Genomic DNA, 57671 nt, shown 5'->3' on the forward strand with positions numbered 1-57671 from the left:
CTCACCCCCGCGCGGCGGAGCCGGGCCGGGGAGGGGCCGAAGGCCCCGCCCGCACCCACACCCGTACCGACCCATCCGCACTGCAGGAGGTACCCGTCCATGAACCGGCTGATCCGGCGCGCCCGCCGCATCGGCGCCGCCGCGTCCGTGCTCTTCGGGGCGGCCGCCATCGTGGTGTTGCCCGCCGGGGCCGCCGAGGCGCATCCGCTCGGGAACTTCACCGTCAACCGCTACGACGGGCTGGTCGTCGCGCCGAGCGAGCTACGGGTCGACCATGTGGAAGACCTCGCCGAGATCCCGGCCGCGCAGGCGAAGCCGCGGATCGACAAGGACGGCGACGACAAGCTCTCCCGCCCCGAGCTGGCCGCCTGGGCCGACCGGCGCTGTGCGAGCGCGGCGCGGGACGCGCGGCTGACGGTGCGGGGGCGGTCGGTGTCCGTACGGAGCGAGGGCGCGCAGGCGCGCTCGCGGGCCGGGCAGGCCGGTCTGCCGACGCTGCGCGTCGAGTGCCGGCTGACCGCCGCGCTGCCGCGCGACGGGCACGCCTCGCTCGCGTACCGTCCTGCGGACATCGGCACGGGGCCCGGCTGGCGCGAGATGACCGCGCGGGGAGACCGTATGACGCTCGCGGCCTCCGACGTGCCCACGTCCTCCGCGTCCCGGCGGCTGACCCGCTATCCGCAGGACCAGCTGTCCTCCCCGTCCGACGAGCGGACCGCCGCGCTGCGCACCGCGCCGGGCGGGCCCGCGCTCGCCAAGTCGGCGGACGAACAGTCCGAGCCGCCCGGCAGCTCCGTACTGCCGCGTGGCGTGGACCGCTGGACGCAGGCGCTCACCAACCTGGTGGCGCGGCACGACATCACGCCCTTCTTCGCCGTGACCGCGTTCGCCACCGCCATGCTGCTCGGCGCGATGCACGCGCTCGCGCCCGGCCACGGCAAGACGCTGATGGCGGCGGCCGCGGCGGCGGGCGGGCGCAGTGCGATGCGCGATGTGCTGGCGCTGGGCGCGTCGGTGACGATCACCCACACCCTCGGGGTGTTCGCGCTGGGCCTGTTGGTCACGGCGGGCTCGGCGGCCGCGCCGTCGGTGATCGCGTGGCTGGGCATCGCGAGCGGGGTGCTCGTGACGCTGGCCGGGGCGGGGCTGCTGCGCAAGGCGCTGCGGCGGCGCGCTCCCGCACACCATCACCATCACGACAAGCACGAACACGAGCACGGTCACGACCACGGCCCCGAACACAGCCACGGGCACGAACACGCCCGCGCGAGCGACCACAGCCACGGGCACGAGCCCGCACACGAGCATGCGCCTGAGCACAGCCACACGCACGAACACGAAAAGGAACACGAGCACGCCCACGTCCACTCCCACGGCGGCTTCACCCACTCCCACCCCCTCCCCTCCGGCCGCCTCACCCTGCGCGGCACCCTCCTCCTCGGCTTCGCCGGCGGGCTGGTGCCCAGCCCGTCCGCCGTGGTCGTCCTCGTAGGGGCGGCCGCGCTCGGGCAGGCATGGTTCGGGTTTCTGCTGGTGCTGGCGTACGGCGCGGGGCTCGCGCTCACGCTCACGCTGGCCGGGATCGCGGTGGTGCGCCTGGGGCGGCGGGCCACGGAGCGGCTGGCGGCCCGGGCGAGTGACGGTGGCCGCGGTCAGCGGGTGCTGCGTCTGCTGCATCGCGCCTCGCCCGTGGGCACGGCGGCGGTGGTGCTGGCGCTGGGCTGCGGGCTGGTGCTCAGGGGGGCCGCAACCACGCTGGGCTGACGTCGTATCGACAAATACACAAGCCGTCGAGGCGGTATACGAGGAGGCCCCGGACGACCGTCCGGGGCCTCCCGCTCGTACATGGCGGCGAAGCAAAAAGCTTGAAAGAGCTGATCAGATCCCGTCAGCCGTGTTCAGGACGGGCAGGTAGCCGCCGGACTGGCCCGCGGCGGTCGGGTGGTAGGACTCGTCGATGGGCCAGGTGACGCTGTGCAGCCACTCGCTCCCGGAGCAGATCTCGTGGCCGGTGAACGGGGTGGCCACGTCACCGAAGACAAAGCCGTGGGCGGAGGCGCGGCCCTTGGTGACGGAGTTCAGGTAGTCCGAGGCGTTGTTGATCGCGGTGCGCTCGCTCTCGGTGAGCCCCGCGATGCAGTCGCCGTTGAGCTTGTAGAAGCGCGGGTAGCCGAGGACGACGACACGGGCGGACGGCGCCTTGGCCCGGATCGCGTCGTAGACCTGGTCCAGCTTGCCGGGCAGGGTGTTCTGGGCGTAGCTGCGGGCGTTGGCGACCGCGCTGAGGCAGTTGTCCTCGCCGGGCAGCACACAGGTGGTCATGACGTCGGCGAAGCCGGCGTCATTGCCGCCGATGCTGATGCTGACCAGGCCGGTGCCGGAGTTCAGCGGGCCGAGCTGGTTGCTGAGGACATCGCCGGTCTTGGCGCCGGAGCAGGCCGTGAAGTTGAAGCTCGAGGGGGCGTGCGCGGCGGCCCAGAGCTTGGGGTATGCCTTGGTGCTGCGCTTGCAGCTGCCACTCGCGGAGTCGTAGCTGCCGGAGCCGACGCCGGATGAGTAGGAGTCACCGAGCGCCACATAGGCGGGCCCGGCGGCGCTCTCCGCGGCCTGAGCCGCGCCGGCCCCGGCGAGGGCGAGCACCACACCGACGACGAATGCGCTTGCGGTGGCCGTGAGTCTGGACAGTTTCATTCAGTCTCCCTTAGCAGGATTGCTGCCGATGCTGTTGCGGCACGACCGCCCCGAAAGGGGGCAATCGTGTTCGAAACCGTCTGTCACACCGCCGCGTCGTTGCATCAAGCGCCTCGGCGTGACATGGCTATGTCATCCCGCCGAAACCAAGGGTCTATGCGTGTAGTTAGGAAAATATTCCGGTCGGGCCGATGAACTTCCCGCGCGGCAGCCCCCCGCGCTGGTCGCGCGCCACCGCGCACGCCGTTGCGCAAGCGGAGCGTAAGGGTCAACTCACGTCTCTGACCCGCCCGTTCGCACATCTGCCGCATCTTGACGGGCTTCCTCCGGCTGCGCGACATTGAAGCCCGGCATCCGGCGCTTCAGGGGGCAAAGTCGCCAATGCAGACCAACAGTGACAAGAGCCCAACAGGTGTGCGATTCCCGTCGGCGCTCGTGGGGGTCACCGTCGGCATCGGAGGGGTCGGTGCCGCGCTCACACTCGCGGGCATCGACTCACCGCTGCGCGCGCCCTTCACTCTCCTCTTCCTGATCACGGCGCCCGCATCGGCCCTGGGGGGCGCGCTGCGCGGGCTGGACGGGGCGGCCCGGGCGGTACTCGCGGGCGTCGGTGCGCTCGCACTGGATCTGCTGGTCGCGCAGGCGATGCTCGCTTCGCATATGTGGTCGGTGCGCGGGGGCGTGGTGGCGGTCGGCGCGGTGAGCCTGGTGCTGTTCCTGTCCGCGGGGCTCCTGTCGGTACGCCAGGCCCGCGCGCGGCGCCGTCGCCACGCAAGGAGCGGCCCCCGTACGACGAGCAGTCCACGTACGACGAGCAGCCCCCGTACGACGAGCAGCCCATGTAGTACGACGAGCAGTCTTCGCGCGACGAGCAGTCAGGGATGAGACGGTCAGGGATGAAACGTGGACATCGGCGTGTATCACCCCGGCGATCTGACGGCCGTCGACCGGGCGGCCTGGACGGCCATGCAGGCGCAGGCGCACCTCCTGGGCGCGCCCGAGCTCGCGAACCCCTTTCTCTCCCCGGAGTTCACGCTGGCCATCGGCCGCTGCAGACGTGGGGTACGGATCGCGGTGGTGCGCGAAGAAGGCGAGCCGGTGGCCTTCTTCCCGTTCCAGCGGACCCGGCTCGGCGTGGGGCGGGCGATCGGCCTGGGCCTTTCGGATTCGCAGGGCCTGATGCACCGGCCCGGGTTCCAGTGGGACGCGCGCGAGTTGCTGCGGGCCTGTGGGCTCGCGGTCTGGGAGTTCGATCACTTAGTGGAGGGGCAGAAGCCCTTCGAGGTGGGGGCCCGGGGCTCCTTTCCCTCCCCCGTGATCGACGTCGAGCAGGGCTTCGAGGCGTATCTGGCCCAGCTCCGCACCCGCTCACCCAAGTTCACCCGCACCACGCTCGCCAAGGAGCGCAAACTGGCCCGGGACGTCGGAGAAGTGCGATACGTCCACGACGAGCGCGATCCGGCCGTACTGCGGACACTGATCGACTGGAAGTCCGCGCAGTACCGCAGGACGGGGCGCAGCGACCGCTTCGCCCACGCCTGGATCACCCGCCTGGTGGAGCAGCTTTTCCATACGCGCGGCGCCTCGTGCGCCGGGCTGCTCTCGGTGCTCTACTGCGGCGGGCGGCCGGTGGCCGCGCATTTCGGGCTGTGTTCGGAGCGCGTACTGGCCTGCTGGTTCCCGGCGTACGACACGGCGTTCGCGAAATACTCGCCCGGGCTGGTGCTGCATCTGCGGATGGCCGAGGGGGCGGCCGCCCAGGGGGTGGCTTATCTCGATCTCGGACGCGGTGAGAAGGAATACAAGAACTCCCTCAAAACACGCGATCTCAGCGTGTCGGAGGGGTGGGTGACGCGCCGCCATCCGATGGCGCTCGGGCACCGGGCGCGGCGTGCGCCGATTCGGGCACTGCGAAATACGGTGCTTTCCCGGCCGGAGCTTTTCGGACCGGCGGACCGACTGCTCAAGCGATTGGGCAGTATCCGGACCAAGAGTTGACGAACGCATTTACCAAAGGGGGTGTTCGGGTGATTACTCTTGCCATGGAACAATCAAGGTAAATACCGTCATAGCCACAGTCACACCCGCATCGGAACCATCACCATGGCGGCTCTAGGGGAGGGCTCGAACGTCGCGATGGATTCCGGGGCGGGACCGCGGTAGGGGGGTGCCGCGCCCGGCTGTCCTGTGTGCGCTTGCGCTGCTCAGGCATGCCGTGACGCGGGCCGCGAGGCAAGTAACACCAGCCAGCTCGCTCGTTCTTGTTCGGCTGTCGATGTCGTCAGGCGGTCATGTCGTCATGGGCGGGTGAGAACCCCCCTTTCGAACCGGATAACCCAACGGACCGCCCGGGGGCGGACGGTCCACCGGACGAGAGGGAAAACATCCATGAGCTCCTCTGTGCACCCGGAAGCACCGAAAGGCGAATCCGCGTCGGAAGGCGAATCCACATCGCAGCGGTATCGCCCGGTGTCCTCTCATCTCGCGATCGCGCCGCCGGTGAGCGTCGTGATTCCGGCCATGAACGAGGCCGAGAACCTTCCGTACGTCTTCAAGACACTGCCCGGCTGGATCCATGAAGTCGTACTCGTGGACGGGAATTCCACGGACGACACGGTCCGGGTGGCCCGCGAGCTGTGGCCGGGGGTGAAGGTCGTACCGCAGCGCGGCAAGGGCAAGGGCGACGCACTCATCACCGGATTCGCCGCCTGCACCGGCGACATCGTGGTGATGGTCGACGCGGACGGCTCGGCAGACGGCGGCGAGATCGTCAGCTATGTGTCCGCGCTGGTCTCCGGGGCGGACTTCGCGAAGGGGTCGCGATTCGCCAACGGCGGTGGCACGGACGATATGACGCCGATCCGCAAGCTCGGCAACCGCGCGCTGACCGCGCTGGTCAACCATAAGTTCGGCGCCCGCTACACCGATCTGTGCTACGGCTACAACGCCTTCTGGCGCCGCTGCCTGGACGAGATCGCGCTGGACTGCGTCGGGTTCGAGGTCGAGACCCTGATGAACATCCGCGTGGTCAAGGCGGGTCTGCGGGTCCAGGAGATCCCCAGCCATGAGTACGAGCGCATTCACGGCGTCAGCAATCTACGGGCCGTGCGCGACGGGTTGCGCGTGCTGAGGGTGATCCTGCGCGAGCGGGGCGCGAGGCGGCGCCGCCACCCCGCGCCGGCGCCGGCGGCGATCCGGGGAGAGCTGTCGTGACCGCGCTCCCCTCCGTCCCGTCGCAGCTCCGGATGTCCGTGGTGATCTGCGTCTACACCGAGGAGCGCTGGGACGACATCGTCGCGGCGGTCGACTCGGTGCGCGGCCAGTCGCTGCCCGCGCACGAGACGCTTCTCGTGGTCGACCACAACCCCGCGCTGCTGCGCCGTCTCGCCGCGTATTACGGCGATGGGGGTGCGGGGGCGGAGGGCCGGGAGAAGGTACAGGTGCGGGTGCTCGCCAACGCGGGCCCCCGCGGCCTGTCCGCGGGCCGCAACACCGGTATCGCGGCCTCCGCCGGCGAGGTGATCGCCTTCCTCGACGACGACGCCGTCGCCGAACGCGACTGGCTGCACCACTTCGCCGCGGCCTACGCCGACCCGGCGGTGCTCGCGGTCGGCGGGCGCACCGTCCCGGTGTGGGCCTCCCGCCGCCGCCCGCCATGGTTCCCGGAGGAGTTCGACTGGGTCGTCGGCTGTACGTACCGGGGGCTGCCGCCCGGCCGGGTCCAGGTGCGCAACGTCCTCGGCGGCAACGCGTCCTTCCGCCGCGAGGCCTTCCAGCTCACGGGCGGCTTCGCGACCGGCATCGGACGGGACGGCGACAAGCGGCCGCTGGGCTGTGAGGAGACCGAGCTGTGCATCCGGCTCACCCGCGCCCGGCCGGACGCGGTGCTGCTCATCGACGACCGCGCCGTGATCCACCACAAGGTCCCACCCGTCCGCGAACGCTTCGCCTACTTCCGTACCCGCGCCTACGCCGAGGGCCTCTCCAAGGCCCTGGTGGCCCGCAGCGTCGGAGCCCAGGCGGGCCTGTCCTCGGAGCGCCGCTACACCACCCGCGTACTGCCTGCGGGCATCGCCCGCGGCCTGCGCGACGCGCTCCTGCGCCGACCGGGCGGCGTGGGCCGCGCGGGCGCGATCGTGGCCGGCGTCGCGGCCGCGGCAAGCGGCTACGTGGTGGGCGCCGCCCGCGCCCGGAGGTCAAGCGGCGCGGGCTTTGCGGTGCCCCCGCTCCCCGGGGCGGAAGCGGGGGCGGGGGCGGTCGGCGCGGCAGCGCGGCAGAACACGCGCGAAGAGCGGTACACAAAGCCCCACGAGGGGGCGACATGACCGGCAGACCGCAAGCCCTCGTACGCCGCGATGCGTTCCCCCACCCCACCCGCTCCGGCCGTCGGCTGCGGCCGACGGCCCGGGTGGGCCTGAGCGCGATGGTGGAGCCGTCGCGCGACGCAGCGCACCCGCGCGCGGCGGGGGGCCGCGTATGAAGGGGCGGGTGCCGATACTGATGTACCACGCCGTGGCACACGCTCCCGCGCGCGCGGCGCGGGGGCTGTCCGTCTCGCCTGGCGCGTTTCACGAGCAGATGGATCTGCTCGGCGCGGGCGGGTTCACGCCGGTCACCTGCGGGCAGTTGGCCGCCGCCTGGCGGGGCGGGGAGGCGCTGCCGGACAGGCCAGTGGTGATCACGTTCGACGACGGTTACGAGGGCGTGCACCGGTATGCCCTCCACGCGCTGGCCTCGCACGGCTTCGCGGCCACGCTGTTCGCCGCGACCGGCTGGTTGCGCGGCCCGTACGACACGGGCGGCGCGCCCGATCTCATGCTCGACTGGGACCAGCTGCGCGCCCTCGCTGCCGCCGGGGTCGAGATCGGCGGGCACAGCCACACCCACCCGCAGCTCGATCAGCTCGACGACGAGCGGCTGTGGTTCGAGATGCTGCGCTGCCGGGAGATCCTCACGGACGAGCTCGGTCGCCCGCCGGCGTCCTTCGCCTACCCCTACGGCTACTCCAGCCCCCGCGTGCGCCGCACGGTGCGCGCGGCCGGGTTCGGGGTGGGGCTCGCGGTGGGCAACGGCCTCGCGGCGCGCCGTCAGGGGCCGTACGCCCTGCGGCGGGTGACGGTGGGCCGTACCACCCGTATCGAGGAGTTCGAGCAGCTGGTCAACGGCCGGTCGCTCGGCCGGTATTTCGCCCGGGACCGGGCGCTCACCAAGGGGTACGCCCTGGTCCGCAGATCACGTCAGGTATCACGTCAGGTGTGGGGGAAGGTGCGCTGAGCCCGTGTCCGATACGACCACCCGGGCCGGAAAGTCCGCCGATCAGGCCGCCGAGCAGCCCACCGAGCAGCCCACCGCGCGGGCAGCGGCCCCCGCGGGGCACACCGGCCCCCGCGGCGACCGCGATCGCAACCAGCTGTTCCGCAACGCCTACGCGCTGATGCTGAACACGGGCGTCTCGGCCGTCCTCGGCCTCGGCTTCTGGCTGGCCGCGGCCCGCTACTACGCGGAGGACGCGGTCGGCCAGGGCTCGGCGGCCATCGCCGCGATGAAGCTTCTCGCGGGGGTCACGGCGGTGACCCTCACCGGGGCGCTGGCCCGCTTCATCCCGGTCGCCGGGCGTACGACCGGGCGGCTGGTCCTGCGTACGTACGCGGGCAGCTCGGTGATCGTCGCGGTGGCGGCCGGGGTCTTCCTGCTGACGCTCGATACGTGGGGGCCCTCGTACCGCTTTCTGCACGGGACCCTCCACGGTCTCGGCTTCATCGCCGCGGTGGTCGGGTGGGCGCTGCTGACCCTCCAGGACGGGGTGCTCACCGGGCTGCGCAGGGCGTTCTGGGTGCCGGTGGGCAACACCGTCTTCTCGGCGGCGAAGCTACTGCTGCTCGTCGCGCCGGCCGTGGCGATCCCGACGGCCGGGGTGTTCGTGTCCTGGGTCGCCTCGATCGCGGTATCCGTGGTGCCGCTGGGCTGGCTGGTGTTCCGGCGGCTGGTGCCCCAACATGTTGACGCGACGCGGGAGACGGCGCGGCCCGCGACCTACCGGGAGATGGGGCGCTTCCTGGCCGGGGACTGCACGGGGTCGCTCTTCTCGCTGGCCGTGGTCTACGCGGTGCCGGTGATCGTCGCCTCGCAGGTCGGCGCTGCCGACAACGCGTACTTCTACATCACCACCACCATCGCCGGTACGACGAACCTGCTCGCCATCAACATGGGCGCCTCGCTGACCGTCGAGGGCTCGCACGACCCGGCCCGGCTCGCGGAGAACTGCCGCGCGGCGCTGCGCCGGATGGCGCGCATCATGGTCCCGGTCTGCCTCGTTCTCTTCGTCTTCGCGCCGCAGATCCTCGGCGTGTTCGGGGACGGGTACGCGCAGGCGGCCGCGCCGCTGCTGCGGTGGTTCGCGGTGGGGGCGGCGCTGCGGGTCGTCATCGAGGTGTACTTCGCGGTGCTGCGCGCGCAGAGCCGCACGTCGGGGCTGGCCTATCTGCAGGGGCTGCTGTGTGTGTCGGTGCTGGGCCTGACGCTGGTGCTGCTGCCGCGGATGGGGCTCACGGGGGCGGGGGTCGCCGAGATCTCCAGCCTGTCGGTGATCGCCGCCATCGCGGCGGTCAAGCTGCGCGGGGTGCTCAGGGCGCGGCCCGTGGGGTCCACGGCGTACGCGGAGCCCGGGGTATCCAGCGGGTACGGCGCGTACGCCGCCCCGCCTCCGCCGCCCGAGCTCGACACCGCGCCCGACGGCGACCTCGCGGATCTCGCCGTCCACGGCGACCGCGGGCCCGCCCCGGGCTACGGCACCCACTGGGCGCGGCGCGCCGCGCTCGACCACGACACGCTGGCGCTCGGCATCCGCATGGGCATGGGACATGCGGCTCCGCCGCACAGCGACCGCCTGCAAGGCGCAGCCCCCGCTCGGGTCGACCCGGCCGGAGGCTCGGCCTGGCACCCCGACGCGCGGCCCCGCTCCGCCGGCCGGCCAGGCACACCAAGCCCGCCAAGGGCCGGCAAGGCCGACGCACCCCGGCGCGGGCGCGTCATGACGTTGGGGCTGTGGCTCATGCTGGGCGTCGCGCTCGCGTGTTATTGGGTGCCGGTGAGCCGGATGGGCGAGGGCGATCTGGACGGCATGGGCGGCCTCGGGCTCATCTCCGTGCTGCCGCGCGCTACGTTGCTCGGGGCGGCGCTGCTGGTGGTCGCGTTTGTCGGTGCGCTGTGGTCGGCGCGGCCGCGGCACGGGCTGCTGGCCGTGGCGCTGGTGGCGACGGTGGTGTCGCTGCACGCCGTGCCCGCCGTGTTGGAGGGCGAGCCGCGGTTTGCGACCGCGTGGCAGCATGTCGGGTTTCTGGACTACATCGGCCGGACCGGCGAGGCGGCCCCGGATCTGGACGCGCGGTGGAGCTGGCCTGGATTCTTCGCGGGAGCGGAGTTCCTGGCGCGGGCCGCGGGTGTTACGGACTTCACCGAGGTGCTGCGCTGGTGGCCGACGGCTCTTCAGCTTCTCTACCTCGCGCCCATGATGGTGCTGCTGCGGTCCCTGCGCGCGAGCTGGCGCGCGAAGTGGACGGCGGCCTGGCTGTTCGCGCTGTGCGGCTGGGTGGGGCAGGACTACTTCTCGCCGCAGGGCTTCACGTATCTCTTCTATCTCCTCTTCGTCGCCGTGCTGCTGGTGTGGTTCCGTGAGCCGCGTGTGCTGCGCGGGAGGTGGTGGCCGGGCGAGGCCGAGGTGGCCGACGCCACGCGCGGGCAGCGCGGTGCGCTGCTGGGGCTGCTGCTCGTGCTGTTCATGGCGTCGGTAGCGGCGCATCAGCTGACGCCGTTCATGATGCTGGGGGTGGTGACGGCGCTGGTGCTGGTGCGGCGGTCGGAGCTGGTCGGGCTGCCGCTGCTGTGCGGGGTGCTGGTGGCGGTGTGGGTCGGGTTCCTGGCCGAGCCGTACTGGTCGGGCCACTTCGACGAGTTGTTCGGCGGGGTCGGCGGGGTGGGCGGCAATGTGTCCTCGTCCGTTTCGGGGCGTATCGAGGGCGGCAGCAGCGTGCACAAGTTGGTGCTCTACACCCGTGTGGCGCTGGCGGGCGGGGTGCTGGCCCTCGCCTGCTGGGGGGTGTTGCGGCGGCGCGCGGCGGGGTTCGCGGAGCGGTCGCTGGTGGTGCTGACGTTCGTACCGTTCCTCGGCTTCGGCATGCAGTCGTACGGCGGGGAAATGGCGCTGCGCGTGTTCATGTTCGCGCTGCCTGGCGCGTGTGCGCTGGGGGCGCTGTCGCTGTTCCCGCGCGTGGTGTCGGCCCGCCGGGGCCTGGGCCCGGTGGCCGCGCTGATGGCGGGGCTCGTGCTCATGTTCGGCTTTCTGGTCGCCCGCTGGGGCAATGAGACGTTCGAGCGGGTGCGGCCGGGCGAGGTCGCGGCGATGGAGTACGTATACGCACACGACAAGCCGACCGTGCGTGTGCTGTGGCTGAGCAACGACACCGTCGACAACGTCACCCCGGCCATGCCCTGGGGGGACCGGGACATGGAGCGGGTGAGCTATCTGCCGACGCTCGCGCCGCGCGACCCGGTCCTCGTCGACGGCCTGGTGGAGGCGTTGCGCGGGGCGGGGCCGAACTCGTATCTGATGGTGGGCCGGGGCCAGTCCGTCTATCTACGGCTCGACTCGGGCTACTCGGCCGGCTGGGAGCGGCGGCTGCTGCGCTCCCTGGACCGGCGGCCCGAGCTGCGCCGGGTGGTGTCGAACGACGACGCGGCGCTGTACGAGCTGACGCGGCGGCCACCCGGACCGGCTCCGCGCCCCGCACCGGGACCCGCCGGGCCGCGGATCACCTGGACACCGTGGTCGGTGCTCGGCGCGCTCGCGGCGGTCGCGCTGATCGCGCTGCTGACGGCGCGTGAGGTGGTGCGGGTGGCGGTCCGGCCGAGTGTGCGGCGGCTGCGGTGGCTGCAGGGCTCGTTCTGGTTCTCACTGCCGCTGCTGGCCGTGCTGCTGGCCTCGCTCGGGCAGCGCTTCTGGACGATGTCCTGACTCAGCACTGTCAGTAGCCGCCTATAGCGTCGCTCTTCCAGTGGCCGGAGCCGGAACATCCGGCCCGGCGCGAGGAGAGGTGCGGCACATGGCCAAAGCGGCCGAGGGATTCCTGGACTGGCTACGGCGGACCCACCCCAAGGACGCGTTACGTGTCCTTGGCGCCGTCCCCGACCTGGACGCGGAGCTGAAGACCGCCCGGCGCCGCGCGTGGAACAAGCCGAAGGCCGCGCTGCGCGCCTACCAGGAGATCGCCGGGAAGCTGGCCGACTCGGCGCCGCACCTCGTGCCCCCGTTCTTCGAGCAGGCCGGCCGGGCGTTCCTCGCCACCGAGCACACGTCGTATGCGGCCCAGATGCTGGCCGCCGCACGTCAGGCGGAGGCGGAGCTCGGGCTGAAGGTCGACGCCGACCACGTCGACGAGGTCTTCCTGGAGTTCGTGGCCGCCGGCGCGCTGCCGGCCAAGGCGATGGCCGACTATTCCAGGGAACTCGGTGGCCGGCTGCCCGCCGACGAGGCGTTCCGCAGGTTCGCGCGGCTGTGTGTGCGCCGTACGGAGGGTGGGCAGGCGCCGTCCGCGCAGATGGCCGGCGCGGTACGACGACTGGCCCGGGCGACCGACGATCCGGCCGCCCGGGAACAGGAGTACCTGGCGCGGATCGTGCAGCAACCCGAGGTGATCAACGCTCCGGCCGGCTGGTGGAGCGCGCACCGCCCGGCCCTGGTGAAGGTGGCCCGGCGCGAATCCGCCGTACGCGCCGCCCTGTTGAACCTCGAGCGCCGCCGGTACGACTGGACGCTGAACCGGGAGCAGAAACGGGCGATGCTCGCCGAACTGCTGAGGGTGCTGGAGGAGTCGGGCGCCACCGCGGGCCTGGTCGATCCCGGGGTGCCGGACGCCGAACGGCCGGCCGACGGCGCCGTCGGATGGCTGAACCGGATCGTGCACGACTGGGGGTACGGCGAGTCGCTGCCGGGTCTTGAGGACCTGGTGCAGCGGATGGCCGGACGGCTGCGCGCCGAGCTCGCCGGGACGGGCGAGGCGATGGCGGTGACGGATGAGCTCGCCGGCCAGATGGGCCTGCTGGACCTGCTGCTGGCTACGGGGGTGCCGGTGGCCGACCCCGTACTCGACCGCCGGCTCAGCCTGGAGAGTTGGGTCCTCCAGGCCGAGGATCGGCGGGACCTGTGTGCCCTGGCCGCCGACCCGCGGTTTGCCGAGCCGTTCCGCAGGATGGCCGACGGGTTCTACAGCGAGACACGCGATCTGCCGGCCCTCCGTGCCCTGGAGGCGACCCCTGGTGGCCGCGCGTTGCTGACCGACTGGATACGCGGACTGGCACACCGGTCGGCGACTTCCCCGCTGCCCGAACTCCCGCTCGCACAACGCCTGTTGACCTGGCTCCCCGCCGACCTCCTCGCCCTGGCCAAGGAGGAGGTCACCGCCGCGACGGCGGTCGACCTCGCCCCGCATCTGGCCCGGACCCTGCGGGGCGGGCTGCTGGGCGAACTGTGCTGGCCGGCCTTCGAGGAGGCGGTGGCCGAGGTCCAGCTGGGCAGTTCGTGGGCCGAGCCCGATATGCAGGACGCCTGGCCGTATCTGATCGTCGCCGGCCCCACCGAGGTGCGGGTGCTCGGCGCGGAGGGCTGCGTACTCCGCCACACCTTGCGGATCCCACCCGAGAACGAGGTCTCGGGCAGGCCCGGGTTCCACTACGTCGACGGGGCGCTGCTGGTTTTCTGGAAGGACTGGAAGGCCGGGAACGGAAGGCTGGTCGGCTACTGGCACACCCCCGGAGCCACCCCCGGGGTCACCACCGATCCCGCCCCCGAAGTCCTGCCGCTGCAGGGCGACCCCGACCAGTACGAGAGGCGCGCCAAGACGATCACCCTGCCCCTGCCCGGCGGCGGACGCACCACCGGCGACACAGAGGCACTGCGCCCCGGATCCACCCGCGTACCGGAAGAGCACGAGGTGATCAGCGACGGCGACGCGTACTGGTTCCTGCACCAGTACCGCCTGCACAGCGCATGGCACCGCTACGCCCCGGACACCGGCGCCCGGGGCGACGCCACCCCGCCCGGCTTCCTGGCCGGCAGCACGGTCGTGGCCAAATACAGCTGGCTGCGACCCGCCCCGGCGGACGAGGCCACCCCGCTCGGGGTACCGGTGGGCGGGCTGCTCGGCTGGCGCGTGACGGAACAGCCCGACGGCTCGCTGCGGGGCGAGGACCTCGCCGGCCGCACCGTGACCATGCCGGCCGGACGGGACGTCCTGTCCCCGAACACCGGCACCCATCCGTTCGCCGCCCTGGCACTCCCGGGCGATGACCGGCTGCGCACCCTGGCGCGGGATTATCTCGGACAGGTCCATCTGATCGACCCGGACGGCACGGTCACCGGGGGCAGGGGCACGCTCGTCCCGGAGAAGACCGTCCTGCCGCCCACGGCGCACTGGCACCAGCTCCGGTACCGCGATCCGGAGGGCTCCGAGGCGCTGCGCCGCATCGACGACGAGACGGCGGCCGCGCTGCTGACGGCCGCACGCGCCGAAGACGGGCAGCTGCCGGCCGCCGTACGGAGGCTGCTCCCCCGGATCGGCGACGACGTGCTGGTGGCCGGGGTCGTCGCCGCCGTACGGTTCACCGCCGGGCGGCAGACCGCGCTGGACGGCGCGCGCGCCGGGCTCGTCGAGGAGCCTGCCGCCCCTCAGCCCACGGACGAGCTGGGAGAGCCGCGTACCGATCCGCGCGACGAGCTGCTCGGCAGCGCGCTCAGCGGCCTCCACCTCAGCAAGTACCAGGAAGTGGCCGGTTTCCGGGGAATCAAGGGGGCGCAGCGCGCTCTTCCGCAACTCCGCGCCCTGCACGACGCCCTGCACCACGCCCTGCCGGAGAGCGACACCGGGCCGGAGAGCGAGGCCGACGCGGCCCCCGGCCCCCGGCTCCATATCGGGGAGGCCGGCCTGCGCCGATCCGGGCTGCGGTGGGACAAGCTGCTGCGCGTGGGCGCCGCGGTGGCGTTCCGGGCCGCCTCGGCGACCACACCGCCCGAGGAACGGGAGGCCCTGCTGCGGCTGCTCACCCTGGTGGACGTCCTGGGGCTGCGCTCGGCACGCACCGGCCACTGGCGCGCGTACGAACTGCACCTCGACGCCGACGTACTGGCCCAGGTCGACGGCAGCGAGTGGGACGACGGCTGGCGCGGGATGCTGCCGCTGGACGGCGGCGCCTTCCTGGCCGTACTGGACGCCGAGGTCCCCCTCCGCGAGCGGCGGGGCGAGTACGGCTGCGACTTCTCCGCGCTGTTCCACGACCCGACCGGCCGGTTCGAGGTGCCCGCCCCGTACACCGTGCGGTCCTTCGAACCGCTCGGGACGGACCGGGAGCCCGGCTGGCTGCGGGCGTTCCTGAACGAGTGGGCCGCGCGTGGCCAGATCACCTGGGAGGCGTCGGCGGCGCAGCGGTTCGCCTCGCTCACCGGGGTCTCGACGGCGCTCGCCCGGCTGCTGGTGGCGGGCCTGCCGGAGGTCGAGAACGGCCGGGACTTCCCTTCCGCCGCGCTCCGCGACCTGCTCCCCCTCAAGGCGGCCGACGCCCAGGTGGCGCGCGAGGAGGTGTGGAGGTTCGCCCCCCGGGGGATCCCCGCCGAGGTGGTCGCGGCGCTGCTCCCCGAGGACCCGGCCCGGCTGTGGACCGAAGGACCGGACGTGGCCGCTGCCGCGGCGGTGTGGAACGAGCGGGTGGGCCGCCGCAGGCCGGTCCCCGACGCGCTGCTCACCGAGGCGGTGCAGGCCATGCCCCGGATACACCTGGGCGTGCGCCAGGAGGCGTGGGAGCCGGGCGCCGCGCTGCACGCGGTGGTGGAGCCGGAGGCCGCCGTGGAGCTGAACCGGGATCTCGGCTGGACCAGGGACCGTTCCCGTCTCGTCCCGACCGATCCGGCGGCCGTCGGGTTCACCGGCGGCGTCCTGGTCCGGGCGATCGCGATGGCGGGTTGGCTGGCGCACCGGCTGCCCGCCGGGGACCCGTTGCGGGCCGCGCTGCCCACCGCGTTGCGCCTGATCCGCGACCGGTTGGCCGCGCCCGGCATGCTGCTGGAGATGGGGCTGAACTTCGGCTTCGGCGCGTTCGTCAAGGCAGCCGGCGCCCCCGACGAGACCCACGAGGGCTGGGTGCGGTACGGCGCGGTCACCTTTGTGGACCTCGACTGGGACGCCGGCGACTACGTCACCGACCCCATCCTGCGCACCGACCTGTTGGACGACCGGGGTGCCGACCCCCACCTGGCGCTCTTGTACGGGCCCGAGACCTGGCCGGACCGGCCGATCCCGATGAAGGAGGCGCTGGACCGCGCCTTCGACCCCGCCTTCGCCGCCCTGCTCGCCGACCCCGGCGACCCCGTCGCCGGACAGCGCGGCCGGGACGGCACCTGGTGGCCACAGGACCCCAGCCGGTCGGTGCCCGATCTGGTCGCCGAGGTCGCCTCGGCGTACGGGCTGGGCGAGGACGCCGCCGCCGTCTATCTGACCCTGCTGGCCATGCCCGATCCGACGGACCAGCACATGGCCCGGTGGACCGGCTGGAAGCCGGCCCGGCTGAAGGCGGCTCGCGCCGAACTGGCCGCCACCGACCTGGTGGTGGAGGCCCGGCGCCCGCGGGCCGGCCGGTCGCTGTTCCTGCCGGGGGGCTGGGAGGCGCTGAAGAGCCCGTTCCGTCCCCTCGAGTCGTGGAAGCTGCCGCTGTTCGGCCTGTCGGAGGGGGCGGACCACCCGGCGCTCGGCGTGATCGTCCCCCATGAGCCCTCGTCGGACCTCTACCGCAGGGCGTGGCGGCGGATGCGGGACGGCGACGACGTCCGACGCTGAGGTCGACGGCGCTGGGGGCCACGGCGCTGGGGGCCACGGCGCTGAGGGCTACGGCCCTCAGCGCTTGAACCAGCGCACGTCGTACCCGTCCATGTCGAACGACCGGCCGTCGATCTGAGCATGGATCGGCCGCTTCAGGGTGTTCACCACCAGCAGCGCGTCGTCGTCCGCGAGGACCACCACATTCGGCCTGTCGTCGGCGGCGATGTCCACGGCCCGGAAGCGGGTGCCGGGCGGGAACTCGCGGGCGAAGCGGCCGAGCAGGTCCATCATCGGCAGCGGGCCGCCGCCGTCCGCCAGCTCGGTGCTGCGCCACAGGCAGCCGGGGCACTTGGCGCCGGTGTCCTGCGGGTTCCAGTAGAGCGCGGCGGCTGTACCGCCCTGGGCCAGCCGGGTCATCCCCGCCGCCTGTACGGCGAGGCGGTGCGGCTCGCTCCAGCCGTCGCGGTCGTCGTCGGCGTCGGGCGGCTCCACGTACCACTCGGCCCACCACACCGGCAGCCGCGTGGTCTCGCGCAGCCAGCGCGTCACATCCGTGAACTTGGCGGTCGCGCCGAACTCGTCCGGCAGCAGCTGATCGCCCTCGCGGGTGTAGCTGGAGCCGTCGACGACGACGAAGTCCGCGCCCGCCTTGTGCCGGTTCCAGTACGTGATCACATCGGCGGAGCGCTGGTCGAGCGAGCCCCAGGGCCCGCTGACCGCCGGGGAGCCGCTGACGCCGTGGGAGTCGCCCGCCGCGCCCGGCGGCTCGCTGTCCGCGACCACGTACGGCCCGCCGACCAGGTTGTGCGCGCTCTGCCTCTTCAGCTCCGCGTAGACCAGGTTGTAGAGCTTGGTGTAGCCCTCGTAGTTCCAGCGATTCCTGCCGTCGTCGTAGAAGCCCTTGAGCTCGTTCCAGACGATGAAGTGGCGCACATCCGGATAGCGCCGGGCGACCTTGCCCGCGAGCTCGGCGAAGTCCGCGTAGTGCTCGGGGGCGGGCGCGGTCTCCAGGGCCTGCTGCGACCAGTCCGTGTCCCCCGGTTTGCCGCCCTTCATCCAGTCGGGGGCGCAGCACAGGGTGAGCACGGGCGTGGCGCCGGTCCTGCGCATGAGGTCGACGCGGCGGTCGAGGTCGGCGAAGTCGTAGCGGCCGGGCGAGGGCTCGGGGTTGCTCGCGCCCCAGCCCATGATGTGCTGGTTCTGCGTCAGCGGCTGTGCGGAGAGCGTCCTCTCCGCCGCGCGCCTGCCCTGCTCGGTGCCGCGGTCGGCGCTGTACTGGGTGTGGGTGAGGCCCCAGCCGGGCGCCGCCGTGACGGGCCGCTCGCGCGTCCGGTCCGCGCCCCGCCGCTCGGCGCCGTCCCCCGGCCGGCCGGCGCAGGTGGTGAGCAGCAGGGCCAAGGCCGCCACACCGATGCCGAGCAGTGCCGCGATCCGCCACCGCCCGCCGCGCGATAACACCATCCGTCCCCCTGTATGACGTCCCGTCTCATGACGCCCCATATCGGGTAAGAGTATCCACGAACGCCCCCATTCGGCGGGCTTCTTCGAGAACAGCTCGGTAAACGCCCCCAAACCCAGGTGCGCGACGGACCCCCGTGCTGAATCATGGCTCGGGTGTGCGCTGACCGCCGCACCGTCCCGCCCGACCAGGAGGCAGGCCCTGCCCACCACACCCCCGGAGCAGTCGCTCCCGATCCGGCTGAACGTCGACGACAGCGACTCCCCGTCCGACGTCGTGGACGCGCTCTTCCTCGGGCGGTTCGCGACCGGCGAGCAGCCGTACGCCCGCAGCCACTCCGTCGACCGGGTCAAGTCCGGTATGACGCTGCTGCCGCCCGCCGCGAAGGTGCTGCGCGCCGCGCGGGACGACGACCGCAGCGCGACCCTCGCCGAGGGCGACGGCTGGACGCTGCTGGTGTCCCGGTGGAACCGGGGCGCGGATGTGACCGTGACGGCCGTCTCGGACGACCTCGCGGAGAAGGTGCTGCGGCAGGCGGTCGACGGCGCGGAGGACGAGCCGGAGCCCCAGCCGGAGAACGTGACGATGGGCTTCTGGTACGTCTCCCCGCGGCGCGGCCCGCACCGCACCACGCGCCAGATCTCCGCCGGGACCTGGGAGGAGATCCGGGGCAACTACACCGCCCCGGTCGCCGAGGCCATGGACGGGCTGATGAAGGTCACCCCGGACGACATCGCGGGCCGGCTCCTGCTGCTGCACGGCCCGCCCGGCACCGGCAAGACCTCCGCGCTGCGCACCCTGGCCCGCTCGTGGCGGGACTGGTGCCAGGTGGACTGCGTACTCGACCCGGAGCGGCTGTTCTCGGACGTCGGCTATCTGATGGACATCGCCATCGGTGAGGACGACGGCTCGGCCAAGGGCCGCTGGCGGCTCCTGCTGCTCGAGGACTGCGACGAACTGATCCGCGGCGAGGCCAAGCACACGGCGGGCCAGGCCCTGTCCCGGCTGCTCAATCTGACGGACGGGCTGCTCGGCCAGGGGCGGAACGTGCTGGTCGGGGTGACCACCAACGAGGACCTGGAGCGGCTGCACCCGGCGGTGGTCCGGCCCGGCCGCTGTCTGGCCAGGATCGAGGTGGGGCGGCTCACCCGCGCGGAGGCCGTCAGCTGGCTGGGCAGCGAGGAGTCCATCGGGCGGGACGGGGCGACGCTGGCCGAGCTGTACGCGCTGCGGCGCGGCACCCGGCCCGCGTCGGTGCCGTCGCAGTCGGCCGACGCGGATGCGGGGCTGTATCTGTAGGGCGTAGAGCGTGGCTGGCCCTGGTCCCGGTCGTCAGGCGTACAGGTCGCGCAGGCGCACCGACAGGCAGGTCACACAGCCCTCCATCTTCTCGAACTCGCTGATGTCCACGGGCACCGGCTCATATCCGAGGTCCGCGAACAGCTCGGCGCTCTTCGGCGCGCTCGCCGCCATCAGCAGCTTGCCGCCGCCGAGCAGGACGACATGGGCGCCGGACTCCTCGGGGACGGGGAGGAAACGCGGAAACGCCCGTACGTCGTCGACCAGCGGCGGATAGCCGATGACCGTGCCGTCGGGGAGGGCGGTGACGGCCGACTTGAGATGGAGCACCTTGCTGACCGGGACCGCCACCACCCGGGCGCCCAGCGGCTCGAAGACGGCGCGCAGCTGCCGTACGCCGTCGGCGTCGGTGCGGCCGCCGCGGCCGACGTAGAGGGTGTCGCCGATCTTGAGAACGTCCCCGCCGTCCAGGGTGCCCGGCTCGCGGATCCGGTTCACCGAACACCCGAGCGCGGTCACCGCCTCCTCCACGTCGGCGGTTTCGGCGCGGCGGGAGGCGGCGCCGGGGCGGGCGATCAGCGCGACGTTCTTGTGGACGACCATGGTGTCCTCGACGAACACGCCGTCCGGGCAGTCGTCCGCCGGGGGCACCTCCACCGGCTCCCAGCCGTGCGCGCGCAGCGCCACGACGTAGACCTCCCACTGCCGCAGCGCCAGCGCGGCGTCGACCGGATTGCGGTCGATGTGGGTGACGAGCCCTTCGGCGAGGCGGGGGCTCGGCCGCCGGACGATGGCTTTGGCGCTGGGCATGGGGACTCCATCCTGATCCTGATCCTGGTCGGCTGTCGGCTGTCGGCTGTCGGCTGTGGGCCTCCGGCCTCCATGGTGCGGCACGCGCCCGGCCGTTCGAGGCTTTGGCGATCTGCCGGGCGCAGGCCGTCACGCGTCCGCGGCGTACACCGCCCGCAGCGCCTCGTCCACGGCGGTCTGCGCGGCCGTCCGGTCCAGGCCGAGCCGCCGGACCCGTTGGGCGTAGGCCGCCGCCGCGCTCGCGGCTTCCCGCGCGGCCGCGTCGCCCGCAGCAGCGACGAAGCTGCCGTGGCGGCCTCGGGTCTCGATCACCCCGTCGGACTCCAGCGCCCGATATGCCTTGGCGACGGTGTTCGCCGCGAGCCCCAGCTCCTCGGCGAAGCCGCGTACGGTGGGCAGCTTGTAGCCCACCGGGAGGCCCCCCGAGCGGACCTGGTCGGCGATCTGGGCGCGGATCTGTTCGAACGGGGCCGTCGCCGAATCCGGGTCGACGGTGATCTTCAAGGCCACGGGCTGGGCTCCAGGGCGTGCGGGCGGGTTTGTCGCACCTATTGTGTGCCACGGTCGGCCGGGCGGTGCGCAGACACGGAAATGGAGAGGCGGCGCGGGGCGGCGGTCCGTACCCTGCGGCACCATGACGCTGATCGTGCGCGATTTCCGTGCCGCGGACGCCGAGGCCGCCGCCGAGGTGCGGCGCTCCGCCTTCCCGTATCTCGTGACGACACCGGAGACGGTGGCCTGGACGGTCGCCGGCGCGCCGCCCGAGCAGCAGTACCGGCTGCTGGTCGCGGAGGCCGACGGACAGGTCGTCGGCTCCTGTGCGACGGGTGTGTTCCACGACGCCAGTGAGCCGGGGCAGGCGTTCGCCCAGACCGTGGTGCGCGCCGACGCGCGCGGTACGGGGGCCGGGTCCGCGCTGGTGTCGGCCGCCGAGGAGCGCCTGGCGGGGCTGGGAGCGGCCAAGGTGTCCGCCTGGGCGCTGGACGAGCCGCGCTGCGTGACCTTCGCCGAGCGGCGCGGCTACCGGCGCGGCCGCGGCTCCCGCGTCCAGCGGCTGGATCTGGCCGGCGCCGCGCTGCCGCCGCTTGACCGCCAAGCCCTCGGCTTTTCACGGTGGGGCGGTGTCGAGTTGCGCACGGCCGCCGACTTCGCCGACGACCCGCGCCCGCTGTACGAGGCGGACGTCGAGTGCACGGAGGACGAGCCGGGCGATGTCCAGTTCGTCGGCCCGCCGTACGCCGAGTGGCTGGCCCTCACCTGGGACCACCCGGCCCTGGACCGCGAGCTGACCTCGGTCGCCGTCGTCGACGGCGCCGTCGCCGCGTTCAGCCTGGCCCACACCGACCGGCGCGGCCGCTACTGGTCGGGAATGACCGGCACTCCCCGCGCCTTCCGGGGCCGAGGGCTGGCCAAGCTCGCCAAGAACGACTCGCTGCACCGCGCCCGCGCGGCGGGCTGCGTGGAGGCGTTCGCCGGCAACGACGGGGGCAATGAGCCGATGCTCGCCATCAACAGGTGGTTCGGCTATGCGCCGGTGGCCACGCAGTGGCGGTACGTACGGGAGCTCACCGCTTAGCCTCGATCCACCGGTCAGTATCTGAAGTGATCTTTTCAGCCTTCGGGGGCCGGGTCTTGGGTTGTGACTGGGTGCGGGCATGGGATATGCCGGTCCGCCCGGCTTTTCCATGGTTCTGCTGCGGGCGAGGGCAGGATAGTTGAGGTTGCGGCCGCTGTGCGCGGGGCGTTCAAGAAGACGGCCCGTGAGCGATCCAGCACCTCCTCGCCCCGGCTGCGCCACCAGTTGGGGTCCGCTGCGCCCAGCAGCTTGCATCACGGCTCGGGGCCGGGTTCCTGCTGACACCAACCCGAATGACACCACCCGAGCCATTCTCCGTCTTTGCCGGGTACGAGTCGGAGCGCGCTGTCTATCCCGCAGATCCGTCGAACCCCCTCCCTCGGAGAAAGGGGTCGGAACACAGCGTGCCGCGACATTTCTCACACCTGCATACGAGGTGCGTGAATCCCTTTATGCACGCTTAATCGAGGAGGACTGCAAAACCTGTCGGAATAACGCCGACAAGCCCATTTGCGCGCCCTGAATTATATTCCCAATGAACGCAAATAGAATTCATCAAACTATTGACAGGGGGGTGAGGCCTTGTTTAGATCATGGACGTCCATTCGATTCCCCAGTCACCCGACAGGGGACGAATCAGGAGGATCAAATGTCTGAAGCAATGGTTTCCGCGGTCGATGAGACCGCGTTCGCCGATCTCGTCAGCAAGATCCAGGACGCCGAGGCGTCGATGACCGACGAGCAGCGCGCGGTTATCGACCCCGCGGTCGGCGAGAAGGCGCTGGAGGAGCTCGCCGGCGTCAGCCCGGAGGAGCTGCAGGCGTTCCTCGAGGAGAAGGCGGGCATCTCACCCGACGAGGAAGCCCAGGGCAGCGTGATGGCGGCTGCTGCCACGGTGGCCTTCCACTGTTGATTCTGAGTCGATAGACCCATGATGACCAGCGCTTCGCACAGTCCGGCCGACATCGCGTCACCGGCGGGCGGCAGCACATCTTCGCCTTGGCGCGAAGCGCTGCCGAACGAGTCCGGGCCCTCAAAGGCTCGGACTCGTTCCTGGCTCGCTTCGCTCGATATCGACCGAGGCGACATTTTGCATATTCAGACATTCGCAGCACGTAACAGCGTGGCGATGCTGCACTTCGAGGACGGCACCGCCCTCTTCCTGAAGCAGGTGGATCCGGCAACCGCCGTGGCCGTTGGCACAGCGACGGGTAACGAGGAAACCATACTCAGGCTGATACCTGAAGCCGGTGTGCCAAGTTTCGCCATGTCGGCAGTTCCTCGCTTCGTCGCGGTCGACCGAAAAACCGAGACCCTCATCATGGAGGGGAAGGTCGGCTTCACATCGATGCGGGAAGTGACCCGGAACTCCCCGCAAATACCTGTGCCAGTACTGGCCGCAGTGGCATCGGTGACAGCCGGGATTCACGCCACACGAGTGGACCGGATCATCGCGGACTCGACGTTCGACCCGCAGCGCATCGTCTTTCCCTTCGCGTCGTTTGTGACACTGACCCCTGGCGAACTCGCGCGTGGGCCCGGAATGGACTATTCCGACTATGTGGCTGCCATGCAGTCGGTCGACGAGAGCGTGGCGCGGCTCCGGGATGGATGGAGTCCGAAGGGCCTGGTGCACTTCGACCTGCGGGACGACAACATCCTGTTCAAGGGCGCCGACAGCGAGCACCCCGAGGTGGCGCTGGTCGACTGGGAACTGGCCGGTTTTGGCGACCCGATGCTGGACGTGGGCACGATCATCGGTCAACTGCTGATCCAGTGGCTGCACACCTTGCGGGGAGACGTCGGCCGCCTGTCCCACTCCGGCGCCTGGGTCACCGTACGACGTAACGCCGGTCTCTTCCTCGCCGCCTATGAACATGAACAGAGCTCTCCGCTCTCGGCCGAGCAGCGGGATGCCGTCTTCCGCTACGCCGGGTTGTCCCTCCTGATGTACGCGGCCGGGCGGCTGGAACAGATCGGCTCACTGGGCCGGATCGGGCACCTGTGCCTCTTCATAGGCTGCAAGTTGCTGAACGATCCGCAGGGCCTGGCCAGGCTCCTCGCTCCCGGCCTCCATGGGGAGGCGGGAGCATGAACCAATACCAAGCAGCGTTCTCCGCGATCTCCGAAGACGTGGAAGTCCGGAACGAATCGACTTTCCATCACCGCGAGTGGGGCGAACTCCGGCCCGCCGAAGGCGTCGAGCCCGCGCCCGGGGATCTCCCCGTCCTGCCTCACCTGTCCCGGTTCCTGTATCTGAGCTACTACGCCGGTGATACCCGCGCAGCACGCTGGCTGATAGATGGCGCGCCAGTGGTGCTGGGCACCCGCAGGCGTGAGGACCCGACCGTGGCACGTGCGCTGGCCGAGGCCAACCAAGGCAGCGGCTACTGGGACGCCGGCTGGCAGACGGTCACGGCCGGGCCCTCGGGCCGCCGGGTGTCCAAGAACGGTCTGACCCTGACCGTCACCGCAGAGGAAACCCGGCCGCCGGCAGCCGCACCCGGTCAGCGGGTGAGCGTCAGGTTTCCGCCGGACCGTCCGTACACGTATCCCGGCTGGTACCTCGCCATCGGCGACGAAGGCATGACCCGCCACGGCGAACGGCCCATCGTGCGCCTGTACTACGCGCCGCGGGACCCCGCGGCTGCCTCCAAGTTGATGGGCGCGATCACCGGGAGGCTGTGCGCCGAGAGCGTCCCGTACCAACTGAAGGCGGCCAATCACCCGGAGGGGTATGAGCGACGGGATGCGATGGTCCTCTATCTGTACCAGGACGACTGGCGCCGCCATGAGCGGGCACTGGCGGACATCCACCGCGAACACATCAACGCGCTGCGCGACACCGGCCCTGCCCTCGCGCTGGAGCTGGGCAGAGGCTGGTGGCTGGCGGACGAGCCCGAGCAGCGGGAGGGCCGACTCATGAGCTTCGGACAGCACCGCTGCCTGTTGGTCGCTGAGGGGCTGGTAACGGCCTGGCGGGACGGCCGCACCACTGCAGCAGACCGGCTGCAGGCCATTGAGGAACGGTACCGGGCGGAGCGACTCGACCCCGCAAAGCCCTACCTCAACGGCCAAAGGAGCGCCTCCCGATGACCCAAGCCGTCGTGCGGACCGGACAGCCCGTGCGCTCGCTTCCCGGCCCGTTCGTCAGCCGTGTCTGCCTCCGGGTCGACGGTGGGTACCGCTGGGGAGAGAGCGTCCCGGCAGCCGTGCCCGTGTATCTCGACGCGGCGGCCCTGCGTGATCTTGCAGACGCGATCGCCACGACCCGGGCCGCCCAGTACGCGTGTATCCCTGTGCTGGCCGACGACCGGACGGCCATCCACCCGGTGGTGACTACTCCCGGGCTGCTCAGCGACACCGTCTTCGGTGACCCGGCCAGTTCCACCACTCCGCAGGAGCAGACGTTTGGCGAGCTCGGTGGTTTCCTCGCCCAGCTCCATTCCGTCGCCGTCGACCGGGTGGCCGCCCTGCCCGCCAGGGCCCGCCCGGCCTGGCTGGAAGCGGCGCCCCAAGCAGCGGACGGCATCCGCGCCGCCCGCGATCACCTCGATAAGGCCGCGGCCCCCCGGATCCAGCACCTCGCCGACGCAATGGCAGCGGAAGCGCCCGAGGTGCTCCCACGGGCCGTGGTGCACGGTCGCATGTCGACTGCTTCCTGCGTTCCCGGCCCGATGCCGCGCGTGCTCGGTTGGCGGGAGGCAGGCATCGCCGACCCCATGACCGACCTCGCATTCCTGTTGCGGGATCTCGTGCAGGCGGCAGCGGCCACGGGCGCGCAGGAACTCCAGGAGCAGCGGGCCCGGCTGACAGCCGAGGGCTACGAGGCAGCCCGAGGCACCCGACTCAGCGACGACGAGCACACACGTCTCGCGTGCCACCTCGCCTCCGGCGTCCTCCAGCACGTCGCCCTCCGCGCCTGGTCGGCATCCGACCCACAAGGCGCCCATGCGCTGCTGCGACGGGCAGAACGGTCGCTCCCGGGCATCCTCGGCGCCTTCGGAGCTCCCAGGGAGGTGACCGACTGATGGCCAAGAACGCCACGACCAGTCCTCAGCAGGCGCTGGCAGCGGTGCGGCTGTTGTGGGGCGTGTGCGGCTCCTTCTCCGCCGTCGCGGTCCCTCACGTGAACGCATGGCTGCGCGGCACCATCGGGGTCCAGGAAATCCGCACCGTCATGACCGCACAGGCGAAGGCCCTCATGGGTCCGCGCATGATCGAGGCTGTCACCGGCCATATGCCGGTGACCGACTGGGAGGATCACAAGGGCGGAGGCGCCGCCCATGTCGCCCTCGGTGCCTGGGCGGACGTGCTGGTGATCCTGCCGGCCACTGCCAATTTCCTGGCCAAGGCAGCACACGGAATCGCGGACGACGTCTTGACGGCCACACTGCTCGCCGCCGAGTGTCCCGTGGTCATCGCCCCCGTCATGAACGCGGCCATGTGGTCCAAACCCGCCGTACGCCGGAACGTTGACCAGCTGCGTGAGGACGGCTATCAGATCGTCGAACCGAAGGAGGGCGTCTCCCTCACCGAAGGTCGGCGGGAACCCGGTTCACTCGGCGACTTCCAGCCGGCCATCTCCGCCGCGCTGGTAAAGGCAGCTGCACGACACGCCCACCCACAAGGACAGTGATCAGCACATGCCGAAACTCTCACCCGACACCGTCCTCCACAGGGCGCCGTCGTTCATGGCCGAGGTTGACACCAGTAACGAAGTTAAGATCCACTTCGAGAGCCGGATCCTCAAGCTGGGCCATGACGCGCTCGGGCTCCTCGACCTCTTCCACCAGCCGCGCACGGTCGGACAGGCGTTGACCCTGCTCGGGCCCCGGCTGAAAGGGCCCAGGGCCGCTCAGGAAGCACTGGCAACGGTGGTCTCACTCCACCAGGCCGGACTGCTACGCATCGACCCGGTCGAGGGCTTCAGCAACCAACCCTTCCCCAAGGGGGGTTACGACGCCGCGCTCGTCCACATCGCCATGCTGGAAGACCCGGTGCGTAAGGCTGCCTTCCAGCAAGCGGTCCGTGAAACAGTCCGTGCGGGAGACGTGGTCCTCGATCTGGGAACCGGGTCCGGCATCCTGGCGATCACCGCGGCCCAGGCGGGAGCCCGAAAGGTCTACGCGGTCGAGCCGGCCGGCATGGTCCACCTCGCCCAGCGGATAGCCGAGCGTAACGGCGTGGCCAACCGCATCGAGTTCATCCGCGGCTGGTCGCCCCAGCTCGAACTCCCCGAGCCGGCCGACGTCCTGCTGACGGATATCGTCGGCAACGAGGCACTGGACATGCAGATCTGGGAGACCGTTCAGGACGCCCGGCGTCGGCTGATGAAGGACTCGCCCCGCCTGGTCCCCGGTCGGCTGACCTCCTTCGCGACGCTGACCCGGATACCGGACAAGGTGCTCGACAAGCACCGCGTCACCCAGGACCATCTCTCCCGCTGGAAAGAGATGTTCGGCATCGACTTCGGCCCCATGGCGGAGTCCGAAAGCCGACGCTCCATCGGCTTCTACGAGCGCCCGGAGACCGTACAGACCTGGGAATTCCTGTCCAAACCAGCCGAGTTGTACCAGGTGGATCTCCAGCAGGACATGACGGGCCCGCTGGAGAAGCGCTGCTCCCTCACTGCCGACCACGAGGGCGAGGCCAACGGCGTCGTAGTCCACTTCGAAGCACAACTCGGGCCCCACACCACCCTGTCGACAGCCCCCTGGCTGGGCTGCGCCCGCAGCCACTGGTACACAGCCGCCTGGGCGCTCCCCGAGCCGGTCAAGGTCACCGCTGGACAGGAACTCTCCTACTCCTACCGGTACTTCGGCGACGGCACGTCCCACCTCGAACCCGTCAGCGGCCAGTGACCGGCCGGGCGGACAGCGCATTCAAGGAGCCCCTGCGTTGAAACTGCGATCCAGCGTCCCCAAGATCACCGGAAACGGCACGCACCGCGAGATCACCGCCGAGACCACGTACGCCCGCATGGCCCCGCACCTCAAGCGGATCGGGGTGACAAGGGTCGCCGACATCACTGGCCTCGACCGGGTCGGCATACCAGTCTACAACGCCATCTCTCCGCGGTCGTTCGACATCATCTCCGTGTACAACGGCAAGGGCGCCACGAAGATCGACGCCAAGACGTCGGCCATCATGGAGGCTGCCGAGCGCTTCGCCGCCTCTCTCCCCTTGCGGCCGGCCGCGATCGCCTCCTACCCAGAGCTCAAGAGGTCCGGACGGCGTGTTCTCGACCCCGAATCGTGCAACTTCGAGCTGCACCACGCCTACAGCATCGACAGCCACATCTCCTGGGTCGAGGGCTTCGACCTGATGCACGAGTGCAGTATCCTCGTGCCGCAATTCCTGGCCGGCTACTACATGAGCTACCACGAAGTCCCCTGCTATCCGGTCTCTACGACCAACGGCATCGCTTCGGGAAACTCTCTGGAAGAGGCCGTCTGCCACGCCCTGTGCGAGCTCGTCGAGCGCGACGACTGGACGATGGCCGACCTCATCTCCAACCGACTCGGCAAGTTCGCAGCCGACGACGCCGGACCCGTCGGGGACGCCATCCGCGCCTGGGCACAGGAGCGCCATCCAAGCCTCGACCTGTCGACGCTGCCGCCACGAGCACAGTTCTTCATGGAGAAGTTCCTCGACGCCGGCATTGCCATCGAGGTCAAGAACATCACCTCGGCAACCGGCATCCCCAGCTTCCAGGCAGTGGTGTCGGAGTACGTCGCCGACTCGTTCTCCCGCTCCCACCACGGCATCGGCACACACCCGGACGCCGAAGTCGCGGTCGTGCGGGCCATCAGCGAGGTCGCCCAGTCCCGCGTCGTGGACATCCAGGCCATGCGCGAGGACATCACCGCCGCCGGACAGCCCGTGGAGAAGGCTCTCTACCACGTGCGGCGCAGCAACCGCGCGAACCCCGATTCGTGGGCCATCAAACCCTCCACCCGCCCTATCCGCTTCCAGGACGTTCCATCCCATCCCAGCACGGACGTCATGGACGACATCCGGCTGCTGCTGCAGCGGCTGCGGGCCCGCGGACTCGAGCAGGCCATCGTTGTCGACCTCTCCGCGCCCGGCGTACCCGCCACGGTCGTACGCGTCATCGTGCCCGGCATCGAGTCGTGGACGGTCGACCGCAACAAGCTCGGACCCCGAGCCGCACAGGCGTGGAACAGCGCCCTGTCAGCCATCCACTCCGCTCAGCAGCGACTGCGGACAGCCGGTTCCGCCCAGTGACGGGAGAAGAGACCATGCGTACGGTCGTATTCGTCGGCCCCAGCCTGCCGCCCGAGGAGGCGGCGACCCACCTGCCCGGCGCCGAATTCCTGCCCCCCATCGAACGGGGCGACATCGACGCCCTGATGGCACAAGAGCAACTGCCGCAGCGCATCGGCATCATCGACGGAAAGTTCCTCCAGAGCTTCTCGATCTCTCCCAAGGAAATCCTGCGAGCCATGGACCGGGGCGTCCGCGTCTACGGCTCCTCCAGCATGGGAGCTCTCCGCGCCGCCGAGCTCGACGTCTACGGCATGACCGGCGTTGGCACCGTCTACACCATGTATGCCTCCGGCACGCTGGAAGACGACGACGAGGTCGCCATCACCTTCGACAACGAGTCGCTGCGCCCGGTGTGCGAACCCATGGTCAACATCCGTGTCGCGATGGATGCGGCGCTGCGCCGGAAGGTGGTGAGCAAGGAAAACGCGGAGCTGTTCCTGACAACCGCCAAGTCCCTGTACTTCCCTCAGCGCACCAGCTCCGCCACCCTGCACCACCTGAAGGGCGTCATGCCCGAACCTGACCGGCAGCGCCTCGCCGACTACCTGCGTTCGCCTGAGGCCCCCGACGCCAAGCGGGACGACGCCATCGCCCTTCTCACCAGGATGCGGCAGGACACCAAAACGTACGAGCCCGTGCCGGCTCCGGAGGTGGCTGTCTGATGCCCACGACCGCCCCTGACCTGGTGGAGCGGTTCCGCGGAGACGGGTTTGCCTTCCCCGTGAACGCCCTCACGCCGGCCGAGGCCGAACAGGCCCGGGCCGAGTGCCACACCTACTTGCGGACGGTGAGCGCCGCGGGCGGCGCCCTGGCACGATACGCCACCTTCCCGAAGATCCATCTGGTGTCCACCTGGGCCGACCGGATCGTGCACCACCCCGCGATCCTCGACGCTGCCGAAGCGCTACTGGGGCCGGACCTGATGGTGTGGTCCACCAACCTCTTTGTCAGGCCCGCGCACAGTGGCAGTTCACTCGCCTGGCACCAGGACGCCGTCTACCTGGGGCTGAACGGATTCCAGCAGCACGCGGTACGTGTCTGGGTCGCACTCACCGACACCACGGTCGCCAACGGCACCATGCGCTACGCCCGAGGGGCTTTCGGCGGCGGAGTGCGCGGAGGCGGGCGCCTTCTCCCGGGTGAGCGCCCGCCGCTATCTCGAGTACTTCGCCGAGACGGGGCGGGTGGAGGTCACCCTGCGCTACGGCGGCACGGGCCGCCCGGAGCGCCGCTACCGCTGGATCGCCTGACGGCGGCCGGGTGCGCCTTAGGGCTCACCCGCCCCCGGCAAAGCCTCGCTGAGCAGCTATCTTGTCCGCATGTCGTCACAGCAGCCTGCCTCCGCGCCCATACCACCGGACGCCACTCCGGCCTCTCCGCCCGTCGGTCCGGCCGCCGCTCCGGCCGCCGCTCCGGCGCCGCGTAAGTCCCCCCGGGCGCTGGCCGCCGCGCTCATCGTGGGGATCCTGATCGGCGGCGCGGGCGTCGGTGTCGCCTGGGCGGTCAGCGGCGACTCGTCCGCGGGCGGCGCGGCGGGCGACGCACGGGACGCCTGTCGCGCGCTGAGCGGATTCGAGCCATCGGACTACGTCGCGAAGGGTGCGAAGGGCGAGATCGCGATGAACCGCTTCGGCGCGGCCATCACGCTCTCCGCGTCGGCGGCCGCGGGCGACGCCCAGTACAAGCCGCTGGCGAAGGCCCTGCTCATCGCCCAGAACCAGCACGCCAGGACCTTCGACTTCGGCAACAGCGAAGTGAAGAAGAACCTCGACAAGGCCCACCAGATCTGCGACGACCTCGGCTGACCACGCCACCTGGGCTCTGAGGTGGGGCCGGGGCGGGCCCTCGCGTGGGACCGGGGCCGGGCCTGCGGAGGGCCCTCGCGCGGGACTCGCGACCAGGGGCTGAGACGGACCCTGGCCTGAACCCCGGAAAGCGACCCGGCGTTGGGCCACGGGCGGGGCCTCGCGCGCGGGCTCGCGCGCGCGGCCCCCGCCTCGGCCCGGCGCGCGGGGCCTCAGCCGGGACCTGGTGTGGGGCCAGGGAGCTGGGCGGGTGGCTCAACTCGCGGGTCGCGCCCCCGTGGCCGCGTAGATCTGCTCCGCGCGGCGCCGGGCCGCACGGGCCCGGCCGTCCCCGGCCATCTCCCTCTCCGCCTCCCCTTCCTCGCCGCTCACGGCCGGCTCCGGTACGGCTCCCGGCACGGCGTCCGGCACCCGGCCGATGAGGTCGAGGGCCCGGGCCTCGCCCAGCGGGTGGCCCGACTCCCGTTGTACGGCAACCGCCTCGACCGCGCGGGCGAGCGCCTGCGCGTATCGCCCCGCGGCGGCGTGGAGTTCGCCGAGTTCGGTCAGGGCCTGCCCCTCGACCAGCCGGAAGCCGCAGCGCCGCGCCAGTTGCCGGGCCTCGTCCGCCCGGGCCAGTGCGGCCTCGGCGTGGCCGAGGAGGCGGTAGGCGGCGGCAAGGCCCAGCAGGCTGTCCGCCTCGGCGCGCCGGTTCTGTGCGGCGCGCGCCGCGAGCAGCGCGCGTTCGTGGCTCTCTGCCGCCTGTTCGCCGCGCCCGGCGCGTCGGTGGGCCTCGCCGATGGTGTTGAGGGCGTCGGACTGGATCCGGCGGTTTCCGGTGTCCACGGCGAGCCGCAGCGCGCGCTCGCCGTGTTCAAGACCCTCCTCATGGCGCCCGCACTCCAGCTGGATCCGGCCGGTGGTCTGGAGCGCCACGGCGTGGCCGTTGCGGTAGCCGACGGCCTCGTTGATGGCCACGGCCTCGCTGAGGACTTCCAGGCCGTCGCGCAGCCGGCCGGCTTCCCAGTACGCGATGCCGAGGTTGTCCAGGTGGTTGGCCTCGTAGCGGACTCCGGCCTTGCGCCGGATGTGCAGCGCCGTCTCCAGGTCGCTGACGGCCTCCGGCAGCCGGCCCATGTCCCGGTGGACGAGGCCGACGCCGATGAGCGCCAGTGCCTCGGCGTCGGTCTGCCCGAGCTCGCGGAGGATCGCCAGCGCGGCGTCGAAGTGCCCCAGCGCATCGTCCAGCCGGGCCTGTTCCCATTCCACGTACGCCAGTCCGCCGAGCGCCGCCGCCTCGCCGGGGGACCAGCCGATGGCGCGGTGCAGTTCGATGGCTCGCTGGTGGTGGAGGGCGGACTGGCCGAGGACGCCGAGGTCCCACAGGGCGAAGCCGATGTTGTAGTAGATGGCGGCCTCGCCGCGCCGGTCACCCTCGGCGACCGCGGCGTCCAGCGCGCTCTGAGCGGTGACCTGCCAGGTGCCGCGGGGCAGGCAGAGCCAGAAGTAGCCGAGCAGCGCGTCCGTCAGATGCCAGGACACGGCGCGCGGCCCTTGGTGCGCGGCCCGCTCGATCACGGCCAGCAGATTGGCCCGCTCGGCCTCCAGCCACACGATGGCCTCGACCTCGTCGGCGAGCCGCATCGGTGCGCGGACGTGGGGGACGCGTAAGCTCTCGAAGCCCGCCGCGAAGGCGGCGTACGGCCCGCCCTCGCGGTCCCCGCGGTGCCCCGGCGCCGCGTCGGCTCCCTCGGCCATCTCGCGCGGCAGCCTGGGGATCTGCGGGTACAGGATGCGCCCGGCGGCGTCCGCGGCGAGCAGGTACCACGCGTACAGCCGGTCCCGCGCGGCCGCCGGCTCCGCCGCCAGGTCGTCGACCGCCGGGTCGTCGACCGCCGGGTCGTCGACCGCCCGGTCGTCGGACTCCAGCCGCTCCCAGGCGTATTCGCGGAGCAGGTCGTGGAAACCGTAGCGGCCCTCCCCGCGCGACTCGATCAGATGCGCGCCCGCCAGGGTGGCCAGCAGCTGCGCGGCCCGCTCCTCGGTGTCGTCCAGCAGCGCAGCCGCGGCCCCGGCGTCGAACTCCAGGCCCGGGACCAGGCCGAGCCGGCGGAACAGCAGCCGGGCCCGGGGGTCCTGGGCCCGGTACGAGAGGTCGAAGGCGGCGCGGACCGCGGACCGTTCGTCGTCCTCCAGCTCCAGCACCGCCAGCCTGCTGCCCTCCGCCAGCTCGGCCGCCAGGTCGGCGACGTGCCGGCCCGGCTCGCAGGCGAGCTGGGCGGCGGCCACGCGCAGCGCGAGCGGGAGGTAGCCGCACAGCCGGGCGAGTTCGGCCACGGCGTCAGGCTCGGCCGCCACCCGCGGTTCCCCGAGGACGGCTGCCAGCAGGGCGTGTGCCTCCTCGGGGGCCAGTACGTCGAGCATGAGGGGGTGCGCGCCCTCTCGTGCGACCAGGCCGCCCAGCCGGTTGCGGCTGGTCACCACGACGAGGCAGGACGGGCCACCGGGCAGCAGCGGGCGCACCTGCTCAGCGGAGACCGCGTCGTCGAGCAGGATCAGCATCCGCCGGTCCACCAGCAGGGACCGGTAGCGGCGGATCATCTCGTCCTCGTCGGCCGGTATCTCCTGGGGCGTCAGGCCCAGTCCGCGCAGCAGCTGCCCGAGGGCGTCGCGCGGGCGCAGCGGTTCGCGGTTGCCGTCGAAGCCTCGCAGGTCCACGTACAGCTGGCCGTCCGGGAACCGGTCCCGCACCTGATGGCCCCAGTGCACGGCCAGGGCGGTCTTGCCGACGCCCGCGGTGCCGCCGATCGCGGAGATCACCACCGTGCCGGTGTCGGGCGCCGGGCCGTCGGACGGGACGAGCGCGTGCAGCCGCGCGACGGCCTCGGTGCGGCCGGTGAAGCCGGGTACGGCGCGGGGCAGTTCGGCGGGGATCAGCCGCGGGCCGCTGTGGTTCTGCGGGCCGGGCGGCGCACCAACAGAGGCGGCCTGGGGCGAGGACGGTGCGGAGGTAGAGGGCGGCGCGGGCGGGCGTACATCGAGGTCGCCCACCAGGATCCGCTGGTGCAGCGCCTGGAGTTCGGGCCCGGGGTCGACCCCCAGCTCATCGGCCAGCCGCTCGCGGGTGCGGGTGTACACCTCCAGCGCCTCGGCCTGCCGCTCGCACCGGTACAGGGTCACGATGAGCTGCCGTACGACCCGCTCGTCCAGCGGGTGGGCGGCGGCCAGATCGCGCAGCTCGGGCAGCAGTTCGCCGTGCCGGCCCAGCCGCAGCTCCGCGTCGCCCAGCGCCAGCCGGGCCGCGATGTGCTCGCTGCCCAGCCGCTCCCGCATGTTCCAGGCCCAGTCGCCGGACAGGCCGGACAGGGCCTCCCCGCGCCACAGCCCGAGAGCCCCGCGCAGCAGCCCGGCGGCGCGCGTGGGGTCCTCCTCCGCGGCGGCGGCCTCGGCGACCAGGCCGCGGAACCGGTGGAGGTCCACCAACTCGGCCGACACCTCCAGCACATAGCCCCCGGCGCGCCGCGCCAGCCGGGCGCCGTCGTGCCCGCCGGCCGCCGCGCCGGCCCCCGCCCCCACCGCGCCCGCCCCCACCGCGCCTTCTTCCAAGGCGCGCAGCGCCGCCCGGAGCCGCGCCACATACCCGTACAGCACACTGCGCACGGACGCCGGGGGCTCCTCGCCCCACACCCGGTCGATCAACTGCCCCACGGGCACCACGCGGTTCGCCTCCACCAGCAGGACCGCGATCACACAGCGCTGCTTGGCGTGCCCGAGGTCGACTTGCCGGTCTTGGGACCGCGCCTCAACGGGGCCGAGGACCCGGAAGTCCATGTGAGCCTCCCCCAACCCTGGTTCTCTCCCCCCGCTCCCTGATCTTCTCGCGAATTCGGCAGGCCGCGTGCAGGACCGTCCAAGGTTTCCTCAAGATTTCGTCCAAGTCCCGTGCGGCAGAGTGTTCTCAGCGGCTCCGATTTTGGGACCGGAGCGGCGCCTCGGGAAGGCCGCCGACCTGCTTGACGGGGGATGGCAGGTCGGCGGCCCCGGCACGTCGGCGCGTTGGGGGACGCGCCGACGTGCGCCTCATCGAGGCGTGATCAGGCCGTCAGCCCCTCAGACCGTCGCGGGCCTGGTGCCGATGACGACGGTCGCGCCCAGCTCCTCGCAACCGGCGATCCGGGGAATCAGCCCGTGCCGGGCGAAGGTCTCGGCGGTACGCGGCGCCTGCCCCTCACTCGTCTCGATCAGCAGATGGCCGTCGGGCGCCAGCCACTGGGCCGCCCCGGCGAGCACCCGCCGCTGCACGTCGAGCCCGTCCGCGCCGCCGTCCAGCGCGACGCGCGGCTCGTGGTCGCGGGCCTCCGGGGGCAGCAGGCGGATGGCGTCGGTGGGTACGTAGGGGGCGTTGGCGACCAGGACATCGACGCGCCCGCGCAGCGCGGCGGGCAGCGGCTCGTAGAGGTCGCCCTCGTACACCCGGCCCTTGTCGGCGGGGATGTTGCGCCGGGCGCAGCGCACCGCGGCGGGCTCGATGTCGGCCGCGTACAGCTCGACCGGGGAAACCGGACCCGGCTCGACTGGGGAAACCGGGCCCAGCGCCGCGAGCAGCGCGGCGCCCACCGCGCCCGTGCCGCAGCACAGGTCGACGACGACGGCCCCTGGCCGGGCGAGGCCGACGGCCTGGTCGACGAGGAATTCGGTGCGCCGGCGGGGTACGAAGACGCCGTGGTCGACGGCTATCCGCAGACCGTGGAACTCCGCCCAGCCGAGGACGTGTTCCAGGGGAAGCCCCGCCACGCGCCGGTCGACCATGACGGCGAGTTCATCGGGGGTGCGGGCCGTGGTGACGAGCAGTCGCGCCTCGTCCTCGGCGAAGACACAGCCGACGGCGCGGAGCCTGGTGACGATGGCGGAGAGGGGAAGAAGTGACGGTGAGACCGACATGGGAGCCTTTCGGAACGCCTTGGGGCGCTCCCGCGGTCACCTATCCCTGAGGGACCGCACGGCCGTGAGATGAGAGCACCCGACCTGACACAGCGGTAATGGGTCTCACCTCCTCGGTCGTTTGCTACTGAAGCCGCGATCACTTTACCCGAGGCGGTCGGCGGCGCAAACGTGTGCGAGGGGGCCGAGGGGCGAGGGCCCGTCCCGGGCAGCGGGCACCGCACCGCGGCAAATGCCTTGACGGGCGGAATGTTAGCGGTAACACTCCCGTCGTGGACAAGCCTCCGAGCACGCCTCCGCTCCCCCGACCCGCCGACCGGACCGCAGACCGGACCCTCGGCCGGACCGCTGCCCGGACCGCTGCCCGGACCCCGCTGTTCAGCCGCGCCGCCGTGGTCGCGTCCTGCGTGGGATTCATCCTGATCGGCGCGCTGCAGGCGCTCTACGGACCGTCGATTCCCGTCTTCCGCGACGAGTTCGGCCTCTCCCCCTCCACCGCCGGACTCGGTCTCAGCGCCCACTTCGTCGGGGGTGTCGCGGGCGTCCTCGTCTTCGACCGGCTCTTCGGCCACGCCGACCCCGCCGAGCCCGCCTCCCGGATCGGCAACCGCAAGCTGCTCGGCGGCTCGTATCTGCTGATGGCCGTCGGCGCGGCCGGTTTCGCCCTCGCGCCCACGTGGCCCGCCGCCCTCGCCATGGCGCTGGTGGCCGGGCTCGGCTTCGGCGGCATCGACTACGGCCTGAACCAGCTGTTCGCCGTCGGGTTCGGGCGCCGCAGCACCGCCATGCTCAACATCCTCAACGCCCACTTCGGCATCGGCGCGATCCTCGGCCCGGCGCTGATCGGCCTGGTGGGGGCGGAGCACTACACCGCCGTCTTCCTCGGCTTCGCCGCCCTGACCCTGCCGCTGCTGCTGTGCCTGGCAGGGGTGCGGGACGAGGCTCCCCCGCGTACGAACGAGGCCGCGGAAGCAGACGAGGCCGCGGATGCGGACGACAGCGCGGGCATGGACGCGCGGCGGGCGCGGGCGCGGTCCCGCAGCCTGGCCACCGTGCTGGGCGCCTTCGTGCTCCTGTACGTCCTGCATGTCGGCATCGAGGCGGGTGTCGGCGGCTGGGAGCCCACCCACCTGGAGACCGTCGGCTACGGCGCGACCGCCGCCGCCTCCGCGACCTCCGTCTACTGGCTGATGATGACGGTCGGCCGTTTCCTGGTCGCGCCGCTCGCGCTGCGCTGGCCCGCCCGGTCGATCATCGTGGTCAGCTGCGCGGGCATGACCGCATGCCTGCTGCTCGCCGCGGTGCCCGCGCTGGCCCCGTACGCCTACGCGGGCGTCGGCCTGTTCATCGCGCCGATCTTCCCGACCGGCCTGCCCTGGCTGAACGACGCGGCCCCGCGCGCCCGCCGGGCCGGGGCGCTGGTCATCGCGGCGTCCATGGTCGGCGGGGTGGCCGCGGGCCCGGCGCTCGGCAAGGCCATCGAACTGTCCGGCATCCGGTCGGTGCCGCTCATCCTGGCCGCGGTCTCGGCGATCTGCCTGGCCACGACGGCCTGGCTGATCCGCGCCACGGCCATGCGCCCGGCCGGCACCGAGCCGCGTTCCGCCACCGCCGGGCGGCCTCCTCTCGGCGACCCCGGCGGCCCCGGCGACCTCCGCGACCGGGTGGGCGAGAAGCCGTAGGGCCTGTCGTCAAAGGGGGCGCCCTGCTCCCGACGCCGCAGTGACATCAGCCGCCCCCAGCTACCGCTGGGAGGTGCCCCCGACCAGACGCCGCTCGCGGCCGGACGCCCCCTTTGACGACAGACCCGCGCGCGGCCACCCGGCGCCCGTCTCATCCGACCCGCCGCAGCGCCTTCTCGCGGCGCTCGGCCACGCCCGACCCCGACTCCCGGCGCGCCATCCGCCGCAGTACGACCGGGGCCACGGCGAGGCCGAGCACGGCCCAGGCCCCCAGCACTCCGACGGTCTCCAGGTGCCGCCAGGAGTCCCCGATCTCGATGTCGACTGCGGCGTCCGGCAGCAGGGCCGACCGCATGCCAAGACCGAGCCAGTAGATCGGGAACGCCTGAGCGATCCACTCCAGCCACTCCGGCAGCGCGGTGACCGGGTAGAAGATGCCGGAGATCGCCATCAGGCCCAGGACCGGCACCTGGACCAGGCCTTGGCCCCGCGCGCTGGGGAACACCGAGCCCAGCACCGCGCCGAGGGGCAGGGTCGCCGCCATGCCCAGGGCCAGCACCCAGGCCACCGTCAGCCAGGAGCCCGTGCTGCCGACCGCCAGGCCGTCGATGAGCAGCAGCCCGGGGAGGAGCAGGATGGCGAGGTCGGCGAGGAGTCCGCCGGCCACCGAGACGACCTTGCCGACGAGGTAGCCGCGCATTCCGTGCGGGGTGGCCTTGGCGCGCAGCAGGGTTCCGTCCTCGCGGTCGGCGGTGAGCAGCTGGCTCATGGTGACCATGCCGAGCGCCGCGTTCATCCCCAGGATGCTGGGCAGGGCCATGCTGCCGAGCAGGAGTCCGCCGCCCAGTGTGGTGTCCCGCATGAAGTACATGGCGGTCAGCATCAGCACCGGCCACAGCAGATGGGACAGCAGCTCGGCGCCGTTGGTGAACGACTGCCGCAGTTCGATCACGCCGCGGCTCCAGCCCGCCCGCAGCGCCGCGGTTCCGGGGTTCATCGGCCCGCCCCCGTCGACTCATGCCCCGCCGCGTCCTCGCTCTGCCGGACCAGCGCCCGGTAGGTGTCCTCCAACGAGGCGCGACGTACCTCGAGTTCACCGATCGCCTCGCCGTACCGGCCGAACAGCCCACGTACGAAGGCGGTGGAATCGGCGGTTGACGCCGTGAAGCGCTCACCGCCCCGCGTCCAGCGCACCTCGTCCTCGCCCGCGATCCGCCGCGCCAGCTCGTCCACCGAGCCGTCCGCGATGATCCGCCCGCCGGCCAGGATCAGAACGCGGTCGGCGAGCTTGCCCGCCTCGTCCAGGTCGTGGGTGGTGAGCAGGATCGTGGTCGCGTGGTCCGCGGCGAGGCCGTGGACGAGGTCGTGGAACTCATACCGGGCCTCGGGGTCGAATCCCGTGGTGGGCTCGTCGAGGAACAGCAGCTCGGGGCGGCCCACGATGCCGATGGCCACGTCCAGTCTGCGCCGCTGACCGCCGGACAGCGTCTTGATCTTCTTGCCCGCGTGCTCGGTCAGGCCGACCGCCGCGACGAGTTCGTCCGGGTCCCACGGCCGGCGGATCGCCGCGGTGGAGTACGCGGCGTAGTAGCCGCCCAAGTGGGCGAGGAGTTCACGGACCCGCCACTTGCCGTGGTCCCGCCAGGACTGCAGGACCACCCCCACCCGCGCCCGCCACCGCTCGTCGCCCTGCGCCGGATCCGCGCCGAGCACCTGGACGCGGCCCGCCGATCGCGCCCGGAAGCCTTCCAGGATCTCGATGGTGGTGGTCTTGCCCGCCCCGTTCGGCCCGAGGAGCGCCAACACCTCCCCGTGGCGCGCCTGGAACGTCACATCGCGCAGGACGTCGACCGAGCCGTACCGCATACGCAGCCCGTCGACGTCGAGCGCGACTTCTTCGCGTACCGCCGTCTTCATGTCACCTCACTCAATGCGTTTGAACGACACGAAAGCTACGTTGCGTTTCATAAATCGTCAACACCAACTACCCATCCCCCAAGGGGTGTTGCAATGAAATTGAAGGCAAATGCAACGCACTTCTGGATCCCTCGTTGCAATGAGCTGACCGTGAACGCATACTGGACCGGCCATCGACAACCACGGGAGGCGCACCGATGCCGGGAGGCAGGCTGACCCACGGGGACCGCCAGGACATCGCCTCGGGGCTCGCCGAGGGACTCGGCTACGCCGAGATCGCCCGGCGGCTCGGCCGGCCGACGTCGACCATCAGCCGGGAGGTGGCCCGTAACGGCGGACCCGACGGCTACCGGGCCGACCGGGCCCATCGGGCCACCGAGCGGCGTTCGCGCCGCCCCGGGCCGCCCCCGCGCCCGGAGCCCCCGGCCGCCCTCAGCGCCGACGGGCGCGACCCCGAGGCGGTACGCGACTTCGCCGAGGAGTTCGCGGGGCTGATGGTGCAGACGGGGCTGACCCGCATGGTGGCCCGCGTGTTCGCCCGGCTGTTCACCACCGACTCCGGCCGGCTGGGCTCGGCCGAGCTGGTCCGGCAGCTGCGGGTCAGCCCCGCGTCGGTGTCCAAGGCCATCGGCTATCTCGAGGGGCTGGAGCTGATACGCCGCGAACGCGCCCCAGGCGGGCGGCGCGAGCTGTACGTCATCGACGACGACGTCTGGATCCGGTCGTGGATAACGAGCGCCTATACGACCGAGATGTGGGTTCGGACCGCGCGGCGTGGGGTCGACCTCTTCGACGCCGGAACGCCCGCCGGCGCCCGGCTGGACCAGATGCGCCAGTTCTTCGCCGGCCTCAGCGACAACATGTCCGGCGGCCCCGACGCCGCCCTGGCCGCCGACGTACTGACCGTGCTCGCGGCGCTCGTCCACACCGGCGCGCCGCTCACCGCGGACCAGTTGGCCACCGCGCTGGACTGGCCCCCGGACCGCCTCGCCGACGCGCTGCGCGCGGCCGAGGAGCACCCGGACGTCAGCTCCGCCGTCGCGCTCCGGCGCACCGCCCCCGACACGTACGCCGTCGCCGCCCGGCCCGAGTGGCTGACCCCGCCCCAGCGCGAAGCCCTCGCCCGCCACCGGCTGCCGGGGGCCTAGCTGGCTAGGGTGTAAGGCAGACACAGCAGGCAGGGGAGCAGGCAGGAAGGAAGTCCCGGTATGGCGGAGCCCGTCCGGACCAGGCGCCGCCGGGGGACGGCCGGCTCCCGGGTTCTGATGGCGGACGTCGCCCGGCTCGCGGGGGTGTCGGGCCAGACCGTCTCGCGGGTGCTCAACGACCACCCGAGCGTCCGGGAGGAGACCCGCGAGCGGGTGCGGGCCGCGATGCGGGAGCTGGGCTACCGCCCGACCGCAAGCGCCCGCACACTGGCCAGCGGGCGCAGCCGGATGCTCGGCGTGATCTCCTTCGACGCGACCCGCTTCGGCCCGGCCGCCACCTTGGCGGGCATCAACGAGGCGGCCCAGTCCGCCGGTTACCTGGTCAGTACGATCGCGCTGACCGCCACCGACCAGGCGTCCGTGGCGGGCGCGCTGGACCGGCTGCTCGGCGAGGGCGCGGACGGGGTGATCGCCATCGCGCCGCAGCGTGCAGTGGGCCAGGCCGTGGTCGAGTCGGGCCATGACATTCCGCTGGTCACCCTCGACAAGAGCTTCGGGGAGCGGGTCCCGGTCGTCGCCGGGGACTCGGCGTCCGGCGCCCGCCAGGCCACCGAGCATCTGCTGGGCCTCGGCCACCGTACGGTCTGGCATATCGCGGGCCCCGTCGGCTGGATCGCGGCGGAGGCCCGCCTCGACGGCTGGCGGGCGGCCCTGAAGGACGCGGGGGCCGTCGCACCCGAGCCGCTGTTCGGCGACTGGAGCGCGGACTCCGGCTATGAGCTGGGCCGCCGGGTGGCCGAGCGACCGGAGGTCACCGCGGTCTTCGTGTCCAACGACCAGATGGCGGTGGGCGTGCTGCGCGCGCTGCACGAGGCCGGGCGCCCGGTGCCCGAGGACGTCAGCGTGGTCGGCTACGACGACATCCCCGAGGCCGCGCATCTGCTGCCGCCGCTGACCACGGTCCGTACGGACTTCGCCGAGGTCGGCCGCCGCTGTCTGGCCCTGATGCTGGACCAGCTGCACCGGGCGCCCGAGCCCGGGGTCCGCGTGGACATCCCCACGGAGCTGGTCGTCCGCCGCAGCACCGGCCCGGCACCGGCCTGAGCCGGGGAGCCGGGGAGCCGGGGAGCGCCGTTCCAGGGTGTGACACGGCCCCCCACTCGGCTCCCGTCCGGGCCCGCTCACTGTGAGACTGGACGACATGGCAGGTGAGCAGCAGCACAGCACTGGCGGCAGCGGCAGCGGCAGCGGCAGCGGCAGCGGCAGCGGCAGCAACAGTGGTACGGAGCTGGGGCGGTTTCTGCGCGCCCGGCGCACCCAGATCACCCCCGACCAGGTCGGTCTGACCGCCGGCCCCGGTCTGCGCCGCACTCCCGGTCTGCGCCGCGAAGAGCTCGCCGCCCTCGCCGGCGTCAGCATCGACTACTACACCCGTCTGGAGCGCGGCAAGGAGACCAGGCCCAGCCCCTCCGTGGTCGACGCCCTCGCCCGCGCCCTGCGCATGGACGACGACGAGCGCGACCATCTGCGCGAGCTCGCCGCCCGCGCCGCCCGGTACGCGCCCGAGCTCCCGGCCGCCCCCACCCGCACCGTACGGCCGCAGCTCAAGCTGCTGCTGGAGACCATGCGCCCCAACCCGGCCTATGTCGCCAGCCGCACCCTCGATCTGCTCGCCTGCAACCCCGGCGGGCTGGCGCTGTACGCAGGCATCGGCGACTGGCCCGCCAAACAGCGCAACCTGGCCCGCTATCTCTTTCTGCACCCGGCCGCCCGCGAGATCTTCGCCGACTGGGAGAACCAGATCCGTGGCTGCGTGGCCCGGCTGCGCGCCCTGGCCGGGACCGACCCCGACGCCCCCGACCTGGCGGGCCTCGTCGGCGAGCTGCTGCTGAAAAGCCCGGACTTCGCGACCCTGTGGGAGCGCTACGAGGTCAAGGGCCGCAGGGCCGCCACGCGCAAGACCTTCCACCATCCGCACGTCGGCGAGATGACCCTCGGTTTCCAGGCCATGCACCTGGAGGGGACCCCCGGTCAGCGCCTGGGCGTGTACATCGCCGAGCCGGGCACCCCGGACTACGACGCGATGACGCTCCTCGACATGACGGCCATGGCCGCTCCCCAGCGCGCGAAGAACGCGCCGAATACGACGCCGGCAGACCACCGGCACTGAGCACGGCACGGCCCCGGCCCCGGCCCCGGCCCCGGCCCCGTATGCTCGCGGACATGATCACGGTCAGATTGGAGCGGCTTCGGGCGGACCACGCACCCGCCCTGCTGGCTTTCGAACGGGAGAACAGGGCCTACTTCGCGCGGTCCATCCCGGACCGGGGCGACTCGTATTTCACGGAGTTCGCCTCCCTCCACCAGCTCCGGCTCGATGAGCAGGAGGCCGGGTTGTGCCACTTCCATGTGGTTCTGGACGAGGCGGGAGAGCTGGTCGGCCGGGTGAATCTGGTGGACGTCCTGGAAGGCACCGCCGAGCTCGGCTACCGCGTCGGCGAGCGGGCCACGGGCCGGGGTGTCGCGACGGCCGCGGTGGCGCAGGTGTGCCGGCTGGCCGCGGACTCGTACGGGCTCTCGGCCCTCATCGCGGCGGCCACGCTCGACAACCAGGCCTCCACGACCGTGCTCCGGCGCAGCGGGTTCACGGCCGTGGAGGACATCGAGCTGAACGGGCGGCCCGCGGTCCGTTACCGGCTCCGGCTCACCGCCCCGCGCTGACCACGTCGGAGCATCAGCCTCCCACGTACTCCCGCAGATGGCGGGCGGTCAGCGTGTCCGCGCCGGCCACCAGGTCGGCGGGGGTCCCGGTGAACACCACCTGTCCCCCGTCGTGGCCGCCGCCCGGGCCGAGGTCGACGAGCCAGTCGGCGTGGGCCATCACGGCCTGGTGGTGTTCGATGACGATGACCGTGTTGCCGTCGTCGACCAGCCGGTCCAGCAGGGCCAGCAGCTTGTCGACGTCCGCCATGTGCAGTCCGGTGGTCGGCTCGTCCAGGATGTACGTCGAGGACTGCTCGGCCATGTGGATGGCCAGCTTGAGCCGCTGGCGCTCACCGCCGGAGAGGGTGTTCAGCGGCTGGCCGAGCCGCAGATAGCTCAGCCCGACGTCCACCAGCCGCCCCAGCACGGTGTGCGCCTGCCCCGAGGGGAAGAACTCGTGCGCCTCCGCCACCGACATGCCCAGCACCTCGCTGATGTTCTTGCCGCGCAGCACGTACGTCAGCACCTCGGGCGTGAACCGCTTGCCCTCGCACTCCTCGCACACCGAGGCCACCCCGGCCATCATCGCCAGATCGGTGTAGATGAGCCCGATGCCGTTGCACTTGGGGCAGGCGCCCTCCGAATTGGCGCTGAACAGCGCCGCCTTGACGCCGTTGGCCTTGGCGAAGGCGGTGCGGATCGGGCCGAGCAGCCCGGTGTACGTGGCCGGGTTGGAGCGGCGCGAACCGCGGATGGGCGACTGGTCGGCCACCACCACCCCGTCCCGCTCGGCCAGATAGCCGTGGATCAGCGAGCTCTTGCCCGAACCGGCCACGCCGGTGACCACGGTCAGCACCCCGGTCGGGATGTCCACGTCGACGCTCTTCAGGTTGTGCAGATCCGCGCCCTTGATGGTCAGCCGCCCACGCGGGGTGCGTACGGTCTCGCGCAGCCGCGTCCGGTGTTCCAGATGGCGCCCGGTGAGGGTGGCGGAGGCGCGCAGCCCGGCGATGTCCCCGCTGTAGCAGATCTCGCCGCCGCCGGTACCCGCCCCTGGGCCGAGGTCCACGACATGGTCGGCGATCGCGATCACCTCGGGCTTGTGCTCGACGACCAGCACCGTGTTGCCCTTGTCGCGCAGCCGCAGCAGCAGGTCGTTCATCCGCTGGATGTCGTGGGGGTGCAGCCCGACGGTCGGCTCGTCGAAGACGTAGGTCACATCGGTCAGGCTGGAGCCGAGGTGGCGCACCATCTTGACCCGCTGTGCCTCGCCGCCGGAGAGGGTGGCGGAGGCGCGGTCGAGGCTCAGATAGCCGAGCCCGATCTCGACGAGCGAATCCAGCAGATGCCGCAGATTGCCCAGCAGCGGGGCCACCGACGGGTCGTCGATGGACCGTATGAACTCGGCGAGGTCGCTGATCTGCATGGCCGAGCACTGGGCGATGTTGACCTCGCCGATCGTCGAGGACAGCGCGGCGGCGCTCAGCCTGGTGCCGCCGCAGTCCGGGCAGTCGGCGAAGACGACGGCCCGGTCCACGAAGGCGCGGATATGGGCCTGCATCGACTCGCGGTCCTTGGTGAGATAGAGCCGCTGGATCTTGGTGACAAGGCCCTCGTAGGTGACGTTGATGGAGCCGACCTTGACCTTGGTGGACTCCTTGTGGAGGAAGTCCGTCCACTCCTGCTCGGTGAAGTCCTTGAGCTTCTTGTCCGGGTCGTGGAAGCCGGACTGGGCCATGACCTGCCAGTACCAGGTGTCCACGCCGAAGCTCGGGACGGTGATGGCCCCTTCGTTCAGCGAGAGCTCGCGGTCCACCAGCTGGTCGACGTCGATCTTCGACACCTGGCCGAGCCCCTCGCAGGCCGGACACATGCCCTCGGGGGTGTTGAAGCTGAAGGCCGAGGACGTCCCGATATGCGGGGTGCCGACGCGGCTGAAGACGATCCGCAGCATGGTGTAGGCGTCGGTGGCGGTGCCCACGGTGGAGCGCGAGTTGGCGCCGATCCGCTCCTGGTCGACGACGATCGCGGCGCTCAGATTGTGCAGCCCGTCCACGTCGGGGCGGCTCAGGTTCGGCATGAACGACTGGATGAAGGCCGTGTACGTCTCGTTGATCAGGCGCTGCGACTCGGCGGCGATGGTGCCGAACACCAGCGAGGACTTCCCGGACCCGGACACTCCGGTGAAGACCGTGAGCCTGCGCTTGGGGATGTCCAGGGAGACGTCCTTGAGGTTGTTCGCTCGGGCTCCGCGGACCTGGATCAGATGGTGGCTGTCGGCCGGGCGGGGTCCGGACGTGGCGTTCACGGCTACTCCTCCTGGAACAGAAAACAGGGTACGCCGTACCCTATACAACGTACGGAGTAACCGCGCGACAAAATAGCGCCGGAGGAGCAGAGCACAGCTCGGACGACAAGGAACGGTGAACGGTACCGATGGCCAAGGAACGCAGCGGCGCGGGCGACCCGGCCCGCACCCTGGAACTGCTGTGGCGCGAGCCCGCCCCCGCGGACGCGCCACCCCGCCGCGGCCCCAAGCAGGGCCTCAGCGTCGACGCCGTCGTCCAGGCCGCCATCGCGCTCGCCGACTCCGGCGGCCTGGAGGCGCTGACCATGCGGGGCGTGGCCCAGCGGCTCGGCGTCACACCGATGACCCTCTATACGTACGTCCCCGCCAAGGCCGAACTGCTCGACCTCATGCTGGACACCGCCTATCTGGAGATGGAGCGCGCCGCGCCGCTGCCGACGCCGCGCGCGCCCTGGCGCGCCAGGGTCGAGGCCGTCGCCCGGGAGAACCTGGAGCTGTACCGCCGCCACCCCTGGGTGGCGACCCTGCCCGCCACCCGCCCGCCGCTCGGCCCCGGCGTCATCGCCAAGTACGAGCACGAACTGGCCGCCTTCGAGGGCCTGGGCCTGGACGACATCGAGATCGACGCCGCGCTCACCTTCCTGCTCGACTTCGTCCGCGCCACGGCCCGCGCCGAACTGGACGCCCAGGCGGCCGGCCGGGACAGCGCGATGTCCGACGCGCAGTGGTGGGAGGCCCACGCACCCCTGCTGGCCAAGGTCTTCGACGCCGAGCGCTATCCCCTCGCGGCCCGGGTGGGCAGCGCCGCGGGCGAGGCCCACCAGAGCCCGTACAACCCCGAATACGCCTTCCGCTTCGGCCTGGCACGGGTCCTGGACGGCCTCGCCGCGCTCATCGAGTCACGAGCGGCCTCATAGCGGGCTCGTAGCGGGCTCTTGGCGGGTCGCAACACGGCGGGTCGTAGCGTCGGCTCAGCGCAGCAGCAGTTGGGCGCCGCCCACCACGGTGGCCGCGATCACCAGCCGCTCGAAGAGCCGCTGGTTGATCCGGCCCACGACCGCCTTGCCCAGGAACGCCCCGGGTATGACGAACAGGACCAGCGCCGCGTCCAGCAGCAGCGAGTCTCCGTCGATCAGGCCGAGGCCGACGCTGAAGGGCACCTTGGCGACGTTGACGATCAGGAAGAACCACGCCGAGGTGCCCAGGAAACCGAGCTTCCGGAAGCCCGCGGAGAGCAGATACATCGACATCACGGGGCCGCCCGCGTTGGCCACCATGGTCGTGAAGCCGCCGAGCACGCCGTACGACCCGGCCTTGAGCCGCGCGCTGCCCTGCCCCTCCCCTGCCGCGGATGCCTCTTTCCCCGCTTCGTCCGCCTTCCCGGCCGCACGCCGCCGCCACACCGTGACCCCGGCCATCAGCAGCAGAATCCCCCCGATCGAGGTGCGCACCGCGGCGTCGTCGGCCCACAGCATGAACACCGTGCCCGCCACCACCCCGGCGGCCACCGCGGGAAACAGCCGCACCAGCGTGGCCCAGTCGGCGTGGCGGCGGTAGGTGTAGACGGCGAACACGTCGCCGACGATGAGCAGCGGGAGCAGTACCCCGGTCGACTCGCGGGCCGGGAGTACGGCCGCGAAGACCGCGAGGCTGACCGTGTTGGCGCCGCTGACGGCGGTTTTCGAGAAGCCGACGAGGGTCGCGGCCCCGGCGAGCGCGACGAATGCCCAGAGAGTGATGGTGTCCATGCCAGGGGCCTATGCTAAGCCCCCGTTTTTCGGCGCCACCAGGGGGCCGCCTCTCCCGGCTCCTCTCCCGATGGCTCTCCCAATGACCGACGGCTGAAAATGAGGTGTGGGGCCGCCGCCTCCCGGGTATGGTGCTGCGCATGGGTTCTCTGTGACAGTCCCCGCGCGACCGCGTTGAGCGTTGCTCCGTCGTCGCGCGTTCTCATCCGCGCTTCTTCCGCCACTCTCGCGATGCCGCATGCCCGGCATGCGGCGGGATGTCCCGGCGTACGCGGATGTGTCCATCTGCCCGTTCTTATCGGCATGGCCGAGAACAGGGGACTCCTCCATGGTTGCCGCACAACTCACTCTTCAGAACGTCACCCGCCGCTACGACGACCACGTGGTGCTGGACGATGTGTCCTTCACCGTCAAGCCGGGCGAGAAGGCCGGAATCATCGGCGACAACGGGGCGGGGAAATCCACGTTGCTGAGGCTCCTCGCCGGGCAGGACCGGCCCGACAACGGCGAGCTGACCGTGGTGGCGCCCGGCGGCGTCGGCCATCTCGCCCAGTCTCTCGACCTGCCGCCCGAGGCCAGTGTCCAGGACGCCGTCGATGTGGTCCTCGCCGATCTGCGCGATCTCGAATCGCGGCTGCGCCGCGCCGAGGCCGGGCTGCGCGGCCTGGCGGGTGCGGAGCTCGCGGCGGCGTTGGACACCTACGCCGGGCTGGTGGCCCGGTACGAGGCGCGCGGCGGATACGAGGCGGACGCCCGGGTGGACATCGCCCTGCACGGGCTCGGCCTGCCGGGCCTGGACCGCGGCAGGGCGCTCGGCACGCTGTCCGGTGGCGAGCGCTCGCGGCTTGCGCTGGCCGCCACCTTGGCGTCGCGTCCGGAGTTGCTGTTGCTGGACGAGCCGACCAACGATCTGGACGACTCGGCCGTGGCCTGGCTGGAGGCACATCTGCGGGCGCATCGCGGCACCGTGCTCGCGGTCACCCATGACCGGGTGTTCCTGGAGCGGGTCACCACCACGATCCTGGAAGTCGGCGAGGGCAAGGTGGCGCGCTACGGCGACGGGTACGACGGCTACCTCGCCGCGAAGGCCGCCGAGCGCCGGCGCCGGCTGCGGGAGTACGAGGACTGGTGTGCCGAGCTGGCCCGCAACGAGAAGCTGGCCGCCTCGAATGTGGCCCGCCTTGACGCGATCCCCCGCAAAGTGCCGCTCTCCGTGTTCGGCCACGGGGGCTTCCGCGCCCGTGGCCGCGGCCACGGTGCGATGGTCCGTATCCGCAACGCCAAGGAACGCGTCGAGCGCCTCAGCGACCATCCCGTCGCCCCGCCGCCCGACCCGCTGGTGTTCGCCGCCCCTATCACCACCGCCGACGGCACATCGCCACAGGTGGCGGCCGAGCTCACCGACATCCGCGTCGGGGACCGGCTGCGGGTGCCGTCGCTGCGGATCGGGGGCGCGGAGCGGCTGCTGATCACCGGGCCCAACGGAGCGGGAAAGACGACGCTCATGCGGGTCCTGTCCGGCGAACTGCGCCCGGACACCGGGACGGTGCGTACGCACGGCCGCATCGCGCATCTGCGGCAGGAGGCCACCCCGTGGCCGCCCGGTCTGACCGTGCCGCAGGCCTTCGCCCACGGCCGGGCGGGCGACCCGGGCGACCACACCGACGCCCTCCTCTCACTCGGCCTGTTCAGCCGGGCCGACCTGCGGCTGAAGGTGGGCGAGCTGTCCTACGGGCAACGGCGCCGCATCGAACTGGCCCGCCTGGTGACCGACCCCGCCGATCTGCTGCTGCTCGACGAGCCCACCAACCACCTGTCCCCCGCCCTCGTCGAAGAGCTGGAAGGAGCCCTGACGAACTACTCGGGCGCGGTCGTCACCGTCACCCACGACCGCCGCATGCGCAGCCGCTTCACCGGCACCCACCTGGAGCTGCACACCGGCCACATCACACGGCTCCAGGAGGTCGCTCCTGCGGCAGGGCCAAGTCACCGTCATCACGTCGTACGTCGATGACCTGGCACGGCTCCTGCCACAGGCGGTGCGCGTACGGATCAGCCGCTCAGCGCGTCCAGGTCCATCCCCGCGATGCGCTCGGGGTCGGTGAGGATGTCGAGGGCGGTGATCCGGCCGCCCCGGATCGTGAACGCCATGACCGACACCACGCGCCCCTCCGCGACCGAGACCACCCCGGGCGAGCCATTGATCAGCACCGGGCGCGCGGCCTCCGCGATTCGCGCGAAGGTGATGGCCTGCGAGGCCACATCCGCCGCGCCGCGCCGCAGCAGGCTCGGCCGCAGAGTGCCGCCGTCGGAGCGGGCCACGACATCGGGGTCGAGGACGGCCAGCAGGGCGTCGAAGTCCCCACCGCGCGAGGCGGTGAGGAACGCGTCCACCACCTCGCGCTTACGGGCGAGATCGGTGTCGGCGGCAGGCGCGGCCCCCTCCACCCGGCGGCGGGCGCGGCTGGCGAGCTGCCGGGTGGACGCGGAGGTACGGCCCAGGATGGGGGCGATCTCGTCGAAGGGCACGGCGAACAGATCGTGCAGCACGAACGCGAGCCGCTCGGCGGGCGAGAGGGTCTGCAGCACGATCATCAGGGCGATGCCGACGGAGTCGGCCACCAGCATCTCCTGCTCGGGATCCACCCCGCCCGGGCCGCTGACCACCGGATCGGGCAGCCGGATGGGACCGTCCTGCTGCTCCGGCAGCGGCTCCTCCCGCCGCGAACTGCGGGAGCGCAGCATGTCCAGACACACCCGGCCCGCCACGGTGGTCAGCCAGCCACCCAGGTTCCGCACCTCGGAGACATCGGAACGGCTCAGCTTCAGCCAGGTCTCCTGGACGGCGTCGTCGGCTTCATTGAGCGAGCCCAGCATGCGGTAGGCCACCGCGCGCAGATGGGAGCGGTGCTCCTCGAATCGCTGGGCCAGAAGTTCTTTGTCGCTCACCCGTCACATCCTTGGCGGTCCGGTCCGTCAGTGCAATGCCGGACGCTACCGCTGCGCGAGCAGGCTCCGGTGTCCGCGCCAATCGATCCACGGTTCCGGGCCGCCGCGAGGCGCCCACGGCAGTCTGCAAGGTTTCTGCAAGGGTTCTGTCCACCCTTGCGGGCAGGCCCCTACACGGCCGGTCACAACGCCCACCCTGTCGGCGGATGTGCGGCCGCACAGCCCGGATCACGGGGGTCCGGGCGATCTCAAGGGGGGAACCCATGTCAACGACATTCGGCCTCACAGGGTCCGTTCACTTAGACCGCGAGCCGTGGCTCACTGTTCGCGGCTGCAAGAAGGTACTCGTCGTCGTACAGACGCTCACCTTTGGGCAGCGACTGCTCGACGTCTTCTCGCTGCTGGAAGCGGACATGCGCGTCGAGGTCTTCTTCACCGTGGCGCCGCACGCGTTCGGTGAGGGAGTGACCCGATTCCTGCAGCGCCTCGGCAGCCCGGTGCTGCCCTGGCAGGAGGCTGCGAGGTCCGAGTTCGACCTCGCTCTGGCCGCCGGCTGGGAACACATCGACCAAGTACGCGCGCCTTTGATCCTGCTCTCTCACGGCGCGGGACACATCAAACTGCAACGTGTCTGGCACGGCACCGACGCGAGTGAACGGCCGCCCGGCATGCTGGGGCGGGACAATCTCACCCGGGATGGAAAGGTACTTCCGGCGGTGCTGGGAGTCGCCCACCGCGACGAGCTCGAGACGCTGTCACGCAGCTGTCCCGAGGCTCTGCCGGTGGCATCGGTAGTCGGAGACCCGTCCTACGACCGGCTCCTCGCCAGCCTTCCGCACCGGGATGCGTATCGTGCGGCCCTTGGGCTGGACGAAGGGCAGAAGTTGGTGGTGGTGGCCAGTACGTGGGGCGCTTCGGCTTCATTCGGCGGCTTCGACGCGCTGCTGCCCCGCCTGCTCAGCGAACTACCAGCCGAGAAGTACCGCACGGCGGTTCTCACTCACCCCAACATATGGGCGGGCCACGGCAGGTGGCAGGTTCATGCCTGGCTCTCGAAATACCGTCGGCGCGGGCTCGCTCTGGTACCACCGGAGGTCGACTGGCGGGCACTGCTGGCCGCCGCGGACTGGGTCGTAGGCGACCATGGCTCGCTCACCTCGTACGCCACGCTCATGCCGGTTCCCATCGTGCTGGCCCGCTTCCCGTACGCCGAGGTGCACCATGCCTCACCGGCCGCTGCTCTCGCGACGACCGCGCCGGTGCTTTCCCCGGGCCACCCCCTGGAGGAGCAACTTCACTACGCGGCCGCGGAATACCGGCGCGAAGAGTACGAAGCGGCTGCCGGACGGATTTCCTCCGAGCCGGGGCGTTTCCATCAGCACATCCGCAGGCTGATGTACCACCGCCTGGGAATCGGGCAGCCTGCCTACCAGCCGCTGACCGAACCCGCCCCGAAGCCGGAGCCTTTGGACTCATGGACAGGGTGGATCGAGGGAGCAGCGGCATGACAGCCTGTGCGGTCGCCGCGGTATGGGCGGGTGGCCAGGACGATTGGCGGATGCCGTCATCGAGGCTCGCCCGCCCCGAACTCACGACCCTGGAAGCAACACACCTGGCGGAACGCCGACGCTACACAGTGCGGCGCTGGCCGCTGTCCATGGTCTCGGATGTGACCGGCACATCGCGTGCGGAAATATCCCGGACCTTGTTCGGGGCGTGGCACGGCGGGTCGGATCCCACGGACGTTCACTTGAGCGTGGGTCTGGGTGGCCCGCGGGACTCACTGTTGTCCGCGGCCGGCGACGTGGTCGGTCTTCAACGGCCGGAACAGACAGGTCGCGCCGTGCAGTGGGTGAGCCGCATCCTTTCCCAGTTTCCGGGGTGCCTCGTAGCTGCTGCCCGGGACACCACGGGCGGTTGCGTGGCCGGCGCCCGGAACGGCGCGCGAATCCTGGCTCTTCCAGACAGGGCGCCAGGGCGGATCATGACAAGAGCGGAACTCTGGGGCATGGCATCGTTCCTGCACAGCCAACTCGTGCTCGGGCAGCCCTGGCAGACTCTTCGTTCCGTCGCTCTGACCACCGCACGAGGACGCGTTGGTCCGGCAGATACGGCGCGTGAGCGTCGCCGCCTCCTCGTCCTGCCGCTGGCGGACTTTACGAGGGAGGAACGCTTGGCAGCCTAATGCTGCTCCGCATCAACTGGAGGCGTCTCTGGACCAAGTTCCCGGAGGCGCCTCTCCACCCGTCTGGTGTCCATGGGACTCATGGAGGAATAGATCACACGAGAGCGCTCATAGAAGACCCGGGCCGCCGATTCGTCGGCCCCGTCGTGCGCCACTTGCCCAAGCATCTCCAGCGTCCTGGCGCGCCAGAAGTCGGATCCGGATGCTTCGAAATCTTCCAGGGCCGCGTTCAACTCCCGCACCCCGCTCTCACGCCGCCCTTGCCTCGCCAGAGCAAAGCCCAGCAGGGAGCGGGCCCGTGTCGCGTCGTAGGTGTCGTCTTCGGCGACGAGTTCCGTCAGGGCTCGGTCGAGGTGGTCGATCGCCTTGCCGTGATCTCCCGCATCGAGGGCAAGCTCGCCAAGCCGCAGCCGCGACAGCGCAGCGCCTCTCCGATAACCGATCGCCTCCCGGAGAGCAAGCGCGCGAGAGAAGCAGTCCTGGGCCTCGCCGAGTCGCCCCGCGCCCCGATAGGAACTCCCCAAGCCGTTGAGCGCCTGAGCCTCATCCCGACTGTTACCGTCCTCGCGGGCGAGATCAAGTGCCTGCGTGAACCACACGATCGCGTCCTCATATCGTCCGGCACTGCGCAGGCCGATGCCACCAGAGGTCAGCATGCGAGCCTCACCGGGTCGGTCACCAGCGCGCCGTGCGGCCTGGAGCCCGAGCTCATGGGCCTCGATCCACGAGTCGTACAACCGCAGGCGCAAGAACATCGGCCACATGGCATCCACCAACTGCCAGACGGTGGTCTCCCACCCGGCGTTCGCGGCACTGCGTACGGCTCCCATCAGGGCTTCTCTGTGCGTGCCCAGCCAAGCCAGCGCCGCGCCCTCGTCCATGAAGGAAACGGGAGCCGCGGGCGCGAACAGGTACTCACGTGGGCCCAGATTGCGGTGGCTCGGAGTCAGCACCTCCTCTGCCGAGGTCGCTACGGTCAGGCACCAGTCCACAAAGCGCCGCACCGTCTCCGCCTGGACCGATGCCACCTCCTCATGACCGCGCTGGGCCGCATGCTGACGCACGAGGTCATGGAAGCGGTAATGATGCGCCCCGATCTCCTCGAGGAGATTCATATCTGTCAAAGTCTCCAGGAGTCCGTCGGCTTCGACCTCGCTCAGTGCGCATACGGCGCCCACCATCGCGGTGTCGAAGACTGCGGTCGGCAGCAGGCCCAAGCGCCGGTAGACGACCGTGGCCTCGCGCGATAACACCCCATACGACTCATCGAGCACCGCCTGCAAGGTCCGCGCGCCCTCCACCCGCAGCGCCCCGAGCGGTCCAAGCCCTCTGGTCAACGCCTCAACCAGGGAAGCCACGGATCGCTCGGGCCGAGAAGCGAGGCGCGCGGCGGCCAGACACACCGCCAGGGGCAGACAGGCGCACAGCATCACGACCTCATGTGCTGCCGATCGCTCATCGTCCACCCGCTCCCTGCCAACGCTGCGCGAAAGCAGTTCCACCGCCGATCCTTGGTCCAACAGGCCGAGTTGATGAAATGCGGCACCGTCGACAGCCAGGCCGGTCAGCCGGTTCCGGCTGGTTACCACGGTCAGACTCCCGGGGGAACTCGGCAGCACAAGGCGCACCTGCGCTGCGGTCAAGGCGTTGTCAAGCACGACGGCAAAGCGGAGGTCAGCAGTCATCGAACGCCAGAGCGCCGCCAGTTCGGGAAGTGTGGTCGGCACCTCGGTCCGCCCGAATGCCCGCAACAGATGTCCCAGCACCTCGGCAGGGCTGGCGGGTTCGCCGGGGGTGAAGCCGTGAAGGTCCACATAGAGCTGGCCATCGGGGAACTCGGCTTCCCGCTCCCGTAACCAGCGGGAGACCAACGTCGTCTTCCCCACCCCTGCCGGCCCGCTGATCACTATGACGTGAGGGGCATCGGCGTTCCGCGACGCGCGCAAGCGCGCAAGCACCCGCAGAACGTCCTCGCGGTCAGTGAAGTGGGCCGGGACCGGAAGTAGCTGACGCGGAACCACGGCCCGTGCCGGTGGTGTCTGGTGAATATGAATGCCCCCGGCGATATCCCGGGCCTGCACGACAGAACCCCACACCTGGCTGCGGCCATCGATGACGTTGCGGTGTTCGGCCGCCTCCGATCGCGCGATGGCCGCCGCTCTCGCAGGACCGTCGGTGACCCAGCCGTGCAGGCTCTCACCAAAAGCGTCGTCACGTTCGATGTGTCGGATCACGGCACACGCCAGCGCCCACACATCATCCGCCTCGGCACCGCTTCCCAGGACTCGCCGCCATGCCTCCGCCACCTCCTGGTCCGCCGCGCATGCAGGGCGGAGGAATGCGGCCAACGACTTCCAGGCTGGGGATTCACTCCCACCACTGAGCGCCAGCGCGAGGGCTTCCATGAGCGTCTGCTCCGTCACCGCTCCCCTTCCGCCCGCCTAGTCGTCACACTGCCCACATGTCACATAAGGCAGCAAATTTCAGACAAGAGTGACCCCTGCGGTCTAGCGGCAAGGCCGGGCCTTATGCCACTCTCATGATGACTGAAGTAACTGAGGGAGCAATACCGGCGGGAGGGCGCTGGTGGAGTTCCACATACTTGGCACCGTCGAACTGTGGGACGGGCAGCCCCGTCCCCTGGGCTCGGTCAAAGAACGCATCGTGCTGGCCTCTTTGGCCGTCGACATAGGCCGTCCGGTGCCGATGGACACACTGCTTCACCGACTATGGGAGGACTCCCTCCCGCAGCGCGCCCGGGAGAATCTCCGTACTTACGTCTCACGGCTGCGGCGCAGGATCAGTGTTGACCTCGATGCCCCAACAGTGACCCAGCAGGCTCATACATACACCCTCCAGGCCGATCCGCAATCTGTTGACCTCCACCGATACCTCAGCCTCATCGCCCAGGCACGCTCACTCGTCGACAGCGGCGACGACCACCGGGCTCTTCGTCACCTCGACGAAGCCGACGAGGTGTGGCAGGGCGAGCCACTCGCCGGGCTCTCCGGGTTGTGGCCGCAGCAGGTCCGCGATGCGCTCATCCTTCGGAATCTCGCCGCGGCCATGGTCCGGGCAGGCATCGCACTCCGACGCGGGCACTTCGCCGACCTCGTGGGCTCCCTGTCCTTGCTGACCAGTCAACACCCCAGGGATGAGGCAATAGCCGAGCATCTCATGCTGGCCCTGTACGGCTGCGGGAGAGCGACTGAAGCCCTCCGTATCTATCAGGAGGTCAGACGCGAGCTTGTCGAAGAACTCGGCTCCGAACCCGGTCAACGGCTCAGGCATGTCCAGCAAAGCATTCTGCGCCAGGTCTCCGTCGGCGACCTGATACCAGGCAGCGCCAACTCTCACCTACAGCTCCATTCCACGCCTCCACCCCAGAATTTACCGCGCCGAGTCGAGCTGGTCGGCCGGGACACCGAGATGGAACTGATACATGCGGTTTTGAAGGCATCACAAAATGACATGCACGGAACAATTGCTCTAGAGGCGATCGACGGCATGTCCGGCGTGGGCAAAACCGCTCTCGCCATCCACGTCGCGTATGAACTGCGCCCCCTCTTCCCCGACGGCCAGGTCTATCTGGACCTGCGGGCACACGGCGGCACTCACAAACCCCTGACTCCCGATGCGGCGCTGCAGGCCCTGCTGCGCATCCTTGGTGTGCCCAGCCAGCGAATCCCGCAAGACATCGACGAATCCACGGCCCTGTGGCGCTCACTCCTCACGCAACGGCGGCTGCTCATCATTCTCGACGATGCTTCAGGCCCCGAACAGGTCCGCCCCCTTCTGCCAGGCGACTCCCCCTCCGTAGTGATTACGACGAGCCGCCGACGCCTCGTCGGATTACCGGGCCTGCGGCACCTTTCCCTCGATGTACTGCAAGAACCCGACGCGATCGCTCTTTTTCGGCAGCGAGTTGCCGACGAGCGCACGCGAAGCATCTCCGAAGTCGCAGAAATTGTACGGCTCTGCGGATATCTACCCCTCGCCATCGAAATCATGGCCAGCCGACTGAATTCACACCCCTCCTGGAGCACCTCCGATCTCACGTACCAGCTGATCTCCAGCAGCCGGCGCCTTGCCGAATTCCGCGACGGATACCGCGCAATCGCCCGGACCTTCGAATTCTCCTACAGGTGGCTGACCACCGAGCAACAGACCGCCTTCCGTCGACTCGGACTCCACACCGGCTCCGAGTTCGGCCTGCATGCGGCAGCATCACTCACCGGACTGAGCCTCGATGAAACCGAACATCTACTCGAAGACCTTTTGAATCATAATCTCCTCCAAGAACCCACCCCCCACCGCTATCGCATACATGATCTACTGCGAGAATACGCCCGCACTCTCGCCGATACCGAAGAGCAGGAACCTCAGCGCGAGTTGGCCACCGGCCGCCTCATCGACTCCTACCTCTACCTGGCAGACCTCGCCGACCGCCTTGTTTATCCACATCGCCCACGCACGCCCGTGGAAGTGGCCCACACCCCCGACGCGCCCGCATGGCCCGACCCAGCGGCCGCGCGGAGCTGGTTCACACTCGAGCGCGAAAACCTCCTGGTCACCATGGAGCAGGCCTGGCGAACAGGTCCCCCACGGCGGGCGGCACTCTTTGCGCATGCGCTCGGGGGAATGCTGGACGCAGAACGTCACGGCCCCACCGCGGAGACACAGCACCGCCAAGCGATCACTCACTGGCGCTCGTCCGGCGATCAGTCGGCGGAGGCACGCTCCCTCATCGATCTCAGCCTGACTCACGCTCACGCCGGAGATTACCCCCGAGCCATCAGCTCAGCCACCAGGGCACTTGAATTGGCCCGTGCCGGGAATGACGAGGATACTGCCGCCGAGGCACTTCATCAGCTTGCGCTTCCCTATAGAAATCAAGGACTGTTCAAAAAGGCACTCACGCTGCAGCAGGAAGCCCTCGACATTCGCCTCCGCACCGCCGGCCGTCATCAAATAGCGCGCTCACAGAACAATCTGGGTATCACCCATTTACACCTCGGCGACCACGACGCAGCCCGTGTTTCCTTCCAAGCCGCCCTGGAGGGATTCCAAGTAAGTGGCGACAGACGCAGTCAAGCCCTCATGTACAACAACTTGGGCGACCTGCACCTCATTACCGAAAACCGTGATCAAGCCCGCCGCTCCTATGAGAGGGCGATGGATCTTGCCCGCTCGGATGGTAACGTCGTGGACCGAGCGATCATACAGATGAACCTTGCGGACGTCCTCCAAGTATTCGGCGAACTCGACTCCGCCCTCACTCTTTATCGTCAGACCCTGGCCACATTCCGCGATATCGGC

The 57671-nt window shown here is 71.0% G+C and carries 41 protein-coding genes and 2 pseudogenes (1 of these 43 running past the window's edge); 31 read left to right on the forward strand and 12 right to left on the reverse strand.

Annotated features, from left to right (window positions below; all coding sequences use genetic code 11):
• Nucleotides 1-99 precede the first annotated feature (99 nt).
• Nucleotides 100-1764: an urease accessory protein UreH domain-containing protein gene (locus ACWDSL_RS07240; RefSeq protein WP_450482585.1), complete on the forward strand. Its 1665-nt coding sequence runs from the start codon at nucleotides 100-102 to the stop codon at nucleotides 1762-1764.
• 114 nt (nucleotides 1765-1878) lie between these two features.
• On the opposite strand, the gene ACWDSL_RS07245 is transcribed toward ACWDSL_RS07240, so the two are convergent.
• Nucleotides 1879-2691, reverse strand: a complete 813-nt coding sequence (locus tag ACWDSL_RS07245) for an SGNH/GDSL hydrolase family protein (RefSeq protein ID WP_450482587.1) — start codon at nucleotides 2689-2691, stop codon at nucleotides 1879-1881.
• A 381-nt stretch (nucleotides 2692-3072) separates the two neighbouring features.
• Here ACWDSL_RS07245 and ACWDSL_RS07250 point away from each other — a divergent pair, with 381 nt between their 5' ends.
• The 8 genes from ACWDSL_RS07250 (at nucleotide 3073) to ACWDSL_RS07285 (ending at nucleotide 16568) form a co-directional block, all read left to right on the forward strand.
• Complete coding sequence (locus tag ACWDSL_RS07250; RefSeq protein ID WP_450482589.1) at nucleotides 3073-3576, forward strand: hypothetical protein; 504 nt, start codon at nucleotides 3073-3075, stop codon at nucleotides 3574-3576.
• 18 nt (nucleotides 3577-3594) lie between these two features.
• Entirely contained in the window at nucleotides 3595-4689 is a 1095-nt protein-coding gene (locus ACWDSL_RS07255; RefSeq protein ID WP_450482591.1) for a GNAT family N-acetyltransferase, read from the forward strand.
• A gap of 390 nt (nucleotides 4690-5079) precedes the next feature.
• Nucleotides 5080-5904 (forward strand): glycosyltransferase family 2 protein, encoded by an 825-nt coding sequence (locus tag ACWDSL_RS07260; protein WP_450482593.1) that lies wholly within the window; start codon nucleotides 5080-5082, stop codon nucleotides 5902-5904.
• Nucleotides 5905-5936: 32 nt separating this feature from the next.
• On the forward strand, nucleotides 5937-7016 hold the full coding sequence (locus ACWDSL_RS07265) for a glycosyltransferase family 2 protein (RefSeq protein WP_450482704.1): 1080 nt from the start codon (nucleotides 5937-5939) through the stop codon (nucleotides 7014-7016).
• Entirely contained in the window at nucleotides 7013-7171 is a 159-nt protein-coding gene (locus ACWDSL_RS07270; protein ID WP_450482595.1) for a hypothetical protein, read from the forward strand. The genes ACWDSL_RS07265 and ACWDSL_RS07270 overlap by 4 nt, the downstream gene beginning before the upstream one ends.
• Nucleotides 7168-7965, forward strand: coding sequence for a polysaccharide deacetylase family protein (locus tag ACWDSL_RS07275; protein ID WP_450482597.1), 798 nt, complete (start codon nucleotides 7168-7170; stop codon nucleotides 7963-7965). Before ACWDSL_RS07270 ends, ACWDSL_RS07275 begins: the two co-directional genes overlap by 4 nt.
• 4 nt (nucleotides 7966-7969) lie before the next feature.
• Nucleotides 7970-11701, forward strand: coding sequence for a lipopolysaccharide biosynthesis protein (locus ACWDSL_RS07280; RefSeq protein ID WP_450482599.1), 3732 nt, complete (start codon nucleotides 7970-7972; stop codon nucleotides 11699-11701).
• Nucleotides 11702-11789: 88 nt separating this feature from the next.
• Entirely contained in the window at nucleotides 11790-16568 is a 4779-nt protein-coding gene (locus ACWDSL_RS07285) for a DNA-binding protein (protein ID WP_450482601.1), read from the forward strand.
• A gap of 57 nt (nucleotides 16569-16625) precedes the next feature.
• Here ACWDSL_RS07285 and ACWDSL_RS07290 read toward each other — a convergent pair whose 3' ends face one another.
• Complete coding sequence (locus ACWDSL_RS07290) at nucleotides 16626-18011, reverse strand: xylan 1,4-beta-xylosidase (RefSeq protein ID WP_450482603.1); 1386 nt, start codon at nucleotides 18009-18011, stop codon at nucleotides 16626-16628.
• A 199-nt stretch (nucleotides 18012-18210) separates the two neighbouring features.
• Between ACWDSL_RS07290 and ACWDSL_RS07295 the strand changes: the two genes are divergently transcribed.
• Entirely contained in the window at nucleotides 18211-19308 is a 1098-nt protein-coding gene (locus tag ACWDSL_RS07295) for a DUF5925 domain-containing protein (RefSeq protein ID WP_450482706.1), read from the forward strand.
• Nucleotides 19309-19341: 33 nt separating this feature from the next.
• On the opposite strand, the gene ddaH is transcribed toward ACWDSL_RS07295, so the two are convergent.
• Complete coding sequence (gene ddaH / locus ACWDSL_RS07300) at nucleotides 19342-20118, reverse strand: dimethylargininase (RefSeq protein ID WP_450482605.1); 777 nt, start codon at nucleotides 20116-20118, stop codon at nucleotides 19342-19344.
• 129 nt (nucleotides 20119-20247) lie between these two features.
• Nucleotides 20248-20628 (reverse strand): GntR family transcriptional regulator, encoded by a 381-nt coding sequence (locus ACWDSL_RS07305; RefSeq protein WP_089513504.1) that lies wholly within the window; start codon nucleotides 20626-20628, stop codon nucleotides 20248-20250.
• A gap of 124 nt (nucleotides 20629-20752) precedes the next feature.
• Here ACWDSL_RS07305 and ACWDSL_RS07310 point away from each other — a divergent pair, with 124 nt between their 5' ends.
• From ACWDSL_RS07310 to ACWDSL_RS07365, 12 genes and pseudogenes are all read left to right on the forward strand, one after another.
• A complete protein-coding gene (locus ACWDSL_RS07310) occupies nucleotides 20753-21694 on the forward strand; it encodes a GNAT family N-acetyltransferase (RefSeq protein ID WP_450482608.1) in 942 nt (313 codons plus the stop codon).
• A 649-nt stretch (nucleotides 21695-22343) separates the two neighbouring features.
• Nucleotides 22344-22607 carry a thioviridamide family RiPP peptide gene (gene tvaA / locus ACWDSL_RS07315; protein WP_450482610.1) on the forward strand — a complete coding sequence of 88 codons (264 nt, stop codon included), beginning with the start codon at nucleotides 22344-22346 and terminating at the stop codon, nucleotides 22605-22607.
• Between the two features lie 18 nt (nucleotides 22608-22625).
• Entirely contained in the window at nucleotides 22626-23789 is a 1164-nt protein-coding gene (locus tag ACWDSL_RS07320) for a phosphotransferase family protein (RefSeq protein WP_450482612.1), read from the forward strand.
• Nucleotides 23786-24790, forward strand: coding sequence for a T3SS effector HopA1 family protein (locus ACWDSL_RS07325; protein ID WP_450482613.1), 1005 nt, complete (start codon nucleotides 23786-23788; stop codon nucleotides 24788-24790). The genes ACWDSL_RS07320 and ACWDSL_RS07325 overlap by 4 nt, the downstream gene beginning before the upstream one ends.
• Nucleotides 24787-25725 carry a phosphotransferase gene (locus ACWDSL_RS07330; RefSeq protein WP_450482615.1) on the forward strand — a complete coding sequence of 313 codons (939 nt, stop codon included), beginning with the start codon at nucleotides 24787-24789 and terminating at the stop codon, nucleotides 25723-25725. The genes ACWDSL_RS07325 and ACWDSL_RS07330 overlap by 4 nt, the downstream gene beginning before the upstream one ends.
• Nucleotides 25725-26333: a flavoprotein gene (locus tag ACWDSL_RS07335; protein ID WP_450482617.1), complete on the forward strand. Its 609-nt coding sequence runs from the start codon at nucleotides 25725-25727 to the stop codon at nucleotides 26331-26333. The genes ACWDSL_RS07330 and ACWDSL_RS07335 overlap by 1 nt, the downstream gene beginning before the upstream one ends.
• Nucleotides 26334-26340: 7 nt before the next feature.
• Nucleotides 26341-27558 (forward strand): 50S ribosomal protein L11 methyltransferase, encoded by a 1218-nt coding sequence (locus ACWDSL_RS07340; RefSeq protein ID WP_450482619.1) that lies wholly within the window; start codon nucleotides 26341-26343, stop codon nucleotides 27556-27558.
• 37 nt (nucleotides 27559-27595) lie between these two features.
• Nucleotides 27596-28945, forward strand: a complete 1350-nt coding sequence (locus ACWDSL_RS07345; RefSeq protein ID WP_450482621.1) for a YcaO-like family protein — start codon at nucleotides 27596-27598, stop codon at nucleotides 28943-28945.
• Nucleotides 28946-28959: 14 nt separating this feature from the next.
• Entirely contained in the window at nucleotides 28960-29649 is a 690-nt protein-coding gene (locus ACWDSL_RS07350; protein WP_450482623.1) for a TfuA-like protein, read from the forward strand.
• A pseudogene (locus ACWDSL_RS07355) lies at nucleotides 29649-30023 on the forward strand (phytanoyl-CoA dioxygenase family protein); the annotation flags it as partial. The gene ACWDSL_RS07350 and the pseudogene ACWDSL_RS07355, both read left to right, overlap by 1 nt.
• A gap of 52 nt (nucleotides 30024-30075) precedes the next feature.
• Nucleotides 30076-30237 (forward strand): annotated as a pseudogene (locus ACWDSL_RS07360) (two-component system response regulator); the annotation flags it as partial.
• Nucleotides 30238-30306: 69 nt separating this feature from the next.
• The gene (locus ACWDSL_RS07365; protein ID WP_450482625.1) at nucleotides 30307-30792 is read left to right on the forward strand and encodes a hypothetical protein; all 486 of its coding nucleotides are present in this window, start codon (nucleotides 30307-30309) and stop codon (nucleotides 30790-30792) included.
• Nucleotides 30793-31047: 255 nt separating this feature from the next.
• Here the strand turns inward: ACWDSL_RS07365 and ACWDSL_RS07370 are convergent, their stop codons facing one another.
• Nucleotides 31048-34602 carry an AfsR/SARP family transcriptional regulator gene (locus tag ACWDSL_RS07370; protein ID WP_450482627.1) on the reverse strand — a complete coding sequence of 1185 codons (3555 nt, stop codon included), beginning with the start codon at nucleotides 34600-34602 and terminating at the stop codon, nucleotides 31048-31050.
• A gap of 279 nt (nucleotides 34603-34881) precedes the next feature.
• Entirely contained in the window at nucleotides 34882-35712 is an 831-nt protein-coding gene (locus ACWDSL_RS07375; protein ID WP_450482629.1) for a putative protein N(5)-glutamine methyltransferase, read from the reverse strand.
• Nucleotides 35713-36086: 374 nt separating this feature from the next.
• Here ACWDSL_RS07375 and ACWDSL_RS07380 point away from each other — a divergent pair, with 374 nt between their 5' ends.
• Entirely contained in the window at nucleotides 36087-37394 is a 1308-nt protein-coding gene (locus tag ACWDSL_RS07380; protein ID WP_450482708.1) for an MFS transporter, read from the forward strand.
• Between the two features lie 151 nt (nucleotides 37395-37545).
• Here ACWDSL_RS07380 and ACWDSL_RS07385 read toward each other — a convergent pair whose 3' ends face one another.
• Both ACWDSL_RS07385 and ACWDSL_RS07390 read right to left on the reverse strand, forming a co-directional pair.
• A complete protein-coding gene (locus tag ACWDSL_RS07385; RefSeq protein WP_450482631.1) occupies nucleotides 37546-38391 on the reverse strand; it encodes an ABC transporter permease in 846 nt (281 codons plus the stop codon).
• Nucleotides 38388-39311, reverse strand: coding sequence for an ABC transporter ATP-binding protein (locus ACWDSL_RS07390; protein WP_450482633.1), 924 nt, complete (start codon nucleotides 39309-39311; stop codon nucleotides 38388-38390). The genes ACWDSL_RS07385 and ACWDSL_RS07390 overlap by 4 nt, the downstream gene beginning before the upstream one ends.
• Before the next feature lie 197 nt (nucleotides 39312-39508).
• Here ACWDSL_RS07390 and ACWDSL_RS07395 point away from each other — a divergent pair, with 197 nt between their 5' ends.
• The 4 genes from ACWDSL_RS07395 (at nucleotide 39509) to ACWDSL_RS07410 (ending at nucleotide 43180) form a co-directional block, all read left to right on the forward strand.
• Nucleotides 39509-40459: a helix-turn-helix domain-containing protein gene (locus ACWDSL_RS07395; RefSeq protein ID WP_450482635.1), complete on the forward strand. Its 951-nt coding sequence runs from the start codon at nucleotides 39509-39511 to the stop codon at nucleotides 40457-40459.
• 60 nt (nucleotides 40460-40519) lie between these two features.
• Nucleotides 40520-41563, forward strand: coding sequence for a LacI family DNA-binding transcriptional regulator (locus ACWDSL_RS07400; protein ID WP_450482637.1), 1044 nt, complete (start codon nucleotides 40520-40522; stop codon nucleotides 41561-41563).
• Nucleotides 41564-41660: 97 nt separating this feature from the next.
• Nucleotides 41661-42629 (forward strand): helix-turn-helix transcriptional regulator, encoded by a 969-nt coding sequence (locus tag ACWDSL_RS07405; RefSeq protein WP_450482639.1) that lies wholly within the window; start codon nucleotides 41661-41663, stop codon nucleotides 42627-42629.
• 53 nt (nucleotides 42630-42682) lie between these two features.
• The gene (locus tag ACWDSL_RS07410; RefSeq protein ID WP_450482641.1) at nucleotides 42683-43180 is read left to right on the forward strand and encodes a GNAT family N-acetyltransferase; all 498 of its coding nucleotides are present in this window, start codon (nucleotides 42683-42685) and stop codon (nucleotides 43178-43180) included.
• A gap of 13 nt (nucleotides 43181-43193) precedes the next feature.
• On the opposite strand, the gene ACWDSL_RS07415 is transcribed toward ACWDSL_RS07410, so the two are convergent.
• Complete coding sequence (locus tag ACWDSL_RS07415) at nucleotides 43194-45428, reverse strand: ATP-binding cassette domain-containing protein (RefSeq protein WP_450482710.1); 2235 nt, start codon at nucleotides 45426-45428, stop codon at nucleotides 43194-43196.
• A gap of 170 nt (nucleotides 45429-45598) precedes the next feature.
• On the opposite strand from ACWDSL_RS07415, the gene ACWDSL_RS07420 reads away from it, so the two are divergent.
• Nucleotides 45599-46387, forward strand: coding sequence for a TetR/AcrR family transcriptional regulator (locus ACWDSL_RS07420; protein WP_450482643.1), 789 nt, complete (start codon nucleotides 45599-45601; stop codon nucleotides 46385-46387).
• Between the two features lie 54 nt (nucleotides 46388-46441).
• Here ACWDSL_RS07420 and ACWDSL_RS07425 read toward each other — a convergent pair whose 3' ends face one another.
• Nucleotides 46442-47218 carry a sulfite exporter TauE/SafE family protein gene (locus ACWDSL_RS07425; protein ID WP_450482645.1) on the reverse strand — a complete coding sequence of 259 codons (777 nt, stop codon included), beginning with the start codon at nucleotides 47216-47218 and terminating at the stop codon, nucleotides 46442-46444.
• Between the two features lie 328 nt (nucleotides 47219-47546).
• Here ACWDSL_RS07425 and ACWDSL_RS07430 point away from each other — a divergent pair, with 328 nt between their 5' ends.
• On the forward strand, nucleotides 47547-49232 hold the full coding sequence (locus tag ACWDSL_RS07430) for a TlrC/CarA/OleB/SrmB family ABC-F type ribosomal protection protein (protein ID WP_450482647.1): 1686 nt from the start codon (nucleotides 47547-47549) through the stop codon (nucleotides 49230-49232).
• Between the two features lie 38 nt (nucleotides 49233-49270).
• Here ACWDSL_RS07430 and ACWDSL_RS07435 read toward each other — a convergent pair whose 3' ends face one another.
• A complete protein-coding gene (locus tag ACWDSL_RS07435) occupies nucleotides 49271-50167 on the reverse strand; it encodes a sigma-70 family RNA polymerase sigma factor (protein WP_450482648.1) in 897 nt (298 codons plus the stop codon).
• A gap of 263 nt (nucleotides 50168-50430) precedes the next feature.
• Between ACWDSL_RS07435 and ACWDSL_RS07440 the strand changes: the two genes are divergently transcribed.
• Nucleotides 50431-51675, forward strand: coding sequence for a hypothetical protein (locus tag ACWDSL_RS07440; protein WP_450482649.1), 1245 nt, complete (start codon nucleotides 50431-50433; stop codon nucleotides 51673-51675).
• Nucleotides 51676-52348: 673 nt separating this feature from the next.
• Here the strand turns inward: ACWDSL_RS07440 and ACWDSL_RS07445 are convergent.
• Complete coding sequence (locus tag ACWDSL_RS07445) at nucleotides 52349-54775, reverse strand: ATP-binding protein (RefSeq protein ID WP_450482651.1); 2427 nt, start codon at nucleotides 54773-54775, stop codon at nucleotides 52349-52351.
• Between the two features lie 163 nt (nucleotides 54776-54938).
• On the opposite strand from ACWDSL_RS07445, the gene ACWDSL_RS07450 reads away from it, so the two are divergent.
• Nucleotides 54939-57671, forward strand: partial view of a tetratricopeptide repeat protein gene (locus ACWDSL_RS07450; protein ID WP_450482653.1) — the 5' portion only. The gene runs 303 nt beyond the window's last position; the window shows 2733 of its 3036 coding nt (coding positions 1-2733); it begins with the start codon at nucleotides 54939-54941; the stop codon falls past the right edge of the window.

The organism is Streptomyces sp. NPDC000941, assembly GCF_053599555.1.

Excerpts from the sequence above, each read along its gene's own strand:
- ACWDSL_RS07240 (WP_450482585.1), top strand. The coding sequence starts at position 100 with ATGAACCGGCTGATCCGGCGCGCCCGCCGCATCGGCGCCGCCGCGTCC.
- ACWDSL_RS07245 (WP_450482587.1), bottom strand. The coding sequence starts at position 2,691 with ATGAAACTGTCCAGACTCACGGCCACCGCAAGCGCATTCGTCGTCGGT.
- ACWDSL_RS07250 (WP_450482589.1), top strand. The coding sequence starts at position 3,073 with ATGCAGACCAACAGTGACAAGAGCCCAACAGGTGTGCGATTCCCGTCG.
- ACWDSL_RS07260 (WP_450482593.1), top strand. The coding sequence starts at position 5,080 with ATGAGCTCCTCTGTGCACCCGGAAGCACCGAAAGGCGAATCCGCGTCG.
- ACWDSL_RS07265 (WP_450482704.1), top strand. The coding sequence starts at position 5,937 with ATGTCCGTGGTGATCTGCGTCTACACCGAGGAGCGCTGGGACGACATC.
- ACWDSL_RS07270 (WP_450482595.1), top strand. The coding sequence starts at position 7,013 with ATGACCGGCAGACCGCAAGCCCTCGTACGCCGCGATGCGTTCCCCCAC.
- ACWDSL_RS07275 (WP_450482597.1), top strand. The coding sequence starts at position 7,168 with ATGAAGGGGCGGGTGCCGATACTGATGTACCACGCCGTGGCACACGCT.
- ACWDSL_RS07285 (WP_450482601.1), top strand. The coding sequence starts at position 11,790 with ATGGCCAAAGCGGCCGAGGGATTCCTGGACTGGCTACGGCGGACCCAC.
- ACWDSL_RS07290 (WP_450482603.1), bottom strand. The coding sequence starts at position 18,011 with ATGGTGTTATCGCGCGGCGGGCGGTGGCGGATCGCGGCACTGCTCGGC.
- ddaH (WP_450482605.1), bottom strand. The coding sequence starts at position 20,118 with ATGCCCAGCGCCAAAGCCATCGTCCGGCGGCCGAGCCCCCGCCTCGCC.
- ACWDSL_RS07310 (WP_450482608.1), top strand. The coding sequence starts at position 20,753 with ATGACGCTGATCGTGCGCGATTTCCGTGCCGCGGACGCCGAGGCCGCC.
- tvaA (WP_450482610.1), top strand. The coding sequence starts at position 22,344 with ATGTCTGAAGCAATGGTTTCCGCGGTCGATGAGACCGCGTTCGCCGAT.
- ACWDSL_RS07320 (WP_450482612.1), top strand. The coding sequence starts at position 22,626 with ATGATGACCAGCGCTTCGCACAGTCCGGCCGACATCGCGTCACCGGCG.
- ACWDSL_RS07325 (WP_450482613.1), top strand. The coding sequence starts at position 23,786 with ATGAACCAATACCAAGCAGCGTTCTCCGCGATCTCCGAAGACGTGGAA.
- ACWDSL_RS07330 (WP_450482615.1), top strand. The coding sequence starts at position 24,787 with ATGACCCAAGCCGTCGTGCGGACCGGACAGCCCGTGCGCTCGCTTCCC.
- ACWDSL_RS07335 (WP_450482617.1), top strand. The coding sequence starts at position 25,725 with ATGGCCAAGAACGCCACGACCAGTCCTCAGCAGGCGCTGGCAGCGGTG.
- ACWDSL_RS07340 (WP_450482619.1), top strand. The coding sequence starts at position 26,341 with ATGCCGAAACTCTCACCCGACACCGTCCTCCACAGGGCGCCGTCGTTC.
- ACWDSL_RS07350 (WP_450482623.1), top strand. The coding sequence starts at position 28,960 with ATGCGTACGGTCGTATTCGTCGGCCCCAGCCTGCCGCCCGAGGAGGCG.
- ACWDSL_RS07365 (WP_450482625.1), top strand. The coding sequence starts at position 30,307 with ATGTCGTCACAGCAGCCTGCCTCCGCGCCCATACCACCGGACGCCACT.
- ACWDSL_RS07370 (WP_450482627.1), bottom strand. The coding sequence starts at position 34,602 with ATGGACTTCCGGGTCCTCGGCCCCGTTGAGGCGCGGTCCCAAGACCGG.
- ACWDSL_RS07375 (WP_450482629.1), bottom strand. The coding sequence starts at position 35,712 with ATGTCGGTCTCACCGTCACTTCTTCCCCTCTCCGCCATCGTCACCAGG.
- ACWDSL_RS07385 (WP_450482631.1), bottom strand. The coding sequence starts at position 38,391 with ATGAACCCCGGAACCGCGGCGCTGCGGGCGGGCTGGAGCCGCGGCGTG.
- ACWDSL_RS07390 (WP_450482633.1), bottom strand. The coding sequence starts at position 39,311 with ATGAAGACGGCGGTACGCGAAGAAGTCGCGCTCGACGTCGACGGGCTG.
- ACWDSL_RS07395 (WP_450482635.1), top strand. The coding sequence starts at position 39,509 with ATGCCGGGAGGCAGGCTGACCCACGGGGACCGCCAGGACATCGCCTCG.
- ACWDSL_RS07400 (WP_450482637.1), top strand. The coding sequence starts at position 40,520 with ATGGCGGAGCCCGTCCGGACCAGGCGCCGCCGGGGGACGGCCGGCTCC.
- ACWDSL_RS07405 (WP_450482639.1), top strand. The coding sequence starts at position 41,661 with ATGGCAGGTGAGCAGCAGCACAGCACTGGCGGCAGCGGCAGCGGCAGC.
- ACWDSL_RS07410 (WP_450482641.1), top strand. The coding sequence starts at position 42,683 with ATGATCACGGTCAGATTGGAGCGGCTTCGGGCGGACCACGCACCCGCC.
- ACWDSL_RS07420 (WP_450482643.1), top strand. The coding sequence starts at position 45,599 with ATGGCCAAGGAACGCAGCGGCGCGGGCGACCCGGCCCGCACCCTGGAA.
- ACWDSL_RS07425 (WP_450482645.1), bottom strand. The coding sequence starts at position 47,218 with ATGGACACCATCACTCTCTGGGCATTCGTCGCGCTCGCCGGGGCCGCG.
- ACWDSL_RS07430 (WP_450482647.1), top strand. The coding sequence starts at position 47,547 with ATGGTTGCCGCACAACTCACTCTTCAGAACGTCACCCGCCGCTACGAC.
- ACWDSL_RS07440 (WP_450482649.1), top strand. The coding sequence starts at position 50,431 with ATGTCAACGACATTCGGCCTCACAGGGTCCGTTCACTTAGACCGCGAG.